The 57,671-nt window shown below is 39.1% G+C and carries 45 protein-coding genes and 3 pseudogenes (1 of these 48 running past the window's edge); 36 read left to right on the top strand and 12 right to left on the bottom strand.

Going from position 1 to position 57,671, the window contains the following annotated elements; genetic code table 11:
- Together ACFIJ0_RS00435 and ACFIJ0_RS00430 are read left to right on the top strand one after the other, a co-directional pair.
- On the top strand, nucleotides 1-141 hold the 3' portion of the coding sequence (locus ACFIJ0_RS00435) for a DUF5993 family protein (protein ID WP_375622466.1). It extends 12 nt beyond the left edge of the window; 141 of the gene's 153 nt are visible here — the last part of the coding sequence; the start codon falls outside the window, past its left edge; it ends in the stop codon at nucleotides 139-141.
- Between the two features lie 10 nt (nucleotides 142-151).
- Nucleotides 152-724 (top strand): disulfide bond formation protein B, encoded by a 573-nt coding sequence (locus tag ACFIJ0_RS00430; protein WP_375622468.1) that lies wholly within the window; start codon nucleotides 152-154, stop codon nucleotides 722-724.
- Nucleotides 725-1,616: 892 nt separating this feature from the next.
- Here the strand turns inward: ACFIJ0_RS00430 and ACFIJ0_RS00425 are convergent.
- Entirely contained in the window at nucleotides 1,617-1,811 is a 195-nt protein-coding gene (locus ACFIJ0_RS00425) for a hypothetical protein (RefSeq protein ID WP_375622472.1), read from the bottom strand.
- Between the two features lie 321 nt (nucleotides 1,812-2,132).
- On the opposite strand from ACFIJ0_RS00425, the gene ACFIJ0_RS00420 reads away from it, so the two are divergent.
- From ACFIJ0_RS00420 to ACFIJ0_RS00410, 3 genes are all read left to right on the top strand, one after another.
- Nucleotides 2,133-2,261 carry a hypothetical protein gene (locus tag ACFIJ0_RS00420; protein ID WP_375643942.1) on the top strand — a complete coding sequence of 43 codons (129 nt, stop codon included), beginning with the start codon at nucleotides 2,133-2,135 and terminating at the stop codon, nucleotides 2,259-2,261.
- A 223-nt stretch (nucleotides 2,262-2,484) separates the two neighbouring features.
- The gene (locus tag ACFIJ0_RS00415; protein ID WP_375661359.1) at nucleotides 2,485-2,685 is read left to right on the top strand and encodes a hypothetical protein; all 201 of its coding nucleotides are present in this window, start codon (nucleotides 2,485-2,487) and stop codon (nucleotides 2,683-2,685) included.
- Between the two features lie 338 nt (nucleotides 2,686-3,023).
- Nucleotides 3,024-3,209 (top strand): hypothetical protein, encoded by a 186-nt coding sequence (locus ACFIJ0_RS00410; protein WP_375661357.1) that lies wholly within the window; start codon nucleotides 3,024-3,026, stop codon nucleotides 3,207-3,209.
- A gap of 88 nt (nucleotides 3,210-3,297) precedes the next feature.
- Here ACFIJ0_RS00410 and ACFIJ0_RS00405 read toward each other — a convergent pair.
- Nucleotides 3,298-3,670, bottom strand: a pseudogene (locus tag ACFIJ0_RS00405) (helix-turn-helix domain-containing protein).
- A 1,511-nt stretch (nucleotides 3,671-5,181) separates the two neighbouring features.
- Here ACFIJ0_RS00405 and ACFIJ0_RS00400 point away from each other — a divergent pair.
- The 5 genes and pseudogenes from ACFIJ0_RS00400 to ACFIJ0_RS00380 all read left to right on the top strand — a co-directional run bounded on the left by ACFIJ0_RS00400 (nucleotide 5,182) and on the right by ACFIJ0_RS00380 (nucleotide 12,619).
- Complete coding sequence (locus ACFIJ0_RS00400) at nucleotides 5,182-5,433, top strand: AbrB/MazE/SpoVT family DNA-binding domain-containing protein (RefSeq protein ID WP_375622477.1); 252 nt, start codon at nucleotides 5,182-5,184, stop codon at nucleotides 5,431-5,433.
- Nucleotides 5,430-5,828 (top strand): type II toxin-antitoxin system VapC family toxin, encoded by a 399-nt coding sequence (locus tag ACFIJ0_RS00395; protein WP_375622478.1) that lies wholly within the window; start codon nucleotides 5,430-5,432, stop codon nucleotides 5,826-5,828. Before ACFIJ0_RS00400 ends, ACFIJ0_RS00395 begins: the two co-directional genes overlap by 4 nt.
- Before the next feature lie 405 nt (nucleotides 5,829-6,233).
- Nucleotides 6,234-7,468: pseudogene (locus tag ACFIJ0_RS00390) on the top strand (MFS transporter).
- A 604-nt stretch (nucleotides 7,469-8,072) separates the two neighbouring features.
- The gene (gene clpB, locus ACFIJ0_RS00385; RefSeq protein ID WP_375622482.1) at nucleotides 8,073-10,652 is read left to right on the top strand and encodes an ATP-dependent chaperone ClpB; all 2,580 of its coding nucleotides are present in this window, start codon (nucleotides 8,073-8,075) and stop codon (nucleotides 10,650-10,652) included.
- Between the two features lie 839 nt (nucleotides 10,653-11,491).
- Nucleotides 11,492-12,619, top strand: coding sequence for a hypothetical protein (locus tag ACFIJ0_RS00380; protein WP_375622484.1), 1,128 nt, complete (start codon nucleotides 11,492-11,494; stop codon nucleotides 12,617-12,619).
- A 458-nt stretch (nucleotides 12,620-13,077) separates the two neighbouring features.
- Here the strand turns inward: ACFIJ0_RS00380 and ACFIJ0_RS00375 are convergent, their stop codons facing one another.
- Nucleotides 13,078-13,449 carry a helix-turn-helix domain-containing protein gene (locus ACFIJ0_RS00375; RefSeq protein ID WP_375622486.1) on the bottom strand — a complete coding sequence of 124 codons (372 nt, stop codon included), beginning with the start codon at nucleotides 13,447-13,449 and terminating at the stop codon, nucleotides 13,078-13,080.
- 566 nt (nucleotides 13,450-14,015) lie between these two features.
- Here ACFIJ0_RS00375 and ACFIJ0_RS00370 point away from each other — a divergent pair.
- Entirely contained in the window at nucleotides 14,016-14,249 is a 234-nt protein-coding gene (locus tag ACFIJ0_RS00370; protein WP_375661355.1) for a hypothetical protein, read from the top strand.
- An 88-nt stretch (nucleotides 14,250-14,337) separates the two neighbouring features.
- On the opposite strand, the gene ACFIJ0_RS00365 is transcribed toward ACFIJ0_RS00370, so the two are convergent.
- Nucleotides 14,338-14,709, bottom strand: coding sequence for a helix-turn-helix domain-containing protein (locus ACFIJ0_RS00365; RefSeq protein ID WP_375661353.1), 372 nt, complete (start codon nucleotides 14,707-14,709; stop codon nucleotides 14,338-14,340).
- A 567-nt stretch (nucleotides 14,710-15,276) separates the two neighbouring features.
- Between ACFIJ0_RS00365 and ACFIJ0_RS00360 the strand changes: the two genes are divergently transcribed.
- Nucleotides 15,277-15,411, top strand: coding sequence for a hypothetical protein (locus ACFIJ0_RS00360; RefSeq protein WP_375661351.1), 135 nt, complete (start codon nucleotides 15,277-15,279; stop codon nucleotides 15,409-15,411).
- Nucleotides 15,412-15,595: 184 nt separating this feature from the next.
- Here the strand turns inward: ACFIJ0_RS00360 and ACFIJ0_RS00355 are convergent, their stop codons facing one another.
- Nucleotides 15,596-15,967 carry a helix-turn-helix domain-containing protein gene (locus ACFIJ0_RS00355; RefSeq protein WP_375622486.1) on the bottom strand — a complete coding sequence of 124 codons (372 nt, stop codon included), beginning with the start codon at nucleotides 15,965-15,967 and terminating at the stop codon, nucleotides 15,596-15,598.
- Nucleotides 15,968-17,541: 1,574 nt separating this feature from the next.
- On the opposite strand from ACFIJ0_RS00355, the gene infA reads away from it, so the two are divergent.
- The 5 genes from infA to ACFIJ0_RS00330 all read left to right on the top strand — a co-directional run bounded on the left by infA (nucleotide 17,542) and on the right by ACFIJ0_RS00330 (nucleotide 20,321).
- Nucleotides 17,542-17,760 (top strand): translation initiation factor IF-1, encoded by a 219-nt coding sequence (gene infA / locus ACFIJ0_RS00350; protein ID WP_004857577.1) that lies wholly within the window; start codon nucleotides 17,542-17,544, stop codon nucleotides 17,758-17,760.
- 219 nt (nucleotides 17,761-17,979) lie between these two features.
- Nucleotides 17,980-18,684, top strand: a complete 705-nt coding sequence (locus ACFIJ0_RS00345; RefSeq protein WP_375622488.1) for a Maf family nucleotide pyrophosphatase — start codon at nucleotides 17,980-17,982, stop codon at nucleotides 18,682-18,684.
- Nucleotides 18,685-18,791: 107 nt separating this feature from the next.
- On the top strand, nucleotides 18,792-18,998 hold the full coding sequence (gene yacG / locus ACFIJ0_RS00340) for a DNA gyrase inhibitor YacG (RefSeq protein ID WP_375622490.1): 207 nt from the start codon (nucleotides 18,792-18,794) through the stop codon (nucleotides 18,996-18,998).
- Between the two features lie 671 nt (nucleotides 18,999-19,669).
- Nucleotides 19,670-19,843: a hypothetical protein gene (locus ACFIJ0_RS00335; protein ID WP_375643940.1), complete on the top strand. Its 174-nt coding sequence runs from the start codon at nucleotides 19,670-19,672 to the stop codon at nucleotides 19,841-19,843.
- 70 nt (nucleotides 19,844-19,913) lie between these two features.
- Nucleotides 19,914-20,321, top strand: coding sequence for a hypothetical protein (locus ACFIJ0_RS00330; RefSeq protein WP_375643939.1), 408 nt, complete (start codon nucleotides 19,914-19,916; stop codon nucleotides 20,319-20,321).
- 1,317 nt (nucleotides 20,322-21,638) lie between these two features.
- Here the strand turns inward: ACFIJ0_RS00330 and ACFIJ0_RS00325 are convergent.
- A pseudogene (locus ACFIJ0_RS00325) lies at nucleotides 21,639-22,010 on the bottom strand (helix-turn-helix domain-containing protein).
- 2,009 nt (nucleotides 22,011-24,019) lie between these two features.
- Between ACFIJ0_RS00325 and ACFIJ0_RS00320 the strand changes: the two are divergent.
- The gene (locus ACFIJ0_RS00320; protein ID WP_375622493.1) at nucleotides 24,020-24,415 is read left to right on the top strand and encodes a hypothetical protein; all 396 of its coding nucleotides are present in this window, start codon (nucleotides 24,020-24,022) and stop codon (nucleotides 24,413-24,415) included.
- A 1,854-nt stretch (nucleotides 24,416-26,269) separates the two neighbouring features.
- Here the strand turns inward: ACFIJ0_RS00320 and ACFIJ0_RS00315 are convergent.
- Nucleotides 26,270-26,638, bottom strand: coding sequence for a helix-turn-helix domain-containing protein (locus ACFIJ0_RS00315; protein ID WP_375622495.1), 369 nt, complete (start codon nucleotides 26,636-26,638; stop codon nucleotides 26,270-26,272).
- A 780-nt stretch (nucleotides 26,639-27,418) separates the two neighbouring features.
- Between ACFIJ0_RS00315 and ACFIJ0_RS00310 the strand changes: the two genes are divergently transcribed.
- From ACFIJ0_RS00310 to ACFIJ0_RS00240, 15 genes are all read left to right on the top strand, one after another.
- Complete coding sequence (locus ACFIJ0_RS00310; RefSeq protein ID WP_375622542.1) at nucleotides 27,419-27,742, top strand: hypothetical protein; 324 nt, start codon at nucleotides 27,419-27,421, stop codon at nucleotides 27,740-27,742.
- Nucleotides 27,743-28,363: 621 nt separating this feature from the next.
- Entirely contained in the window at nucleotides 28,364-29,725 is a 1,362-nt protein-coding gene (locus tag ACFIJ0_RS00305; RefSeq protein ID WP_375622497.1) for a PBSX family phage terminase large subunit, read from the top strand.
- Nucleotides 29,725-31,575: a portal protein gene (locus tag ACFIJ0_RS00300; RefSeq protein ID WP_375622499.1), complete on the top strand. Its 1,851-nt coding sequence runs from the start codon at nucleotides 29,725-29,727 to the stop codon at nucleotides 31,573-31,575. Before ACFIJ0_RS00305 ends, ACFIJ0_RS00300 begins: the two co-directional genes overlap by 1 nt.
- An 86-nt stretch (nucleotides 31,576-31,661) precedes the next feature.
- Nucleotides 31,662-31,820, top strand: a complete 159-nt coding sequence (locus ACFIJ0_RS00295; RefSeq protein WP_375622501.1) for a hypothetical protein — start codon at nucleotides 31,662-31,664, stop codon at nucleotides 31,818-31,820.
- Between the two features lie 97 nt (nucleotides 31,821-31,917).
- Nucleotides 31,918-32,691, top strand: a complete 774-nt coding sequence (locus ACFIJ0_RS00290) for a hypothetical protein (RefSeq protein ID WP_375622503.1) — start codon at nucleotides 31,918-31,920, stop codon at nucleotides 32,689-32,691.
- 237 nt (nucleotides 32,692-32,928) lie between these two features.
- Complete coding sequence (locus tag ACFIJ0_RS00285) at nucleotides 32,929-34,047, top strand: N4-gp56 family major capsid protein (protein ID WP_375622505.1); 1,119 nt, start codon at nucleotides 32,929-32,931, stop codon at nucleotides 34,045-34,047.
- Nucleotides 34,048-34,129: 82 nt separating this feature from the next.
- Nucleotides 34,130-34,825: a hypothetical protein gene (locus ACFIJ0_RS00280; RefSeq protein ID WP_375643938.1), complete on the top strand. Its 696-nt coding sequence runs from the start codon at nucleotides 34,130-34,132 to the stop codon at nucleotides 34,823-34,825.
- 262 nt (nucleotides 34,826-35,087) lie between these two features.
- Complete coding sequence (locus ACFIJ0_RS00275) at nucleotides 35,088-36,551, top strand: hypothetical protein (RefSeq protein ID WP_375622509.1); 1,464 nt, start codon at nucleotides 35,088-35,090, stop codon at nucleotides 36,549-36,551.
- Between the two features lie 302 nt (nucleotides 36,552-36,853).
- Entirely contained in the window at nucleotides 36,854-37,306 is a 453-nt protein-coding gene (locus ACFIJ0_RS00270) for a hypothetical protein (protein ID WP_375622511.1), read from the top strand.
- The gene (locus tag ACFIJ0_RS00265) at nucleotides 37,303-38,427 is read left to right on the top strand and encodes a tail fiber domain-containing protein (RefSeq protein WP_375643936.1); all 1,125 of its coding nucleotides are present in this window, start codon (nucleotides 37,303-37,305) and stop codon (nucleotides 38,425-38,427) included. Before ACFIJ0_RS00270 ends, ACFIJ0_RS00265 begins: the two co-directional genes overlap by 4 nt.
- Nucleotides 38,424-39,428 carry a phage tail protein gene (locus tag ACFIJ0_RS00260; protein ID WP_375622515.1) on the top strand — a complete coding sequence of 335 codons (1,005 nt, stop codon included), beginning with the start codon at nucleotides 38,424-38,426 and terminating at the stop codon, nucleotides 39,426-39,428. The genes ACFIJ0_RS00265 and ACFIJ0_RS00260 overlap by 4 nt, the downstream gene beginning before the upstream one ends.
- Before the next feature lie 1,308 nt (nucleotides 39,429-40,736).
- The gene (locus tag ACFIJ0_RS00255) at nucleotides 40,737-40,964 is read left to right on the top strand and encodes a hypothetical protein (RefSeq protein ID WP_375622517.1); all 228 of its coding nucleotides are present in this window, start codon (nucleotides 40,737-40,739) and stop codon (nucleotides 40,962-40,964) included.
- 803 nt (nucleotides 40,965-41,767) lie between these two features.
- Nucleotides 41,768-41,947, top strand: a complete 180-nt coding sequence (locus ACFIJ0_RS00250) for a hypothetical protein (protein ID WP_375622518.1) — start codon at nucleotides 41,768-41,770, stop codon at nucleotides 41,945-41,947.
- Between the two features lie 2,578 nt (nucleotides 41,948-44,525).
- Nucleotides 44,526-44,969 carry a hypothetical protein gene (locus ACFIJ0_RS00245; RefSeq protein WP_375622520.1) on the top strand — a complete coding sequence of 148 codons (444 nt, stop codon included), beginning with the start codon at nucleotides 44,526-44,528 and terminating at the stop codon, nucleotides 44,967-44,969.
- Between the two features lie 1,667 nt (nucleotides 44,970-46,636).
- Nucleotides 46,637-47,386 carry a DUF4167 domain-containing protein gene (locus ACFIJ0_RS00240; RefSeq protein WP_375622522.1) on the top strand — a complete coding sequence of 250 codons (750 nt, stop codon included), beginning with the start codon at nucleotides 46,637-46,639 and terminating at the stop codon, nucleotides 47,384-47,386.
- A gap of 830 nt (nucleotides 47,387-48,216) precedes the next feature.
- Here the strand turns inward: ACFIJ0_RS00240 and ACFIJ0_RS00235 are convergent.
- From ACFIJ0_RS00235 to ACFIJ0_RS00220, 4 genes are all read right to left on the bottom strand, one after another.
- Entirely contained in the window at nucleotides 48,217-48,654 is a 438-nt protein-coding gene (locus ACFIJ0_RS00235) for a hypothetical protein (protein ID WP_375622524.1), read from the bottom strand.
- 44 nt (nucleotides 48,655-48,698) lie between these two features.
- Nucleotides 48,699-49,064, bottom strand: coding sequence for a hypothetical protein (locus ACFIJ0_RS00230; protein ID WP_375622526.1), 366 nt, complete (start codon nucleotides 49,062-49,064; stop codon nucleotides 48,699-48,701).
- 971 nt (nucleotides 49,065-50,035) lie between these two features.
- A complete protein-coding gene (locus ACFIJ0_RS00225; RefSeq protein ID WP_375622528.1) occupies nucleotides 50,036-51,049 on the bottom strand; it encodes a sensor histidine kinase in 1,014 nt (337 codons plus the stop codon).
- A gap of 22 nt (nucleotides 51,050-51,071) precedes the next feature.
- Nucleotides 51,072-51,866 carry a response regulator gene (locus ACFIJ0_RS00220; protein WP_015856822.1) on the bottom strand — a complete coding sequence of 265 codons (795 nt, stop codon included), beginning with the start codon at nucleotides 51,864-51,866 and terminating at the stop codon, nucleotides 51,072-51,074.
- Nucleotides 51,867-52,035: 169 nt separating this feature from the next.
- Between ACFIJ0_RS00220 and ACFIJ0_RS00215 the strand changes: the two genes are divergently transcribed.
- The 3 genes from ACFIJ0_RS00215 to ACFIJ0_RS00205 all read left to right on the top strand — a co-directional run bounded on the left by ACFIJ0_RS00215 (nucleotide 52,036) and on the right by ACFIJ0_RS00205 (nucleotide 54,449).
- Nucleotides 52,036-52,239, top strand: a complete 204-nt coding sequence (locus tag ACFIJ0_RS00215) for a NepR family anti-sigma factor (protein ID WP_375622530.1) — start codon at nucleotides 52,036-52,038, stop codon at nucleotides 52,237-52,239.
- Between the two features lie 7 nt (nucleotides 52,240-52,246).
- Nucleotides 52,247-52,801: an RNA polymerase sigma factor gene (locus ACFIJ0_RS00210; protein ID WP_375622532.1), complete on the top strand. Its 555-nt coding sequence runs from the start codon at nucleotides 52,247-52,249 to the stop codon at nucleotides 52,799-52,801.
- A 226-nt stretch (nucleotides 52,802-53,027) separates the two neighbouring features.
- The gene (locus ACFIJ0_RS00205; RefSeq protein ID WP_375622534.1) at nucleotides 53,028-54,449 is read left to right on the top strand and encodes a sensor histidine kinase; all 1,422 of its coding nucleotides are present in this window, start codon (nucleotides 53,028-53,030) and stop codon (nucleotides 54,447-54,449) included.
- Between the two features lie 850 nt (nucleotides 54,450-55,299).
- On the opposite strand, the gene ACFIJ0_RS00200 is transcribed toward ACFIJ0_RS00205, so the two are convergent.
- Nucleotides 55,300-57,285: a M23 family metallopeptidase gene (locus tag ACFIJ0_RS00200; protein WP_375622536.1), complete on the bottom strand. Its 1,986-nt coding sequence runs from the start codon at nucleotides 57,283-57,285 to the stop codon at nucleotides 55,300-55,302.
- Nucleotides 57,286-57,671 lie beyond the last annotated feature (386 nt).

Below are 57,671 nucleotides of genomic sequence, written 5' to 3'. Positions count from 1 at the left end.
TTTTTAATCGCTTTAGGTACTGCAATAACGACTATGTATGGCAAAAAAAATATAAGTTATGTTTTGTGGGCAATTTTATTCGTTGTCATTCTTCTCACTTTTAATCATCACGCAACTTCTACTTTAAATTTATCTTTTTAAGAGAATAGCCATGGAACATGTTGAAAAAAATCCTCACTTCATCATATTTATGAATACGCTAGGACTCATTGGGTTATCCATTGTCTTGGTGGTAGCTTTTTATTATCAATTGGTAAAGTTTGAGTTACCTTGTCCCCTTTGTTTGCTGCAGCGCGTTGGATTGATTCTGGCAGGTTGTGGGTTCTTGCTCAATATTCACCATAAGGTGAAAAATACCCATTATGGTATGGTTATTATCGGTTGTATGGTAACGAGTGCCGTTGCAGCACGGCAAGTGTTTTTGCATATCACACCCGATGATTTGGGGTATGGTTCAACGTTCTTTGGATTGCATTTTTATACTTGGGCTTTCATTATTTCTGTTCTTTGTATCTTTGCTGTTTCATTTGTTATGATTTTAGGCGAAATGGCACACAAGTTCAAAGAATTTTCTCCTTTTCCATTCTTGAGTAAAACGGCAAGTTTTTTATTTGTGTTTTTGATTGCGGCAAATTTGGTTTCTACCATACTGGAATGTGGTGGTGGACAATGTGCCGATGATCCTGTAAGGTATGAATTGTTATCAAATTGGTTCCCTTCTTAGTCTTGAAATTTTTTAATAATCCCTCATCATAATTTTTATTGTTAAAGAGGCGGAAATATTTAACCGCTTCTTTTTTATTTATTGGGAAGACGTTTCAGTAAGATTTTTGATAATTTGATCTTTTATGCCAACGCTGGCTTTTATGAGCACTTGCGATTGATATTTTTTTAGCGAAGACTTGCTCTCGTGAACCTTTTATACTGTCTTTTGAGCGAGATGAAGGGATTGGTTGGAGGCGTTTGTAGAGCAGCTCCAGATGGTTGAGCCGCGTGGGCTAAGAAGCCTCCTTTTTAAAGGCGCATTAACGATAAAAAATTTTTATTCTTGATTTTTTTTAAAGTTGTACTAAATAAGTTTTTGTATTCATTTTGAAGCTTCTAAAGCATCTTGGTGCTTCTAAAGTATCTTTACTGTTTCTAGAGGGATTAATTTAAAATTTCGAAAATTATTTGAATAATTTTCTGCAGAGGTTTGTTTATTAAAGGCAAACCTTTTTTTTTATCTAGTTTTTAGATGTTTTTTCTCAGTGTGAAGCCTTTTTTTTAAAAAAGGTAAAGCGTTTTGATGATGACTCTCTTCTTTGTTAAGATATTGATTTATGATGGTAAATTACCATTTTTAACGTGAAGCACAACGCTGAATATAATAAAATTTTCTCATCACCAGTTCTTTCATATTGAATCAATTAAAATTACTTTCTTGTCCATTATAAGCGGGTGGGCCATGTGGATAAAAACTGTACAAGAAAGGCATGCCTTTAATGAATCGTCTTTCGAACCAAAGGCTTTCCGCAACATGGGGAGCTGGCAGGTTTTTTGTGATGGTGCCGTCGTGTTCTTCCATAAGCGTAAAGATAGGGGGCTGAATGGATTTTATACACTTCATGGGGGCTTTACCATTCCTTCACGGATAGCGTTCGCGAAAGGGGTGTGACGAGCGTTGAAAGATCTGTCTTTAAAACACGCGCGTGAATAGGCAACGCAAGTATATTCCTTTTGGCGCGTTTTGTATTACAAAAAAATATTGACTTATAAGGATAAATGATCGTTGCGGATGTTGAATGAGAAAAACGAAAAGGTTTTCTCATTTCAAATTTTCTTATAGTCAATCAAGTTACAAGAAAGCATTGGATGTAAATAAAAATTCTTTTAAAAGTCGTAAATGCTTCTTATGAACCCTTTGGATAACTAGAATTTGTTGAAAAGTTTATGCTGGTCAATACAATAATAGGGCGTATTTATATCTATGATTTAAGTGAAATAGGGGGATTTAAATGAAAAGGGAGGCGAGATTTTAAGGACAGTTGTTGAAAAGGTTATTGTGGAATGCGTTTTTACAGATTTTCTACTTTCTGTAAAGATATAAAAGCGTAAAAACGTATATTTGTGAAAAAGGAAGCTGGGACTTTATGCGTGGTGTATGCTTTTGTCATGGCATGGAATGTGGTGAGATAAATGGGGGAAGAGACTGTGAATGGATGGGGGAAGTTGGGATGAAGAGGCGGGTTGCATTGAAGAAAGAGGAGAGAGTGTGGTGAATATTTAGGCTGGACTTATCTGTCTGGTCTGATGAAACAGTCTCGTTTGAGGAAGGGTGATCTGAAGTGCGTGGGGGGGGAGATTGGCTAGGTAAGAAGCTGGGTTGTAGAGCCTTGTTTTCAGAATAGCGCGGGTGTTGGTGTGGAAATTTTATTTGGCTTTATTCTGTAATGACGTAAAAGCGTAAAAATGTATATTCGTGAAAAAGGAAGCTGGGACTTTATGCATTGTGTATGCTTTTGTCATGGCATGGAATGTGGTGAGATAAATGGGGGAAGAGACTCTATGAATGGGGGGGAAGTTGGGATGAAGAGGCGGGTTGCATTGAAGAAAGAGGAGAGAGTGTGGGGGCGGAATGGGAATGAACAGATTAGAGGGGGGGGTAAGAGGCGGTGGTGTGAAGGGAGGATGCGTGAAGGATAGTGGGGAGGAGATAGGGCTTGGCATGTGGTACTTGATGAAGTGCTGTCGTTTGAGGAGGGGTGATCTGAAGTGTGTGGGGGGGAGATTGGCTAGGCAAGAAGCTGGGTTGTAAAGCCTTGTTTTCAGAATAGCGCGGGTGTTGGTGTGGAAATTTTATTTGGCTTTATTCTGTAATGACGTAAAAGCGTAAAAACGTATATTCGTGAAAAAGGAAGCTGGGACTTTATGCATTGTGTATGCTTTTGTCATGGCATGGAATGTGGTGAGATAAATGGGGGAAGAGTNAGGATTTATGCATTGTGTATGCTTTTGTCATGGCATGGAATGTGGTGAGATAAATGGGGGAAGAGACTGTGAATGGATGGGGAGTTGGGATGAAGAGGCGGGTTGCATTGAAGAAAGAGGAGAGAGTGTGGGGGCGGAATAGGAATGAACAGATTAGAGGGGGGGTAAGAGGCGGTGTTGTGAAGGGAGGATGCGTGAAGGATAGTGGGGAGGAGATAGGGCTTGGTATGTGTACTTGATGAAGTGCTGTCGTTTGAGGGGTGGTGATCTGAAGTGTGTGGGGGTGCTGGATATATTAACGAATAATGTTGATCGTTGCGCTGTTGCTTAATCAGAAATCAGCCACAAGATTGCTTTTTGTTTTTTCGGCTGGAGTTCTCTAAAATTTTTCAAAAGGGTGTGTTCTTTTTCGCTATAGGTGTATTGATTGTGGTGTAAGAGAGTTTCTTTTGTTGAAAGATCTTCTTTTGTAGCAAGGTCTGCATAAAAAAAGCTCATGGGAACTTGTAGCTTTTTGGGCGATTTTGAGTAAACATCCTGCGCTTACACGATTGAAGCCTTTTTCATATTTTTGGATTTGTTGGAAACTGACGCCTAAATAGCTTCCTTATTCTTTTTGAGAAAGCCCCATTGCAATGCGTCTGTGACGGATTCTTTTGCCTATCAAAATATCGATAAAATTTGGATTTTTGGTTTGCACTTCAAGCTCCCCCTCCGGTTGCGAGCGCCCTCGCATTGGTATTCCGGGAGTAACAAGTACTGAACCCTAGTCAGCTTTTTGCTTTTAGTGCTGAGAGCACTTGGACATAGCAAAAACTCCCGGAATCCCGGGAAACCCACAAAAGTGGGCTCAATTGTACGCTAGGGTTTAGGGCTTGTTTTCCCTATTGATCGTTGCGTAGACGATCAAAATTACACTTTAAGTGATAAAGTAGTTTCAGGAAATTGGCAAGAAAAATTAAAATAATCTCAAAGACTATAAGATTGAGTACTTTTTAAAAAAGTACAAAATATGGATTATAAATCGCGTTTTTTGCTTAATCAGAAATATCGATAAAATTTGGATTTTTAGTTGGCACTTCAAGCCCCCCTCCGGTTGCGAGCGCCCTCGCATTGGTATTCCGGGAGGTTGGATTCACTGAACTTAAACAGTCTCTTGTTTTTAGTGCTTATAGCACTTGGACATAACAAAAGCCCCCGGAATTTCCGGGATAGCCATAATTGTTTATGTGTTAAGTTTTAAGGAATCCAACTCCTTATTGACCGTTGCGTAGACGATCAAAAACACAGATCAATTCATAAAGTAGTTTCAGGAAATTGGCAAGAAAAATTAAAATAATCTCAAAGACTATAAGATTGAGTACTTTTTAAAAAAGTGCAAAATATGGATTATAAATCGCGTTTTTTGCTTAATCAGAAATATCGATAAAATTTGGATTTTTAGTTGGCACTTCAAGCCCCCCCCTTCGGTTGCGAGCGCCCTCGCATTGGTATTCCGGGAGGTTGAAAGCACTGAGTTCTAATCAGCTTTTTGCTTTTAGTGCTGAGAGCACTTGGACATAGCAAAAACTCCCGGAATTCTGGGAACCCTGCAAAGCGGGTTTATTTTTACGCTAGGGTTTAGGGCTTGTCTTCCCTATTGGTTGTCGCGTATACGACCAAACTTACAGTATTCCTTCATAAGGCAGTTTCAGAAAATCGGCAATCCAAATAAAAACATTTGGAAAATGAAAATATTTTTGGATCTCAACAATTATCCTGTTCTGCTGTATTATGCTGTAAAAAACTACTCTTTAAGGTTTGATATTGGGTATATAGATTGCCAATTTGAGTGTTTTTTGTGCACGTGTGTGTGTTGAATATTTTAGGGAGGACTTGTTTGTCGCGCTTTTTAAAACACTGTTCTTTGGGGTGTGATGATATCAGATGGGAAACTTTAGGTGGGGATATTTTGACGACAGATTAGAGTTTCTTTGCTGTTTAAGCAAAAGATGAAGGATGTATAAACGCACTGCTTGCCTCATTTTTTCAATGATGCGTGTTTTTCCGGTATAATCAGGTATATATTCCGGTATGAAAACGAATATATTTTACAATTCCTTACGTTTAGGATTAGCCCTATAGCTCTTTGCCAATTTTAAGAAAGTAATTGAATTTTTCATTATTTTTATATATATTCAATAACGATACCTGTACGAAGAGGATTTTTCTATGGCTTCATTAACTGTTACAGCAAAAGGACAAGTGACGCTGAAGCGGGATTTACTTCAGCACCTTGGTGTTAAACCAGGTGAGCGGATCAACTTTGACAAGTTACCAGGTGGTGAACTTCGTATAAAAGCAGCACAGCCTACAAGCACAATTGAGAGCTTTATCGGACGATTTGCTGGAAAACTAAAAAAACCACTGACCATTGAAGAAATGAACGAAATTGCTGCTTCTGGTTGGGCGGGGAAAAAATGAAGATTTCTGTAGATACAAATGTTCTAGCCCGCGCTGTTTTACAAGATGATAAAAAGCAAGGTGAAATAGCAAGTAAGATCTTAAGAAAAGCTTCTCTCATAGCTATTTCTTTGCCTTGTCTTTGCGAACTTGTTTGGATACTTTGCCGCGGGGCAAAATTATCAAAAGAAGATGTCGCTTTGATGGTCCGTGATCTGCTAGCAACTGGTAAGGTTGTCATGAATCGACCTGCTGTTGAAGCAGGACTTGCTATGCTTGAGGCTGGTGGAGATTTTGCTGATGGAATTATATCTTATGAGGGGCATTGGCTAGGCGGTGAAACCTTTGTTTCATTTGATAAATTAGCAATAGACCTGTTAACCCAAAATGGGCAGTCAGCAAGACTCCTGTCCTAACACGTAAGTTAAGATCGTGATGGTGTCATTGGTATGGGAATGAGTGGGGTATAGCAATGATTGATCTCGCTTTTTTGACATTGTGTTGGTATTCAATATTTAAATAGCCTCTGTTTTCAAGCTTTCTGTGTTATCTGAGGGCTTCTTTGTTAAACGGCAGTTATTTGATTGTCCGCGATACTAGACAATATCTCAAGATTTTTTTGTTAAGACACTGTTCTATGATAAATTTATCCAATCATACCCTAAAACACTGCTCTTTGGGGTCGATATCAGGTATGGGATACTTTATTAGGCGGGGGTATTTTGAAAACTGATTGGGCGTTCCTTTGAAGTTCATATCACCAATTGTATTAAAAGACGCGTAACTTTAACTGTAGAAAAGTTTAATATCGGGTGGGTGATATGAATTTATTTTTAGAAAAGAGTCCTTTAGCTCTTTTTTTTCTCTCTTTATTTCTAAAGTTGGTGATTATGCTTATGAAGTTGTTTTTATTTTACTGGTCTTAGAATTAACAGATAACATCTTTTTTACAGGTCTTGTATATTTTTTTCGATTTATCCCTTTTCTCTTTTTTGGACCTATAGGAGGTTGGTTAGCGGATAATTTTTCTCTGAAGAAAAATATGATCTTAAGTGAATTGGTGAGACTATTCGCCTCATTATTCGTTTTTATAACCACTATAACAGGGACTGCAAATATTATTGTGCTTATTTTCGCAGCAATATGTACAACGATAGGAAGAAGTATTTTTCAACCAAGTTTTCAAGCTGCTATTCCTAGGATGTTTTCAGCAAAGGATCTGACAAAGGCAAATAGCATTGCACAAATTATAGAGGAAACTGCATCCGTTATGGGGCTTTTGGTTTGTTCTCTACTGCTTTTTTTAGCAAATAAATCGGCAGTACTCATTTTTGATTTTTTTACCTATTTTATATCTATTATCGTGTTGTTTAATCTCATGAATTTAAATTCAAATGAGAATAAACCATTCAATTTTATAAAAATTTATCGAGAAACAACTTCCTATCTTAAATATATTTCTACAGAAAATAAACATTTATTTATTACGCTCGTTGGCTCGTCGTTTGCTATTCTCTTTACGGGGGCAATTTTAAGATTTTTAATTCCAGCTTTTGTTCTCTCTATAGGGAGAGAGGAACGCTTTGTGAGTTCACTTTTTTCTCTCATGGCTGTTGGAACTATTGTCGGTGGTTTGTTATATAGTAAAATTATATTCAAGGTTACATCGTTGAAGCTTATGGTATTTTGGCTTCTGTATGGGGTTATTCTGTTTGTTATGCCCTTAGCAGCAGAACTTTATTTAAAACTAATTTTAGGGCTAGCCTTTGTTTTAGGATTTATTGGTGCATTTGTGGATATTAGTTTAGTTTCAGCTATTCAATTATATTCTCGTCGTGAAGATTTTGGTAAAAGTTTTGGAACTTTTTCAACTTTAGCGAACTCTGCGGAAGCAGTGTCTGGCTTTATTGCTGGATTTTTTGCACTCGTGGGATTGATGAGCTCTTTTTTAGCGATGTCTGCCTTCATTATTTCCACTGGAATGATTGGCGTTGTAAAAATTAAGAAAAATAAAGAGTTAACACCCCTTAATACGACAGTAGATGACGACCATTGATATATTTGATATCTCCATGCCGTTTCTTTTTTCTAAGACGGTTCGTTAATTATCCTATTCATGATGTAAAACACCGCTCTTTGAAGGGTGAGATCTGAAACGAATGAGTGGTCGGTGGTGGAAACTTGCTAGGCAAGCATTTGAAATATTTACAGACTATTGTTTATGGAGCGGTGCGGGGTGGTAAACCTTTCGTTTGGTTGTTTTCTGTAAAGATGTAAAAGCGTGAAAATGTGAATCTGTAAAATGATGCGGAGATTTGTGGATTTATATATTGTGCGTGTTTTTTGTCATGTTGGGCTTTTGTCTGGCATGGAATGTGGTGCGAGGATTGGGGGGGGTGGAAGAGACTGTGATGGTGAGGGGGGGTGATGGTGAGGTTATAGGGGAGTTGCAGTTTTTATTTAAAAATGACAGCGCGCCTTTCTCTCCCTCTTGCTATAGGGCTTGTGAGGACCCATATTCTTTTTAGCACTACGGTTCTTCTTCATGCGGCATCATTTGCGGTGTTTGGTGGGGATTGGTCGGTCCTTTGAGATGCCTCTTTTGTGAAATGTTGGGGGAGTTTAAAGTGCGGTGGTGGCTTGAGATTTAAGGAAAAAAAATGAATTTGGAAAAATATAGCGAACGATTGCAAGGTTTTTTACAATCAGCACAAAGTGGTGCCCTCTCTTCTGATCATCAGCAGTTTTTGCCGGAGCATCTGTTGAAAGTGTTGTTAGACGATTCTCAAGGGTTGGCAGCATCACTGATCCAAAAAGCGGGTGGTGATCTTACTCTTATTCGAAAGGCGCTTAACGAAGCACTTGATGCTTTGCCTAAAGTACAAGGGGGAAATGGACAGCTCTATTTGTCTCAACCGTTGGCAAAAGTCTTTAACATGGCGGAAGATCTGGCGAAAAAAGCTGGTGATCAATTTGTGACTGTGGAGCGTGTGTTGCAAGCGCTGATCATGGAAAAGACCGCAAAAACTTCTGATATTCTCACAAGTGGAGGGTTGACAGCGCAAGCGCTTAATCAGGCTATCAATGATTTGCGAAAGGGGAAAACAGCAACAAGCCCCCATGCCGAAAGCCAATATGATGCTTTGCAAAAATATGCTCGTGATTTGACAAAAGATGCCCGCGAAGGAAAACTTGATCCTGTTATTGGGCGGGAAGAGGAAATCCGCCGCACTATTCAGGTGCTTTCACGGCGTACCAAAAATAATCCTGTGTTGATCGGTGAACCAGGGGTGGGGAAAACAGCTATTGTGGAAGGATTGGCATTGCGCATTGTTAATGGTGATGTGCCTGAAACTTTGCGTGATAAACAGCTTCATGCGCTCGATATGGGAGCACTTATCGCTGGTGCAAAGTATCGTGGGGAATTCGAAGAGCGCCTTAAAGCGGTGCTGGCAGAGGTACAAGCTGAAAATGGTCAAATTATTCTGTTTATCGATGAATTGCATAATCTCGTTGGTGCTGGAAAATCCGATGGTCCTATGGATGCTTCCAACTTGCTAAAACCTGCTCTCGCACGCGGAGAACTCCACTGTGTGGGGGCTACGACTTTGGATGAATATCGAAAGTATGTCGAAAAAGATGCTGCTCTTGCACGTCGCTTTCAGCCTGTCTTTGTGCCTGAACCTTCTTTAGAGGATACTATCTCTATTTTGCGCGGTATTAAAGAAAAATATGAACAACACCACAAAGTGCGCCTCGCAGATAGTGCTTTGATTGCGGCGGCGCGTTTGTCTAACCGTTATATTACGGATCGCTTCTTGCCTGATAAAGCTATTGATCTTATCGATGAAGCGGCTGCGCGGTTGCGGATGCAGGTCGATTCAAAACCGGAAGAACTCGATGCTCTTGATCGGCGTATTTTACAGTTGAAAATTGAACGTGAAGCTTTGAAAACAGACGTCGAGCCAACAGCAAAAGAACGTTTGAAAAATGTGCAGGAGGAACTGAAAACATTGGAACAACAGTCTGCTGAGATGACAACGGCTTGGCAGGCTGAAAAGCAAAAATTAGGACATGCGGCCGATTTGAAAAAACAACTCGAAGAAGCCCGCAATGCTTTGGCTATTGCACAACGTGATGGACAATTCCAAAAAGCTGGTGAGCTCGCTTATAGCGTTATCCCTGAACTCGAAAAACAATTGAGCATTGCTGAAAATGATGATCAACAAAATCATCTCGTTGAAGAGACGGTCACTGCTGAACATGTGGCACGGATTGTTTCACGCTGGACTGGTATTCCTGTTGATCGGATGCTGGAGGCAGAACGAGAGGCGCTGTTGCGGATGGAAGATGAAATTAGCAAACGTGTGATTGGTCAGGGAGAGGCTGTTCAAGCTGTTTCTCGCGCTGTACGCCGTGCGCGTGCGGGGTTGCAAGATCCCAATCGCCCGCTTGGCTCTTTCATGTTTTTGGGTCCTACTGGTGTGGGAAAAACCGAATTAACCAAAGCTCTTGCGGCTTTTCTTTTCCAAGACTCCAATGCCATGTTGCGCATCGATATGTCTGAATATATGGAAAAACATGCTGGTGCGCGGCTGATTGGGGCACCACCTGGATATGTCGGATATGAAGAAGGAGGCGTGCTGACCGAAGCCGTACGCAGAAGACCTTATCAGGTTATTCTGTTCGACGAAATTGAAAAAGCACATCCTGATATTTTTAATCTCTTGTTGCAAGTGCTCGATGAAGGACGTTTGACCGATAGTCAAGGACGTACCGTTGATTTTCGCAATACCTTGTTGATTATGACTTCTAATCTTGGTGCTGAATTTTTAACTGCTTTGTCTGAGGGACAAACAACCGATCAGGCAAAAAATGATGTCATGAATGTCGTCAAAGCGGCTTTTCGCCCTGAATTTTTAAACCGTATTGATGAGATTATTCTCTTTCAAAGATTGCAACGCCACGATATGGAAGCGATCGTCGATATTCAGATAGAACATTTGCAAAATTTGCTCAATGAACGCAAAATAACTTTGCAAATCGAGCCAGAGGTGAGAAAATTTCTTGCCGATAAGGGCTATGATCCTCTCTATGGTGCACGTCCGCTTAAACGGATTATCCAAAAAGAAATTCAAGACCCACTGGCGGAAAATATCTTATTTGGAAAAATTCACGATGAAACAACGGTGAAAATTACAAAACAAGGCGATCGGTTGGAATTTTTGCCTGAAGATTAAGTTTGGAGAAATTCACGCTATAAAGGGCGGTGATAATCCTATTATGTGATAAACACCGCTCTTTGAGGCGTGCTGATTTAGAAAATTCACGATGAGACAACGGTGTTTTATTGCAAAGCAAAGGGAGTGGTCGGTGTTTTTGCATGTTAAATGAGCGTTCTCGAATATCCTAGGATTCTTTTACTTCTGTTTGTAGTGAAAGCTATTTTCTTGCAATGTTATAAGTGAAGTCACAAGCGGGATTGCTTTATTGCTTTGTGCGTAAAAGCGTTAAAGAGAAATGCTGTTTATCCGCCGTAAAACATCGTTCTTTGAGGGGGTGTGGTGTGGGGGATTTTAGACGAAGATATTTTGACGATAGATTGGGAGTTCTTTTGCTGTTTAAGAAAAAGGTGGGGGATGCGTAAAATGTACTGCTCTCTCATTTTTTCGGTGATGTGCGTTTTTCTGCTTTAAAATTTTGCTAAAAGTTTTTTTAATTGTTTGATTGATTGCACTCTTGTCGGTGGTTAATAGAGGATGGAGCATGATTATCTTCACAATCAAGTTTGCTCCTTTGCCGTTTTTTAATCAAGACAAAGACTTAAAAAACAAGACCCATAACCTGTTTTTGGTTAAAATTTTCGCTATTCGTGTTACAAAGGCAAGTTTAAGTGGAGGTGTATATTAAAATATCATCTATATCTTAATTGAGTCTATTTTTATCAATAAACTATAATATGGTAAATATTAAGGTAAGAAAAACAGATAATGAAACTTTTTCAAGAACTTTAATAAAAACTGTATTGAAGTTTATTGATAAAAAGGATCATTTGAAATTTAAGCGGGGATGTAATCTCATGAAATTAGCTACAAACAAGGAAATAATTAACAGCTGGTTTGCAGAGGGAGTGAAGAGTTTCAATTGGCGTATTCCAGAAGGCTCAAAGGATTTCTATGAGGATAGGAAAGATTCGTTAATAAGTGATGCTGAGCTTCAACAGAAAATTTTGGACTCTTTAATACAGCGTATATCGTTAACACCGGATGATTCCAATCCATTAAAGATGTTTCTTGAACAAGGCTTTTCTTTTATGGAGGAGCAAGGGGGGAGAGTTTTTGATCCTATTAGAGGTGAGCATTCGATACCTGTTAAAAGTGGAGAAAGCGTTGATCAATTTAAAGTGAATGATCCAGAAATTGACGCATCATCTATACCGGACAAACGAGAAAATACCCATACATTTACGATGACGTGTGATCGAAGAGAGCGTGCTTTTAGAGACGAGTATGGGCTGGACAATCTTTTAGAAGAGATCAGATCGTCTGTCCGAGAGCAGGATAATATTAAGAGTTACAATTGGTTAGAAAAGCTTATTGATCGTGCATTAAACAGTGAAGTTGCACCGTTACAAGAAACACAAGAAATCTACATTCCAGACATTCGTGATCATCGTTTAGATGAAAAATCATATGAGCTCGCTATAAAAATCATTCGACGAGCAGTCAGCCGTCTTGGAGTTCACTCGCGTTTGTACAATGTTTGTTATTTTCAAAAAGCTTGTTCTTTGCGTGATCTTATATTCATTTTTGGCAGCAATGTTCAATTAGATATAAATGATCAAGTTTTTAACGAAGTCATGAATATGTCGACAGTTTATGGCGCTAAAAATAACCTTTTAAAAGTACAAGATTTTGGTGAGAAAAATAGCGATGTTATTGGTCTTGCTATGTCAAAAAAAGCGATATCTATAAATGACTTAAAAAGTACAGGGTATAGCGCTTTTGATCCAAGCAATTTGAGCACGAATATCTTTTTTCATATTTGCCAATCGTCATTATTTCGTCCGTTTGAAACAATGATTGTCTTTAAAGCAGGGACTGATGATCAGATTGAAAAAACAAGAGAAAGGTATGAAGGCGCCAATGACATGAAGTTAAAAGAAGAAGCAGAGAAAGAAGCTTTAAAAAGAGTAAAAGTGCTATAAAAAGATTAATAGAGGTATTCAAAAGTCATTGGAAAATTATAAGTGACAACAAAAATGCAACTGATTATTCTATCTGCCGTAAAACATTGCTCTTTGAAGGGGTGTGGGGAGCTGGTTTGAATTTGATTTAAGGGCGGGATATGAATGGAATAACGTTGATTGGTGCGCTGNAGTGGGGAGGAGATAGGGCTTGGCATGTGGTACTTGATGAAGTGCTGTCGTTTGAGGAGGGGTGATCTGAAGTGTGTGGGGGTGTTTNGTGGGGGCGGAATAGGAATGAACAGATTAGAGGGGGGGTAAGAGGCGGTGTTGTGAAGGGAGGATGCGTGAAGGATAGTGGGAGGAGATAGGGCTTGGTATGTGTACTTGATGAAGTGCTGTCGTTTGAGGGGTGGTGATCTGAAGTGTGTGGGGGTGTTTGATATATTAACGAATAATGTTGATCGTTGCGCTGTTGCTTAATCAGAAATCAGCCACAAGATTGCTTTTTGTTTTTTCGATTTGAGTTCTCTAAAGTTTTTTAAAAGGGTGTGTTCTTTTTCGCTGTATGTTTCTTGATTGTGGTGTAAGAGAGTTTCTTTTGTTGAAAGATCCTCTTTTGTGGCAAGGTCTGCGTAAAAAAAGCTTATAGGAACTTGTAGCTTTTGGGCGATTTCGAGTAAACATTTTGCGCTTACACGATTTAAGCCTTTTTCGTATTTTTGGATTTGTTGGAAACTGACACCTAAATAGCTTCCTAATTCTTTTTGGGAAACACCCATTGAAATTCTTCTATAGCGGATTCTTTTGCCTATCAAAATGTCGATAAAATGTGGATTTTTGGTTTGCACTTCAAGCCCCCCTCCGGTTGCGAGCGCCCTCGCATTGGTATTCCGGGAGTTAAAAACACTGACTTGACTCAGCTTTTTGCTTTTAGTGCTTATAGCACCTGGACATAGCAAAATCTCCCGGAATTCCGGGATACCCGCAAAGCGGGATAAATTTATGTGTCAAGTCTTCGGGTTTTTAATCCCTATTGATCATTGCGTGGACGATCAAAATTACACTTTAAGTGATAAAGTAATTTCAGGAGATTAGCAAGAAAAATCAATATGTCATAAAACGCCGTGATTTGGAGGGATGGTGATATCAGGTATATCAATTTATCAAGTGTTTTTTGTGAGAGGCTGTGGGGAATATTTAGGCTGGACTTCCTTGTCTTGTCTGATGAAACAGTCTCGTTTGAGGAAGGGTGATCTGAAGTGCGTGGGGGGGAGATTGGCTAGGTAAGAAGCTGGGTTGTAGAGCCTTGTTTACAGAATAGCGCGGGTGTTGGTGTGGAAATTTTATTTGGCTTTATTCTGTAATGACGTAAAAGCGTAAAAACGTATATTTGTGAAAAAGGAGTGGAGGATTTATGCATTGTGTATGCTTTTGTCATGGCATGGAATGTGGTGAGATAAATGGGGGAAGAGACTGTGAATGGATGGGGGAAGTTGGGATGAAGAGGCGGGTTGCATTGAAGAAAGAGGAGAGAGTGTGGGGGCGGAATAGGAATGAACAGATTAGAGGGGGGGTAAGAGGCGGTGTTGTGAAGGGAGGATGCGTGAAGGATAGTGGGGAGGAGATAGGGCTTGGTATGTGTACTTGATGAAGTGCTGTCGTTTGAGGGGTGGTGATCTGAAGTGTGTGGGGGTGCTGGATATATTAACGAATAATGTTGATCGTTGCGCTGTTGCTTAATCAGAAATCAGCCACAAGATTGCTTTTTGTTTTTTCGGCTGGAGTTCTCTAAAATTTTTCAAAAGGGTGTGTTCTTTTTCGCTATAGGTGTATTGATCGTGGTGTAAGAGAGTTTCTTTTGTAGGAATATTTTCTTTTGTGGCAAGGTCTGCGTAAAAAAAGCTTATAGGAACTTGTAGCTTTTGGGCGATTTCGAGTAAACATTTTGCGCTTACACGATTGAGGCCTTTTTCGTATTTTTGGATTTGTTGGAAACTGACACCTAAATAGCTTCCTAATTCTTTTTGGGAAACACCCATTGAAATTCTTCTATAGCGGATTCTTTTGCCTATCAAAATGTCGATAAAATGTGGATTTTTGGTTTGCACTTCAAGCCCCCCTCCGGTTGCGAGCGCCCTCGCATTGGTATTCCGGGAGTCTGAAAGTACTGAACCCTAGTCAGCTTTTTGCTTTTAGTGCTGAGAAGCACCTGGACATAGCAAAATCTCCCGGAATCCCGGGATACCCACAAGAGTGGGTTCAATTGTACGCTAGGGTTTAGGGCTTTCAGTTCCCTCTTGGTCGTTGCGTATACGACCAAAATTACACTTTAAGTGATAAAGTAATTTCAGAAGCTTGGCAAGAAAAATCAATATGTCATAAAACGCCGTTATTTGGAGGGATGGTGATATCAGGTATATCAATTTATCAAGTGTTTTTTAGAGTGTGTGGGGAATATTTAGGCTGGACTTCCTTGTCTTGTCTGATGAAACAGTCTCGTTTGAGGAGGGGTGATCTGAAGTGCGTGGGGGGGAGATTGGCTAGGTAAGAAGCTGGGTTGTAGAGCCTTGTTTTCAGAATAGCGCGGGTGTTGGTGTGGAAATTTTATTTGGCTTTATTCTGTAATGACGTAAAAGCGTAAAAACGTATATTTGTGAAAAAGGAGTGGAGGATTTATGCATTGTGTATGCTTTTGTCATGGCATGGAATGTGGTGAGATAAATGGGGGAAGAGACTGTGAATGGATGGGGAGTTGGGATGAAGAGGCGGGTTGCATTGAAGAAAGAGGAGAGAGTGTGGGGGCGGAATAGGAATGAACAGATTAGAGGGGGGGTAAGAGGCGGTGTTGTGAAGGGAGGATGCGTGAAGGATAGTGGGAGGAGATAGGGCTTGGTATGTGTACTTGATGAAGTGCTGTCGTTTGAGGGGTGGTGATCTGAAGTGTGTGGGGGTGTTTGATATATTAACGAATAATGTTGATCGTTGCGCTGTTGCTTAATCAGAAATCAGCCACAAGATTGCTTTTTGTTTTTTCGATTTGAGTTCTCTAAAGTTTTTTAAAAGGGTGTGTTCTTTTTCGCTGTATGTTTCTTGATTGTGGTGTAAGAGAGTTTCTTTTGTTGAAAGATCCTCTTTTGTGGCAAGGTCTGCGTAAAAAAAGCTTATAGGAACTTGTAGCTTTTGGGCGATTTCGAGTAAACATTTTGCGCTTACACGATTTAAGCCTTTTTCGTATTTTTGGATTTGTTGGAAACTGACACCTAAATAGCTTCCTAATTCTTTTTGGGAAACACCCATTGAAATTCTTCTATAGCGGATTCTTTTGCCTATCAAAATGTCGATAAAATGTGGATTTTTGGTTTGCACTTCAAGCCCCCCTCCGGTTGCGAGCGCCCTCGCATTGGTATTCCGGGAGTTAAAAACACTGACTTGACTCAGCTTTTTGCTTTTAGTGCTTATNCGATAAAATGTGGATTTTTGGTTTGCACTTCAAGCCCCCCTCCGGTTGCGAGCGCCCTCGCATTGGTATTCCGGGAGTTAAAGGTACTGAATCCGAGTCAGCTTTTTGCTTTTAGTGCTGAGAAGCACCTGGACATAGCAAAATCTCCCGGAATTCCGGGATACCCGCAAAGCGGGATAAATTTATGTGTCAAGTCTTCGGGTTTTTAATCCCTATTGATCATTGCGTGGACGATCAAAATTACACTTTAAGTGATAAAGTAATTTCAGGAGATTAGCAAGAAAAATCAATATGTCATAAAACGCCGTGATTTGGAGGGATGGTGATATCAGGTATATCAATTTATCAAGTGTTTTTTGTGAGAGGCTGTGGGGAATATTTAGGCTGGACTTCCTTGTCTTGTCTGATGAAACAGTCTCGTTTGAGGAAGGGTGATCTGAAGTGCGTGGGGGGGAGATTGGCTAGGTAAGAAGCTGGGTTGTAGAGCCTTGTTTANGTGGACGATCAAAATTACACTTTAAGTGATAAAGTAATTTCAGGAGATTAGCAAGAAAAATCAATATGTCATAAAACGCCGTTATTTGGAGGGATGGTGATATCAGGTATATCAATTTATCAAGTGTTTTTTAGAGTGTGTGGTGAATATTTTAGACTGGATTTCCTTGTTTTGTCTGATGCAACAGTCTCGTTTGAGGAAGGGTGATCTGAAGTGCGGGGGGGGGGGGAGATTGGCTAGGTAAGAAACTGGGTTGTCGAGCATTGTTTTCAGAATAGCGCGGGTGTTGGTGTGGAAATTTTATTTGGCTTTATTCTGTAATGACGTAAAAGCGTGAAAACGGAAATGTGCAAAAAAGGAAGGGCTTTATGTTGTTAGGGGCGTTGTGGTTAATGATACGGAATGTATAGGGATCGTGTTCTCAAAAGTGGGGAGAGCAACATAAAGAGGGTGGCTTAGATGAAGTGTGTGGAGGAAAAATGAGTCAGGCTGGAAGGGAAAATGCATAGAGTGGGGCTGTGGAGCATATCGTGGATGGGTGTGGGAAGAATGAAGGATGTTTTTGAAAAAAGGAGGGGGCTTCTGGATGGGGGAGAGGTGTTTGCATTTATCTAAATGGCGCATGTTTAGGGTGTGGAAGGTGAGGAAAAGTTGGAGGGATGATGATTGTTTGTAAGTCGTGGAGGATAGTCAGAGGCGTTGGGAAAATGCTTGAGGGAGAGAAAATTTAGCGTAATTTCTCGTCACTCTGAAACCAATATAATTATAAAAATTGGAGGAAATGGGCAGGTAAAATTGGTGGAGAGAAAGTTTTGAGTCTCAATGTGTGTGTGGTGATGTTTTTTGAGAACATGAGAGACTAAACTTGAAAAACCTTTCCCTTTTTGTTGAATTTTTATTCACAAACTTAAGAAAATAGGATATGAACGCTGGAAATAACGCACAGCTTAACAAAAATGTGCACTGTAAAGGAAATGTTTGTTTATGTCAAAAGAAGAAGTTTTAGAATTTTCTGGTATCGTTACTGAACTCTTACCTAACGCAATGTTTCGCGTGAAATTGGAAAATGATCATGAAATTATTGCGCATACTGCTGGTAGAATGCGGAAAAATCGTATTCGAGTGTTGGCAGGTGATAAAATCATGGTGGAAATGACACCTTATGATTTGACAAAAGGGCGCATTACATATCGCTATAAGTAGCCTAATGGGTGGCTTGCTCTTCTTTCTAAAAGCCATCATATTATTTCTATTATTTTTCAGCAGTTCTTTAGCTTGCTTTTCATGAGTGAAAAAAGGTGAGTGTTTGAATGCCCTTGAAAAACTGTAAATTAATGCGGAAAAAGGATAAGGAGACCAATAGCGCTTAAAATGGGGCACTTAAAAGGGGGCGCGAGGGAAGTCGATTGTGAAGGGGTGGAAATGAAAAATATAAGAGAGTGGGGGAAAAAACGTTTGGCAGATACTCTTACAGAAGAAATTCATTTGGTGCTTGCTTCCGCTTCGCCAAGGCGTTTGGCACTCTTAGCACAAATAGGGATTGATCCTCAGCAAGTTTGTGCAAGCGATATTGATGAAACGCCAAAATTAAAAGAACATCCTGCAAATCTTGCTAAACGTTTGGCAAAAGAAAAAGCGCTGAAAGCCCAAGAAATTTTGCGCTGGTATAATCAGAATGGTCAAGAAGAGTTGCAGAATGGTCAAGAAGAATTATCTGAACAGAAAATGGTTATCTTGGCCGCTGATACGGTGGTGGCTGTGGGGCGCACCATTCTCCCCAAACCAGAGGGTGAAGATGAGGCTTATGAATGTTTACGATACCTTTCAGGACGGGCGCATAAGGTCTATGGCGCCGTTTGTGCGCTCAATGAACGTGGAAAAATAACCGTAAAATTGGTTGAAAGTCGTGTTCGTTTTAGACGCTTAACCTCTTCCGTGATGAAGGCTTACCTTGCTTCTGGTGAATGGCAAGGGAAAGCTGGTGGATACGCTATCCAAGGAAAAGCAGGGGCTTTTGTTGTCTATATTACGGGTTCTTATTCCAATGTTGTGGGATTGCCTTTGGCTGAAACTGTCGATCTTTTGACCGCTTATCACTATCCAGTTTTTACTCATTGGGCTGAATAAACGCATTAGAAAAACTTTAAGGCAAGATCAATGCAAGGTGAAAAGCAACAAAAAGAGAAAAGCAAAAATAAAAAAAAGGATCAGAAGAAAAATTAATGAAGGAGAAGATGACAAAGGTGCGCCAAGAAAAAAAAGAGCTAAATTTGCAAAAAGAGACTCGTCCTCCGCATCCTTGTCCGATTTGTGGTCAAATGTCACAACAAAATGCTTATCCTTTTTGTTCCACACGATGCCGAGCCATTGATCTTAATCGTTGGCTTTCAGGCGCTTATATTTTACCACCCCCGCCGCAGAAAAGTGATGAAGAAGAATAAAGGGGGTATTCCTCTTGAGAAGAGAATGCTCAGAGCGTTTTTTGTGTTGGAGCTGAGGGGGGTAGGTGCGCGGGATTATCGTAAATAGATTCAAGGGCTGGATTAACGGCTTGTTTATTGTCGTCATTCGCAGAGACGCAGATTAAGTTCAATCAATGGTGGAACTTTTAATACATATCTAAGACGTATCATCAGTGGTTTTGTTATCATTGATAATTATAAATTGCTTTGTTACAGGAAGGTCGATGATGCCTTTAGGGTGCAGGTAAGAATTGATAATTTAATCAGTATGGCTAACGAAAAAGGAGGGGGCGTGTTTTGGTGCAAAGAGACGGGGCAATAAATAGTCGCTTGTTGGTGCCTTTGCTGGTAATGGCATGGTGTCATTTGGGGGCTGGATTGATTATATCGTGATTTTGACCGTATCTGTGTTCACCTAGAAAGCTGATCAATATGATGTCGCTTTTATTGGAGCCGCAACATTATGACCTAGTATCGTTCTGTCTAAGCCAATTGGAATGTTGGTAAGTCATCATTTAGAGATTTTTTTGATATTGTTTCCAAATTTGGATTACCTAGTCAAAATAATGGTTTAAATTTGTCTGTTAAACTAACAAGATCGCGTAACAATAATAGATCATATTACATAATGAAAATTCATGGAGTTGGTAATGAGGTTTGATGTCAACATAAAAATTAAAGCTATTTTTACAGAGAAAAATAGCAATGAAACTTTTATTTTTAAAAACAATAAACTTTTAAATAAATGTTTTGATAAAGCTAAATTTATTGATTTATTAAGAGATAAAATGGGAAATAATATTATGTCTACATTAGAATCATAAATAAATAAGCCCTCTGCGGGAACAGAGGGCTTCAATAGCGGAGGAAAATTTCCCAACATTGGGGAAAACAATGTCAAAAAAATCTAACTTACAAAATTTAAAACGACGTATAAATTATGCAAATTCGCACCTTAGTACTTCATTAGGTACTGAAATAATGAATGAATTCAAACCTTCAGAGCCTCTTAATACTAAGAACATTGCGAAAATTAGCAGAGAACTAAAGAAATGGCAAGCAGAAAAGAAATTTAAAAAGAAAAAAGAAAATTTTTTTATTATACTTTATAACTTTAATGAAAATATGACTAATAATGCGTTTAAATTTAATGTATTACCTAAAAATGAAAATCAATTAAAACATTATATGATACATTGGTTGCGAACATCGTTGTTGTTACGAGCCCGGCTTATGTACTGTCGTTTTATTGATGGCGATGAGTCTGCAAGGATTTATTATAATTGGCAGTTATTTAAGTGATATTCAATAGTCTAGTCATTCCAGCAACTTCCGTTCTCAGTGCAAATTCTGTGCCTGAAAAAGAACGTACTCGTTGCTATTGTGTATTTAACATGATCAATAGCATGGCGAAGATGAGAGGACTTGCTTTGGGGAGTACGCTCTCTGCGTGTTTTTATCAGATACATATACTTTATTGTTTTCTGGATTTCTGACATTGCTAGGCTTTATGGTGTTTTGTTGTCTTTGTGCACAACCTGTTTCGTCACTCATGATAAAAACAGCGAACACCATGAAATTACAGCATAGGCTTTATAGGACAACTTGGTATGCCTATGTGGCGGTGATGTTTGTGTATTTTACCATGATCTTTAGGTGAATAATCAGTTTCCTGTCATCCTGAATGCACTGAAAATGAATAAACAGGCTCTTTTGATGTTGGTATCTGCTTCAGCGATTGGTAATTTTCATATGGATTTTGGCGTGTGCAACAATCAAAGCATAAACCCCTTATGGGCAAAATATCAGAGTTGTTAATGCCTGCAATGTCAACAATGGTTTGTTTTATAATGATTTCAGTGTGCTTTTTTTACTTGGATTTACTCCGTATCCAGACTTTGTTTTTCTGTTTTTTTCTCATCGGAATGGTGAGTGCCTACTTTTCCATATCGTCTAACTGTTTATCTGGTCACCAATTTCAATGAACAGATTGGGTTGGCTTCTGGATGGGTGTGCAGTCTATACAAAATTTAGCTATGTTGCTGGCTCCCTTTGTTGGAGCGTTTGTTTTAGGTCACACTTCGGCTGGGCAGTTGTTCCTTTTTTCTGGATTGTGTGGATTATTCTGTTTATTGGCGATCAGGATATTGGTGAACCGTTCTTTGGCAATTGTTCGTTCTAAATGATTGGCTCATCAACAAAACAAGTATTTTAACTCATTTTTCTGAGATTCAGGGGGCGCGGGAATACCCCAACATAGGGCAGCTTTTTCAACGTTATAAGCTTAATCTTTGATTTTTACTGAACCACTCATATGTTTGTTTTTTCGGGTGTTTGTCTCCTTGATACTGTTCTACCGTCTCGTAAACTCCAATCGGGGGCATGGTTTTGAGTAACGATTGCACTGTATTGAACCCCTTTATGCCACGAATAGTCAAGTTTTAACCCCCAGCCGCTGATCCTCAGTCAGCTTGACTTAAAGCGATAACGGAAACAGAAAACGGAGCTATAGCGTGAATTATCCTATATGCCGTAAAACACCGGTATTTGAGAGGGGGGTGATATCAGGTATGGCAAACTTTAGGCAGGGGGAGGATATATTGATGGGTGCGCTTTTGCTTAATCAGAAATCAGCCACAAGATTGCTTTTTGTTTTTTCGCTTTGAGTTCTCTAAAGTTTTTCAAAAGGGACTGTTCTTTTTCGTTATAGGTTTTTTGATTACAGTGTGAGGTATTTTCTTGTGTAGGAAGTTCTTCTTTTGTAGCAAGGTCTGCATAAAAAAAGGTAATGGGAACTGCTAGTTTTTGGGCAATTTTGAGTAAACATCCTGCGCTTACACGATTGAACCCTTTTTCGTATTTTTGGATTTGTTGGAAACTGACACCTAAATGGCTTCCTCATTCTTTTTGAGAAAGTCCCATTGCGATGCGTCTATGACGGATTCTTTTGCCTATCAAAATGTCGATAAAATTTGGATTTTTGGTTTGCACTTCAAGACCCCCTCCGGTTGCGAGCGCCCTCGCATTGGTATTCCGGGAGTCTAAAAGTACTGAATCCGAGTCAGTTTTTTTGCTTTTAGTGCTTGTGGCACCTGGACATAGCAAAAACTCCCGGAATTCCGGGACACCCACAAAAGTGAGTTCAATTGTACGCTCGGATTTAGGGCTTTTAGTTCCCTGTTGATCGCTGCGTAGACGATCAAAATTACACTTTAAGTGATAAAGTAGTTTCAGGAAATTGGCAAGAAAAATTAAAACATTTAGAAAATGAAAATATTTTTTTGATCTCAAGAATTACCCTGTTATGCTGTGAAAAAATGCTTTTTGAGGTTGATATTAGGCATATCAATTTCTACCTTTAAATATTTTTTTGCGCGTGTGTGTTGAATATTTTAGGCTGAATTTCCTTGTTCGGTCTGATGAAACAGTCTCGTTTGAGGGGTGGATGATAATTATACGAAGTGATCAGTAGCCCTCCTAGATAAGAAGCTGGATTGTTTACAGAACAGTGTTTACAAAGCGGTGTGCGGAGTGGTGGTTTAGAAGTTTCGTTTGGCTGCATTCTGTAAAGATGTAAAAGCGTAAAAATGTGAATCTGTAAAAGTGAAGCGGAGAACTTATGGATTTATGTGGTGTGCGTGTTTTTGGTCACGTTGGGCTTTTGTATGGCATGGAATGTGGTGATAGGATTGGGGGGTGGTGAAGAGACTGTGTATGGAGGGGGAAAGGGGGATGAAGAGGGGTGTTAAGTCGTGCTGTGTGTGATGGGAGAGAAAAAGGGGGAATGGAGGAGGGAGAGAGTGCGCATGGTTAGAGAGTATGGATAAGAGGCGGTGGTGCAAAGGGATGCGTGAAGGATGGCGGTTTAAGGAGATAGGGCTTATCTTGTTGAGCCTGATGAAGTATTCTCGTTTGAGAAGGGTAGTCTGAAGATTGTGGGGAGGGGATTGGTTGGATTGTTTATAGAACAGTGTGGGGTGGTGATGTGGAAAATTTATTTGGCTTACATTCTGTAAAGATGTAAAAGCGTGAAAATGTAAATCTGTAAAATGATGCGGAGGACTTATGGATTTATGTATTGTGCGTGTTTTTTGTCATGTTGGGCTTTTATCATGGCGTGGAATGTGGTGACAGGATTGGGGGGAAGTGTCTTCGTGAATGGAGGAGAAAGCTGGGAGGAAGAGGGGTGTTAAGTTGTTAAGTGTATAATGGGGGAAAAAAGGGGGAATAGAAGATGGAGAGAGTGCGTATGGATAGGTTAGGAGAGTGTGGATAAGAGGGTTGGGTGGTGCGAAGGGAAGAAGGGAGGGCGTGTGAGGAGTAGATATCCCCCTGGGATGGAGAAAGAATGAAAGGGGGTGGGGATAAGCTTGCTGTGGAATTAAGTTGTGAAGTGTTTTGTTTTTATCAAATTATCGCGTGGTATTTGGGAAATTTCATTCGTTGCTTTAGGGTAGAGCTTCACAATTGTTTCAAAAACACATAAAACAGCTAATGATGAGAGTAAATATCGCCCCCCAAAAAAACAATATCGGTATAAATTGGTAGACAGTGGGAAAAGTCGGCATCTAAATGCCCAGTAAAAAAACAAATATTCAAATAATAATTACTCTTCGATCACGTGATAATTTCAATGTTATGGGGATAAAAAATATCATTTTTATTGCTTGGAAAGTCATCCAATGTCTGTGCTTCTTTAATGATAAATCTGTCTTAAATAATATGTATTACAGAAAATCATGAAAATAAGTATAAATATAGTAAATATATACTACATGCTTTACATGTGTTTTGTGTACTTTTAACATATATATTTTGTGTGTTAAGCATAAGCTTTGAGTACTATGAGAGATGGTGGTCGTTTTTTTAACAAGTGAGAAAGTGATTAACTAATGCTTGATAGTAAAGCAATATGTTGTTAGTGCTACTCTTAGAAAGGATGCTCTTATTTCTGGTGTAGGAGCTTCTCAAGAGAGGATGCAATTAATAGGGGAGTTAAGATGTCAAAATATTTATTTCCGTTGCCTCTTGTCTTGGTGGCTGGTTGTGCATCTATGGGTAATTATTCATCAAGTTATGTCAGTCCAAATATTACGAAAGATGATGTAAAATTAATTGCTAACGATTTTGTTCGGAATCTTAAAAAACCTTTACCGCCCGCTACAATAACACTTATTGTGAAAAAAAATAAAACAGAAGACAACTTTACTCCTGTATTTATTGATCTCTTGCGACGGAATGGATATAACGTGATCTATACAGACCAACCAAACAAACAGCAAAATGGTGTAATCTTGACTTATCAAATAACGCCAATAAATACAGGTATCCTGTCTATGGTTTCTTATGATGAGGTTGGAGTAACCCGTTATTATTTCCGTACTTATAATAGATGAAACCCCTTTGCCGGTTTGTCTCAAAGAAGTAGATAATGAAGAAATGTGTTTCAGGGGAAATGTTGGGATTGAATTAATCAATAAAAATTTACATATGTAATATTACATATTCAGTCGACAATTATCCGTCGTCTTGTTTACAATTTCAGTATTGTAATGAAAAAAGGTGTCGTTTTATCGGTTCGCAATTCTTCATGTTCTGCCTCAGTTATGTAGCGCTTTTATCGTTTCTGTCTTATAGAAAATTACTTTCTGTCCTACGGCTCTATATGCCAATTTAGTAGTCAGATCTGATCACTCAAATTCATATAAAATCTTTACAGAAATCTGTTGTTTGAGATTGTTGGAAAGGTGTTTTGTTTTTATCAAATTATCGCGTGGTATTTGGGAAATTTCATTTGGCTGCGTTCTGTAAAGATGTAAAAGCGTGAAAATGTGAATCTATAAAATGATGCGGAGGATTTGTGCTTTGTGTATGCTTTTATCATGGCGTGGAATGTGGTTAGAGAACTAGGGGGACGTATTTGTGAATGGAGCGGGAAAACGCTGGGATGAAGAGTGTTGTTGAAGTGCGTTGGCTGGAGAAGAGTGTGTGGGGAATATTTTAGGGCAGGGCTTATTTGTCTTGTCTGATGAAACAGCATTCTTTAAGGTGTCGTGATAACCATATGAAATAATCAGCAGGGGAATCTAATAGACGAGAAATCAGATTGTTGCAGACCAGTGTTTACAAAGCGGTGCGGAGTGGTGAACCTTTCCTTTGTCCGCGTTGTGTAATGACGTAAAAGCGTGAAAACGTGAATCTGTAAAAATGAATCGAAAAACTTATGGATTTATATATTGTGCGTGTTTTCTGTCATGGTATAACGATAAATCCATTGAGCACTCCCTATCTTTACGCTTATGAAGAAGCAAGCCGCCATTATCATTATATTTGCTAGCTCGTGGGTGTTGCGACAGCTCTTGGCACTTGAGATGGTTCATAAGAGCCATTTTTATTCCTTTCTTAATCGTTTTTTATCCACACGGGCTTCTCTCGCTTTTGATGTGCAAGCGAATGATTTTAATTGATTCAAGATAAAGAGATTTGAAATGAGAGAATCTTATGATGTTTGGAACTCTCAATCAATATCAATAACGCTAAATTATCATTATAAATCAATATACTGTCATAGTGTGGAGTGGTAACAGGATTGTGGGGAAGAGTCTTCGTGAATGAAGGAGGAAAGCTGGGATGAAGTGTGCTGTTCGTGTGTTGGCTGGAGAGGAGAGTGTGGGAATGGCTGTGAACAGATTGCAGGGGTGATGTGTAAAGAGATGTGAAGAGAGAAAATCGTGGTTGGCTTTTATATTCTATGCGGAATTTAACAATTATATTTGCATCTATATTTGTATAGGGGATATCCGTGAAATGGGTGTGAGAAGCACTGAGAGATGTTTTTTTCTAATAAGTGGGTGAATGAGAAATACAATGGTCATCCTATTGAGAGGCAATCTTATTTTAACTTTTGTTGTTTTGGACATTGTGTTTTTTATGAGAGGTGTTTTGAGGGATGTGGCTCCTTTAAAGAAAAACACAAAAATATCAAAAGAAAAATATAAAAACTTGACAAGGTAAATGTAAAAAGGTATCATAATGATACAATCGGAATTGTGCGTTTAAATCAGACGAGATCTCTTGATGAAATTCTGTGAGAGTGGTGGAATGTCTTCCCAAGGTTTTGATGTTTGTTATCCTATGATGTCCCGTAAACCGATGCCGTGAAGCGTTTTTTTAGGGGCGGTGATATCAGGCAGGAAAAGCTTTAGACCGAGGGGGATATGAGCGAGAGATGTTGAGGGGTGTGCTTTTGTCTAATCAGAAATCAGCCACAAAACTGCTTTTTGTTTTTTCGCTTTGAGCTCTCTAAAGTTTTTTAAAAGGGCTTGTTCTTTTTCACTATAGGTGTCTTGATCGTAGGGTAAGGCATTTTCCTTTGTGGAAATATCTGCTGTTAAAAGGTCCGCATAAAAAAAGTTCATAGGAACCTTTAGTTTTTTAGCAATTTCGAGCAAACACCCTGCGCTTACACGATTTAAACCTTTTTCATATTTTTGGATTTGTTGAAAACTGACACCTAAATGGCTTCCTAATTCCTTTTGAGAAAGTCCCATTGAAATTCTTTTATGACGGATTTTTTTACCTATTGAAATGTCGTTGAAATGTGAATTTTTAGTTTGCACTTCAAGCTCCCCTCCGGTTGCGAGCGCCCTCGCATTGGTATTCCGGGAGTTTGAAAGCACTGAGCTCAGCCAGCCTTTTGCTTTTAGTGCTGACAAGCACTTGGACATAGCAAAAGCTCCCGGAATTCCGGGATACCCGCAAAGCGGGATAAATTTATGTACTGAGCGTTCGGGCTTTCAAATCCCTATTTGACCGTTGCGTGGACGATCAAAAACACAAGCTAATTCATAAAGTAGTTTCAGAAGATTGGCAAGAACAATTAAAAGATTTTCTAGTCTGTTATATTGTAAAATAGGGATGTTTGGGGGGTGGTAATCTGATGTTAGTAGGGGAATTTACTGGGTAAGAGGTTGGATTATATTTTAAAATCGGTGCGGGGTGGAAGCTTTATCCAGCAGAGAAAATTTGCTTTTTGAAGTCGAATTGTAGATCAGAGCTTATCTGGCGTGTTTGATGAAACATCATTCTTTGAAGTGTGGGATAGCCATATGAAATCATCAGCAAGGAAATCTGATAGACGAGAAATCAGATTGTTGCAGACCAGTGTTTATAGAGCGGTGCGGAGTGGTGGTTTGGGAGTTTCATTTGGCTGCGTTGTGTAAATGTGGAGAAGCGTAAAAACAGTGATCTGTAAAATGATGCGGAGGATTTGTGCTTTGTGCGTGTTTTTTATCTTTTAGGGTGTGTCCCATTTTTTTAAATTGCTGGTTGCTCTCGAAATTTTCTTGCTGATTTTCATGTCATGGGATTGGGTTTTCTTTATTGGAAGGAACATGATGATGGTAGATGAACATTGTCTTCCCTTACGTCGAAGAGGGCGGAAAAAAGGGGCTTTGAATAAAACAACAAAGCGATTTAATGAAGCTCTTCTGACAGCGGCGGAGCAGGCTGGCTATCACTATGGTGAAGATGGGTTGGTGTCTTATCTTCAGTATCATGCTCTGAATAATCCCGTACCGTTTTTTTCGCTTCTTGCAAAAGTGTTGCCTCTTCAGGGGACTGGAGAAGGGGAGATCAAAACAGTTTCGCGTATTGAGATTGTACCAGTGAATGCAAAAAATAGTGAACCGGAGAAGCATGATCCTTCGGCAACGGAGGCTTGAAGAGGGAGCTGTGATGTCTGGGCGTTTACTGGAGGGTAGAATATTTCGGTGGGAGATGTTTGGGCTTCCTACGTGGGGATGCCGCCTCTTATGGGTGAGGGGCGTGAAACTTGAGAGAAGTGTTATGCTTGCGGGATGCATGTGTTTTGGTGGGGGTATCTTGGGGGATAGACAAGTGTAAGGATTGGTGATGTTTGAGAGGCATGATCTTGGAGGATGTTGGGCTTTGGATATGCCTGAGAGCCATGTGCTGAGGCTATGATTTGGTTGGGGATACCGCGCTTTTGGTTGGGGGATGACAGGCGCGGTGTTTGAGGGGCGGTGTTGGGGTGGTGAATAGAGGGGGACCCCTTTTTTGGGGGATATAAGGTACCTTGGGGCGTATATCGTGTATATGCGGGGTCAAGGGGTCAAGGGGTCAAGGGGTCAAGGGGTCAAGGGGGGTCCTTATGCAAAAAAGTGAAATTCATTGAGTATTAGGATGAAGAGAAGATAAAGCGCTGCTTTTGAGAAGGGCGTTTTTCGTTCAATTGCTCTTTTCATTCAATTGCTTTGGGATCATTAAATTTGGGATAAGCAAAAGGGTGAAGCGCAATTATTGCTAAAGTATGAAAATTTATAATGAAAATTGTTCAGAAAATTTCTCAAAAAATGGAGCAGAAAACGGCTCAAGTGGCTCTTATTCCAAAGCTTATTCCTGTTTTTACTGGAAAAGCAGATGTGCGAGCTGCTTGGGGAGGACGGGGCTCTGGAAAAACACGTTCTTTTGCTTTGATGTCGGCTGTGGTGGGATATCGCCATGGAATGGCTGGAGAACGGGGTATTATTCTTTGTGCAAGGCAATTTCAAAATTCTCTCAATGACAGTTCTTTGGAAGAAATTAAACGCGCTATCGAATCTTATCCTTTTTTACAAGACTATTATGAAGTCGGCGATAAATATATTAAATCAAAAGATGGACGGATTGTCTATGTGTTTGCTGGGCTTGATCGCAATATCGCAAGTATTAAATCAATGGGGCGCGTTTTCCTTTGCTGGGTCGATGAAGCGGAGCCGGTTACCGAAACTGCTTGGCAAACACTTATTCCAACTTTGCGTGAAGAAGGAAAAGATTGGAATGCAGAATTATGGGTTACATGGAACCCGTGCCATGAAAATGCACCCGTGGAAAAACGTTTCCGAAATGTCGATAATCCCTATATCAAAGGCGCAGAAATTAATTGGCGTGATAATCCGCAATTTCCTGAAAAACTCAATCGTGATCGAATGGACGATTTGCAGCAAAGACCAGAGCAGTATAACCATATTTGGGAAGGCGAATATCTTCAAGCTGTCCAAGGGGCTTATTATCAGAAATGTCTTCTCGAAGCCGAAATGGAAGGGCGGATTACCACCGTTCCACGTGATCCTTTGATGCAGGTGAGAATCTTTTGGGATATCGGGGGAACAGGAGCAAAGGCCGATGCTACCGCATTGTGGGTTGCACAATTTATTGGACGGGAAATTCGAGTGCTCGATTATTATGAAGCCCAAGGACAGCCTCTCTCAGAGCATGTGGGCTGGGTCTTTCAAAGGGGATATGAAAAGGCTCTCATGGTTTTACCTCATGATGGCGCAACAAAAGATCGTGTCTATAATGTGAGTTTTGAAAGTGCACTTCAACAAGCCGGTTTTCAAACTAAAGTAATTCCTAATCAAGGAACAGGCGCTGTGAAAATGCGTATCGAAGCCGTAAGGCGATTGTTTCCTGCACTATGGTTTAATCGTGAAACGACATGTGCGGGCAGAAAAGCACTCGCTTGGTATCATGAAAGGCGCGACGAACAGCGCAATATCGGACTAGGGGCTGAACATGATTGGGCTAGCCATGGGGCCGATGCCTTTGGACTGATGTGTGTGGCTTATGAACAGCCGCATGCTAGAGCGCGAAAAAAACCTTATCGCTCGTTTCACCATTCTCAAACTTCATGGATGGCTTTTTAATGAATATTTCTACAGATTCTTCTTTTTCTTCTTTTGATCAAATCGAAACGCTTGAAAATCAAGCACTCTTTAAAAAACTCGTGGGTTGGTATCAGGATGATATTGTCCATGTCGAAAAATGGCGAAAAAATGCCCAAGAAGATTACGATTTTTATAATGGACGGCAATGGAATGAGCAAGACCTTGCTGTTTTGAACGAACAAAACAGACCGGTCATGACTTTTAACCGTATTGCGCCTTTAATTAATGCCGTGATTGGGGCTGAGCGCAATAATAAAAGACAAGTTCAATTTATTCCACGACAAGAAGGAGCAGCCTTTGCAAACCAGATTCTGACAGGGGCGGCTGAGTGGTTTCGTGATGAAGCCGATGGGGAATACGAAGATTCCGATGCCTTTCAAGATGCAATTATTTGCGGAATGGGGTGGACAGATACACGCCTTGATTATGAAGAAGATCCACAAGGAAAACCAATTATTGCACGCTTAGACCCGATGAAAATGGTGTGGGATGCAAGTGCTGTCAAGACCAATCTTATTGATGCACAACGTTTATGGTATATTGATGAAAAACCTCTTGCTGTAGCTCAGGAAATGTTTCCCAATGTTCATTGGAGCGATCTTAATGCTGATTGGGTTAAACATCAGAGTTTTTTACACTCAACCAGCAATGGGATGACACAAACCTATCAGGCTGAGAGGGGGGCTCAGGGAGAGTGGGAAGAGGGAGGGACCTATCAACGTCCTAAAATGGTTACATTGGTAGAATGTCGCTGGTTTGAACGCGAGGTGGTTTATAAAGTTCTCGAGCCTCAAAGTGGAAAGTTTATCGATTATTCAGAGCAGGATTTCCAAAATTTAAGTAAAACCTTTCCTCATGTTCAGGCAACAAGGTTGAACAGAAAAATTGTCAAACGGGCATTTTTGGGCAGAAAGCTGCTCGAAGCGCCTGATAAGCCCTTGGTTCCACCCAATCAATTGGGATGGGAATGTATTACCGGTACTTTTGATAAGTTAAGCCGGCACTTTTACGGACTTGTTAAGCCAACAAAAGATCCCCAACGGTGGGCAAACAAATATTTTAGTCAAGTGATGCATTTGCTCAATAGCCAATCAAAAGGCGGAATTATGGCAGAACGCGATGCTTTTGATGATGATCGACAAGCCCTCGAGAGTTGGGCTAGAGCCGATAGCATTACTTGGTTGAAAAGTGGGGCTGTGTCTGGCGGAAGAATCCAGCCTAAACCGGTGGCACAATTTCCACAAGGGTTTTTCCAATTGTTTAATGAAGCAAAGAGCGCACTCGAACAGGTGACGGGATTGTCTTCTGAATTTATTGGGACTCGAGCTGTCAATCAGCCCGGCATTCTTGAACAACAACGGCGACAATCGTCACTTAATCTTTTGGCTTCCTTTTTTGATGGGTTGCGTCGATATCGGCAACGACAGGGAAAAATTATTCTCTATCTTATTCAAAATTATCTGTCCGATGGGCGGTTGGTCCGTATTGCTGGTGATGAAAATGCCCAGTATGTTCCACTGACACGTGAAATGGTGACAAGTTTGGAATATGATATTGTTGTGGATGATGCGCCAACAAGTCTTAATGAAAAAGAGCGTACTTTTGCACTGATCATGCAATTGCTTCCTTTGATGCAAAATTTTGCAACACCTGAGATTATGCTTGATCTCTTACGCTATTCGCCTTTACCGGCTTCACTCATTCATAAAATTGCGATAAAGGCACAAAATTCTCTCCAAGAAGAGCAAAATGCTTCAGCGCAGATGGGGAATAATGTGGGAGCAGAGCAGATAATGCAGATGCTGCAGACAGGAAAGGCTCAAAGATAGGATGCTTTATGATGTGCTCTCTCAGATGAATTTCATCTATCAGAAGTTGCTTATCTAAACAATTTCCATAGTTACCCATGTTGCTTATGTCGTGCAATGTCGCCTCTCTTTATCTCAGAAGAGCTGCTTTATTGGACAGTGCGTGTTGGGGAAAATGTTCGATAGCATCTTCTCGTCATGGTGGGGATATGGGGGGAAGTTGTTTTGCCGTCATGGTGGGGGGAGCATGTGGGTGCATTGCTTGAGCCCAAGTGATGGGTAAGCATTAAGGGGATAATGCTCTCAGGCTGTTTTATCTGAAAAATTTAATTTTATTGTTTAAAAAAAGAGAAGGCTAACGTCATGGATCAAGAACATTTAACGCCGGCAGAACAAAAACAATTGAAACAGGATTTTCTGGTCTCAACACAAGAGGGAGAAGGTGGTGAAATTGGAAGAGAAGAAAAAACCCTTGAAGATAATTTCCAAGGGCAAATGCATCAAAAACAGGACTCTTCGCAAAAGGTAGGAAAAGAAGTTCAACGGGAAGAAGATGGTCCGCCAGATCCGCAAAAAGACTTTATGGGCTATATGCAATGGTTGGGAAAAACACTCCAAAAACAAGGACTTGTTAATGAAAAAAAACAATCTTCTCTTGGTTTGGAAGCAGAACAGTTGCATGCGTTCTATCAGCAGTCTGTTGCAAGTGTTAAACAAAAGTATCATGATTTTGATCAAGCAGCCGATTTTATTTATGAAACGCGGGCTAAACAGTTGGCAGCTTGCGCTTCGCTCTATCCTGAGATGGCAGATCCTAAAAATATTGATGCGTTGATTGGTGATGAGTTGAAACAGATCTTGCACGATTGTGCGCAAAAAAATCAAAATCCGGCTGAAGTGATTTATTCTATTGCACAAAAAATTGGCTACACAAATGTTCCCAATAACATGGGTGAAAATTTACAGGAAAGACAAAATTCTGCACGTACACTTGCTGCTTATAACGGCTTGACACCAAATGGTCCGATTTCTTTGGATATGCTTGATAAAATGTCAGAAGCGGAGTTTAGCGCTTGGGTTTCTGATCCTAAAAATAAAGCTGCTTTTAATCGTTTAATGGGGGGAAGAGAATTTTAAAAACAAGAATGCGGGGGTGTTTTTGGGGGGACCGTGGAGAGCTGCGGGCGCAGGGGGAAGAGGGGATTTCTCAAAGCACGGATGTGGTAAGGAGAGCTTTTATAAGGGGAGGCTGACGCTAACAGAAATGAGATAAAACACACGAACAACCTATTCACCATCTGAAATTAAATATGGTGTTTTAACAACCGGCGCTTTGCCGGGTTTTTTATGTCAATAAAATTTTTAGAGGATAAAATGACTGTAACTTATATCGGACTTAATGACCCAATGGCAGTGCGCACATGGTCTAAATTACTAAACCAAGAAGTCTCAAAAGCAATTCCGATTGCACCGTTGATTGGAAATGATTCAAACAGTATCGTACAATTAAAGGATGAAACCACGAAAGCAAGTGGGGATGCCATTAGCTTTAATTTGCGTGTGCAGTTGCTCGGCGATGGGGTGAGTGAAGGGCAGACATTGGAAGGCAATGAAGAAGCTTTACAGTTTCTCAATGATCGCTTGGCAATTAATGAACTCGTTCATGCCGTGCGTGTCAAAAATGAGGGAACGATTGATCAACAACGAATTCTCCATGATTTGCGCACCGAGGCAAAAAATGGTTTGGTTGATTGGTATGCAGATCGTCTGAGTATGATGTTCTTCATTCAAGTGTGCGGATATACCGCAAAAGCTATTAACTTTGAGGGACGTACGATTACTCTTAAACCTGTCCATTATGGTTTTAATGCACCAACTGCGCCAACCGATAAACGCATTGTGCGCCCTAATGGAAAAACAAAAGATGAAGACTTAAAATCAAACGATGTTTTTGATCTCAAGCTCATTGATAAAGCTGTTGAACGGGCTAAATTGGCAAATCCAAAAATTAGACCTGTGCGGATTGATGGGGAAAATGTCTATGTGCTTTATCTCCATCCGACCCAAGTGACGCAATTGCGAACCAATACAGATGCGGGGCAATGGCTCGACATTACCAAGGCAATCTATAATGGAAGTCGTATCAAAAATCCGCTCTATGATGGATCTTTAGGTATGTATAATGGTGTGGTTTTGCGCGAAGCTGAACATATTACCGAAGGAGTTGAATCTGGGACGGCAAATAAAGCTGTACCAAATGTGCGTCGTGCTGTTCTCCTTGGTGCGCAGAGTGCTGTGATTGCTTTTGGTAAAGATCGAGGGGCGACACGTTATAAATTGGTGGAAGAACTCTTCGACTATGAAAGAGAATTCGGGGTCGCGGCAAAAACCATTATTGGTATGAAAAAAACTTGCTTTACCTTGCCAGGAAGTACGCAAGGCGCTCAGGATTTTGGCACTATCGTCATCCCAACTTATGGAGCACCTGCTTAAAGCGCATGTTTTCTAACTTCCCCCAACAAGAGGGATCTGTTGGGGGAAAAATTTAAAATGCTTCCAGAAAAAGGACAGGCTTATGACCACTTTATCTACTGATCCCAAAAATCTAAACCTTACACATTCAGACCATTCTAAAACTTTTGCTTATATGGTCGCGCTTATTCAAGATGAAATTGACGATACAACAGCGGAATATTCCCTGCAAATTCAAGATTCAATTTTTACAGCTTTGCGTTTGTGTGAATGCGAACCCTTTTTCTTTAATGAAAAAAGAGAAAGGACGTTTAAAACACAAAGTGGTAAAACATGGTATGGACAAGAAGAGGGGGTTTTTATTGAATCAGAAAAGAGTTTGGAGGGCGTCTTTTTAGCAACAAAGAATGCAACACCAACAAAGTTGTTCTTTAAGCCCTTGGAAGTGTTGCATCAACAATATGGTATGCATCCTGCGCTAGGAACGTCATTCTTTTATACGTGCCTTGATCAAAAAATAGGACTCTTTCCAACACCAGAACATGTGGAAACTGTACAGCTTTCTTATGCTCCTGTCCATTTTGCCGATGAACAGCTGAAAGAGAGCGATAATCCTTGGTTGATTTATGCTTTTGATCTTATTAAAGCACGGGCAAAATATGAACTTTATAAAAATATTCTTAAAGATCCTGAATATGCTGCCGTTTCTTTCAGAGATTTTCAAGAACAGCTTCAAGCTTTGCGCATTGAAACATCGCGCCGAAAAGGTTCTTCAAAGATTCGCCCAATGAGTTTTTAAAAGGCTTTTTTCCAAATCGTTTATGGCTGGTTTGTCCCTTATGGTTGGATGAGCGTTGCGTATTGATGATGAAGGGCTGGTGGATGGCGTTGGGTCCGTCATTATTTATGGTATCGTTTTTTTCGACGCGTTAATCAACTTAAGGTTGTTTGTTTTGTTGAATTTTATGCCTTTAGAGTTTTAAGGGCTTTTGTGGTTTCAATTAATAAGCCTTGGTGTTTTGAATGGCACTAGGCTCTTCAAGGATTTTATGGGGGTCTTGATGGCTTTTTTCCCAATCGCTGATTATCGACCCGATGTGGCGGATATCAATGGAATTTTTACCGATGAACTTGTTAATGTGCTACCAGCTGATGGCTCCTATATCCCTATGCCAAGTTTTGAACCTTTATCAGAGCCTTGTCCTGAGCCCATTTTAGGCGCTCTTGCGGTTAAAACAAAAAATGGGGTTTCTATTATTGTTGGGACAAGAGAAAAAATCTTCTTGCTTGATAATACAACAATGAAGTGGAAAGATATTAGCCAAAAAGGAAAATCTTATCTCGCTAATATCGATGCTCCGTGGTCTTTTGCTTTATTTGGTGATTTTATCATTGCGGTGAATGCCAATGATAAACCACAAGTGATTGATATTAATCATGATAAAACATTTAGAAATTTAGGGGGAAATCCACCACAAGCAGGGATTGTTCGAATTTGGGGAGATTTCGTTTGTTTGATGAAATTAACCGAGCATCCAAGACGGGTTCATTGGTCTGGATTAAATGATGCTGAATTTTGGACCGTGGGGAAAAAAAGCTGTGATTATCAAGATTTTCCTGATGGCGGATTCGTCCAAGGGGCAACCGAGACAACAAATCCAATTATCTTTATGCGTTCTGCAATCTATGCCGGTTCTTTTATCCCTGGCTCTAAGATTATTTTTAGTTTCCAAAAAATCCACGATAAACGAGGCGCAAAAAATGCTGAATCGATTGTTTGTCGGGGTGATTTAGCATTCTTTGCCGATGAGGGCGGTTTTTATCAAATCACAAATGAGGGACAGATTATATCCATTGGGTTCGAAAAAGTCGATCGAACGATGACTGCAAAATCAAGGCAGAATAATCTGTATACTATGTCTGCGGCTATCGATGGGGTGTATAATCGTGTTTATTGGATGATTGATTCTGATGAGAACCTTCATAAACGTATCTTGCTCATTTATGATTGGGGATTGCAAAAATGGACAAAAGCTCTCGTGGATATCAAAATGATATTACCTATTTTCTTAGCAGGAACAACCCTAGAAGGTCTTGATTTTGTGACTAAGAATATCGATGATTTGTCCTTTTCTCTCGATAGTAAAGCTTGGAAAAATGAATCACCCATTCTGGGGGCATTTGATCAACAGGGGAGAATCGGTTCGTTTTCTGGGTGTCCTATGGCTTGTGTAATGACATCACAAGAAATGGGGCAGACAAATGGCATGATAACACGGGTGAAAAATATTATGCCTCAAGTCAATAGTGGAAAGTTTTATTTGTCTGTGGGAATGCGCTTTCGACAATCTCTTGAAGAGGAAACTGTTTGGTTGCCAGAAAAACAGCCCTCTTATAATACTGGACAAATTCATTGTCGCGCAAGGGCACGGTTTTACCGCTTTAAACTGCGCATTCCTGAAGGGGTGAATTGGACTCATGTTACCGGATTTGATGTGGAATTGACGCAGGCCGGAATGCGATAGGCGCAAGGCTCTATTATTAAAGAACAAATGTCCTATAGACCCCCCAAGCTTTTATAAACAAAGGAACAAGGTGGTGCGTTATGTTTCATGCTTGCCTGCGATAAAGGAAAAATAGGCTGCACAATGGTTTATTTTTATAAAGAAGAAAGTTTCCTATTTGTTGTGACAAAGGGATAATGGGCTTCTCTTCTTTTGTTGTATCCTTCTTTTTGAAAATTGTGCGGTAAGAATGGAACGTGTGAAATGCGTAGGGGAGTATTATTTAAGGGGAGATGAGTGATAAAGCTAAAAGAGCCAAAATTATGATGCAAGAGAGTCAAGATTTGTATTCTGCTCATTTGACAGAACAATGGCCCTGGGAAAAAATAGCTCCCTATCAAGAGGCACTCAATGCTGCATTGAAAAAATATGCTCAACGCTTTCCTGATGATGTTTGTCTGGAAAAAATTGCTGAAGAAATCGCTACAGGACAAGCACAATTGTGGCTGGTCTTAAAAAATAAAATCCAATTTAGTGCTTTTGCAATAACTAAAGTTGAAATAGCCCATACGGGGAAAAAATGCGTCGTTCTCTCAGATCTTGCTGGAGAGGGAGGGCTGAAATTGGTCAAATTGATTGATGAAGTCGAAAAATGGGCGCGAACAATTAATGCTGAAGAAATGCACATGTTTGGAAGAACTGGATGGGCGAAAAGGCTCGCTCATCACGGATATTCTCGTAATCTTATTCAATATAGAAAGGTTCTCAACCCATGAGTAGAAAAACCACACCTCAAGTTCAGACAACAACACAAACAAATGCTCCACCTGCTTGGGCGGCTGATATTCTTAAACAGACGAGTGCTGATGCACTTGGACTTTATAATAAAGGAATTGGCGGAAATGTTTATCAGGGAGATAGAGTCGCTGGTCTTAGCGATATGACAAAAAATGCTCTGACCGGTTTACAACAAGCGGCAGGGCTCTATAATAATCCAACGGTAACGCAATGGTTGAATGCACCAACCAACAGCGCTACAAATCTTTCCAGTATGGCTAAGGGAAGCTGGATTGGAAGCAATAGTAAATTTAATACTGCATTGCAAAATGCTCTGAATAAAACTTCCGATGCAATTAATCAATCGATGTCTGGGGCAGGACGTTATGGCTCTGGGGCTCATACCGGTGTGCTGGCCGATGAACTAGGCGCCTTGGCAACAAATGCTGCAGCACAGCAATATAATCAAGATATTAACAATATGATGAATGCAAACCAGATGATTGATCGCTCTCAGAATGATCAGGTTAATGCGGCAAATAGCTATTATCAAGGACAGAGCAACGTGCAAAGCAATGCTTTGAAAGGGGGCATGATTCAAGATGTAAATCGTCAAAATGTCTTAGATGCTGAACGCCAAAAATGGTCAGAAAAAGATAATCAAGATTGGAACCGATTGGAACGCTTGTTACAGATAGGAACACAGGCTGCTGGAAATTACGGAACAACTTCAGGAAAATCCACGACAATGCCTTCTGTGACAAAAGATCCATTGCGTGATGCGCAGCAAGTACTTGGATTGGTCGGAGGAATTTTAGGGCTTTGTGATGTGAGAGCAAAAGAAAATATTATCCCTGTGGGGCAGAAAAAGGGATATCCACTTTATACCTTTAATTATAAAGGAAATCCACAACGTTATCAGGGTGTTATGGCGCAAGACGTGTTGCGTGTGAAGCCTGAAGCTGTTTATGTCAATGCAAAAACAAAATTATTACATGTTGATTATGACAAAATAGGACTGAAAATGGAGAAAATACCGGCATCTAAAAATAAAATTGCGGCTTTCTTTTCTTCATTTTTTGCTCGTTTTCCCTTTTTGCAAAAAGAGTATCTTCTATGAGTTCGATTTATGATTGGTCAATTATCGCATCAGAAAATGCTTATGTCGATGAGAGTATAAACTGGGCAGAAGGGCAACCGCCGAGCTCAGTTAATGATAGTGCCCGCGCTATGATGCAACGTATCAAAGAATATTTGTTGGATAATGGGGGGGGGATTGAAACACAATTTACTGTCGATGTGGAAAACGAGAGGACATCACTTCGTTTGGCAACAAAGTCTTTTTTTGAGACTTATATGGATGGCATTGTTGTGCGCTTTAAAGCACAAGGCGTTAACAGAGGAATAACAAATGTTTCTTTAAATCATTTGCTTCCACGACCAACTTATATGGCAACTCCAGAGGGTATCGTGCCTTTAAAGGGCGGAGAAATTCAAAAGGGGGGGCTTTATGAAATCGTCTATACGCGTGATATTGCCGGAAAAAATGCTGATGGCTGGTTTTTAACCAATCCTACTATAAAACTTCCTGAAATCCCTCCCTTTCCTCCTTTGCCTGAAACTTTTTCTTCTGGATTTATTGGGACTTTTGCTACAGAAAAAATACCCTCTGGATGGCTGCTATGTGATGGTAAAGAATATTCGCGAAAGAATTATGCAAATCTCTTTGCTGTTTTGGGGGAAACATGGGGAAAAGGAGATGGGAGAACAACATTCAATGTTCCCGATTTGCGTGGAATGTTTTTACGGGGGCTCGATAGTGGAAAAGAAATTGATAAAGGACGTCTCTTGGGAAGTCGACAAGAAGAGTCTTTTAAATCTCATACCCATGAAGGAAAAACAGATTCGACAGGCAAACACCAGCATAGTATGCCAATAACTAAAAATGTAGTTTTTCTTACGAATCACGGTGAATATAAAAGAGATATGGCTCAAGTTATCAGTCAAAATGGGTTAACGAAGGCTGCGGGAGAGCATGAACATAAGATCTTGTTGCAAAAAACAGGGGGTGATGAAACACGTCCTGTCAATATGGCGGTGGTTTATGCTGTCAAAGCCTGAGAATGAAAGCTTTGAGAGATAAAAATGATTGCAAAATGTCTGTTATGAGAAAAAAGTCTTATAGAATATATTGTGCAGAAAGTTTTGAGGCATTTTAGAAAAAAACTGAACTCTCTTTATTATTTTATTTTTTGTGCTGCCTTTGTTGGATGTGTAAAGGTAAGTTTGCCTATTGTTTTTTAGAGGATCAAGACAGTGATTATTGAAGGTAGGGTAAACGAGAACAAAAAATCTTCCTTTATTCATAGAGTTTTCTTCTGAGGAATAAAGATTTTATCCAAAATGTCTCTCTCTTGTGGTATCGTGATACATTATTTCAAGCGCTAGATTTAAAGCACAGGTGAGCGATGACAAAAAGCCCATGGATAAAATTTTATCCTATTATGCCGTAAAACAGCGTCATTAAAACACTATTATTGAAGATGGTGATATAAAGAAAATAAGACATACAATACTTGATCCATTTAAGTATTGCAGAGACATATATTCAGGAGAGGGCTTGATTGGTTAAATCTTATGCCTGTGAATCATATAAGTGAGCAGCAGACGGAAACCCTTTAGAGTCGTTGGATTGTTTACAAACCGATGTGGGGTTAAAGTCTTTGTCCTTTGAGGTGGTGGGAAGAGGTCAACGGATATGTCTATTTAAAGCGAGAAAAGGCAAAATGGTGTGCTTTCTCTTTTGGGTAGAGAGTGTATGCAAAAAGCGTTCGTTCTTTCAAAATGGGTGCTCTGTTGGCTAGAGAAGATTGGCGATGCGTTGTAACACAGGGTGAGTCATTGAGCTCTCTTAGATGGCATTTTGTACTTACCAGGCAACTTCTTGAAACAGAATGAGAGTGATACGAGAAAATCTGTAAGACAATAGGTTATCGCGTTGTGTCGTAAAATACCATTGTTTGAGGTGCGGTTAAACCTTTATGCATGGGATGTTTTTCGTCTGTGAGTATTCTTAAAGCAGCGTTTTTTGTAGAATAACTCTAGAAAAGGATGCATTTAAAGGGGGAAGCTAAGTCAAATCCGTTAGATAAGCAGCCAGATTTTTACAGACTGTTGTTTATCGATTGGCATTGTTTGAAGACCGGTGGGGGTGGCTTTTTTCTTTGGTTTCAGGTGGTAAATCATCATTTTAGGTGGAAAACAGAATATAATCTAAAAAAATACCTTGTAAAAATTTTTGATGAGGAAATTTTTTTCAAAAGCTTTTCTCATGGTTGTCTGAGGTTGTCTGAGGAATGCAAGAGCCGTAACAGAACAAAGATATTCAAATGCTTAATACGCGTTTAGCTTATCAAAAAGGGGGATATAATGGCACTTTTTCCATTTTCTATTGCTGATATTGAGGATCCTGAATGTATTCGTGTGGTTCTTTATGCTAGCGGAAGAATGGGACATGCTCCTTTAAACGCATTGTTGAAGAAAACATATGAAGATATTACAAAAATTTCAAAGCGCATGGATGCTTTAGAAAAAAAATTAAATGTTCTAGATCTTACCAATGTCGAACAGAAAAAAAATACGAAAAAAGAGAATTAAGACAGTATTAATAGTGTTGTGAGTGGTGGAATAACGACATAAAATAGTTTTGTGAGCGCATCAGACATTAAACATAGAATCATCGTCCGCTGGAAACTTATTTTTATCTTCAATAAATGAGGCGCCAGAAATAGACTACAGCTCTTTTTTCAGGATTAACAATACATAAACTGCTAGAAATACACAGTAATGTTAGTCAAAACATGAGTGTTGAGCATTCTAGAGGGATTTCTTCTTTGTTAAAAAAGAGAGAATAGAAAAGAGTGATCATAACAATATGCATGGGTTGAAGCTATAGATCAGATAAACCTTATTTATATCTTCGGTGGGGCGTGGATTGCTACCTGTTTGAGATGTTATTAAAAAAAGGTAAAAAATTGATAGAGAGTGTAGTTTTAAAAAGAGAAGCGTTGTTGCAGGAAAGTTGATCATGAGTTGTTGGGGAGATTAGGGTGCATATTGAAATCTAAGGGCCAATTTTTAAAGCCTACAGAAAAAGGAGTTGTGCCCAAACAGAAACGCATGGCAAAAGAAGTTTGTAAAAGATAAAAAATCTTGCAATAATTTTAAAAAGCTTTTGGATAAAGCGCTCAATGATTTTAAATTTATAAACAATTTGCTGTTTTTGCGCTTTTTTAAAAGAGAAAAAGTAATTTATCGCAATTTTAATTTGTCAAAAATCCCATAAACAGAAAGTTTTAATTGCTAAAAGGACCAAAGCAGAAAAATGCCTATAAGAAAAAAATGCGTATCATTGTATCTTTTCTTATAAAGAAGAGCAATGCTGTACTGTTGGAGCAGGCTTGAAGGCTAAAGTTTCACTTATTTTCTTATCAAACGAGATTGTACAAGCGGTTGTTTATTTGTCTTATCCTGCTTATGCTGTAAATACTGTCCTTTCAGGTGTGGTGATAGAAGGCAAACTTCTTTGTAAAAGCTTTCCTGATACAAAAAGTGTTTTTAAGGGCGTGCCAAATATTTAAGGCAGGGCTTATTTGTTGAGCTTTAAGTTTAAGTAAATCACATGCGGAAAAGCCAAATGTATCCCGCTACAATTCGAGTTGTTGATAGATCAGATTGGGTGAAGAATCTTCGTTTTTTGAAGTGGTGGATGCAAGTCAAAAAAAAATCAGCTTTTACAAGCGTAAAAGAACGGGTTTTATTACAAATTATGTACTTAAATGATGGATGTTTTTTCATGGATTATATTGAAATAAAGCTACACAGTATTTTGATACGTTTTGATTTTAGAAAGTCCGTTCTTGTAAACAACTTCCATCAATACGAAGGTATCATTATTTATACGATTTTTGGATAAGTGTTATAAATATAATTAAAAAGCTTGCAATATTATACGATTTGTGTATAAGTATTTATTATTGATTTCTTTTGTGTTTTATTTAATTATATCTCTATTCATAAGCCGCGCCATTTAAAGGTGCGGCTTTTTTTCTGTCTAATAGCAGGGGTATTATATATTTATTATTGAGGTGGCGTTGGATATTTTTTTCATATTCTCATCATTTTATTTTGTGATTTTGTTTTGCAGTGAAATCTCTAAATGCTTGTGTATTTTATCCCAATAGGGAAGATTCAAAATCAAAATGCAGGTATCTGTTTTCGTTTCTTTGCGTTGGTTATAATGGGGGCGTTGAATAGTTAAAGAATGTTTGTTGCTGTCTGACGGAGAGTGATATGGGGTGAAGCGTAAAATGGTGGCGTATTTGAAGGTCCATTATCATACATGCCAGCATGATCAAAAATGCAAATGTGTTTTTAACAGTGTTTGTTGATCTCGATTAGAAAGTCCATTCTTTTCTTTGTTTGGAATTTTACATCAGTAATCTCTTATCTTGTTGTAGTGACTGCCTTTTGAGAGTGCGGTGAGTGCGGTGATAGAAGGCATATAAGATTTTATATATGAAGTGTTTGTGTGTGGTGAATATGATGGGTGTTTTTTTCGTTATGTGATGAACTCTTCGGGCGGTGGGGATTTTGTCCATAAAGCGTCATAAAATATCGCTTTTTGTTCTATGGTGAGAGAGATCCTATGAGGTGGAAAGACGAGTGGATTTTGTGAGCCAATCATGTAAACTGGAACGAACCTCATGCGGATATACATCAGGGTCTATTTGTTGCATAACTTGTGATAGCCAATTCTCTAAATAAAGGGATTTTGTTTGGTAGCAGAAAAAAGAAATCATTACGAGACAACAAGAGTGCTTGTTTCAGAATGTCTAATGCCTTTTGCATGACAAAGGAACGCGAAACTGTGTCACGCTTTCCTTTCATATTTTCGAGTTCAGGGTTGTCTATATATTCCTTTCAACTTTATCTTTACGTATAGGATACAAGGGAATTTGATGCAAGGGAATTGGTATGAATATTTTTGGATAAGAAAAGCCAATATGTTATGCTCGTTGTTTTACGGCGTGTTTGATAAAAAGCTAGGACATCTTTTCAATCCATTATGTGTGTAATCTTAAGGCGTTGTTTTCTTAAGAGAGCACAGAGTTTTTTCTGTTTCTTGTCAATCAACATCAAATCTCAACGCTGCAGCATGTTTGAGAGAAAGAAGAATGAGAATCTTAGGGATTCAGAAGGGTAAAACTCTCTGTGCGACTCCAGCTTTTGTAAGCTAGACTTTATGTATGCCAGATGGGGGCTGTATTTGAGTGATTTCTGAAATAGGGAGACTGCCTTATTGAGAAAAAATATAAAGGCATATAATCACTCGTCTTACCATCATCTTTTTGCTTTATAATGTTCAAAACGATCTATAGCAATATTATTTAAATAATGCAGATAATGCCTTATGCCTTTGTGTATAGCGTGTCTTTTTGGGATCATGCCTCTCACATAAAACAGAATGCCCCAAATATTATTTGTCCCCGAATATACATTTATTGCATATTCACGGACTTGTTTTTAAGGGATATCCCATTCCCCTTTCACAAGGACACTCGTCAATGGTATAGGGGTAGAGTCCCGATGAAATGTATAAAACTTATAAGGTATCCCCCCCATCTTTATGCTTCATAAAAGTGCAAGCTGGTATTCTGATACATTTTTCTAGCTCCCAATGTTACGACAGCCTTGGTTCGTGAGACGATTCATAAGAGGTATCTTTTATGTACAGTTTTGAATCCACATGCCAGCTCCGCTTGTAACTTGCAAGCGACATGGTTTTGATCGTTTCGACAGAAAACAAATTTAGGATGAGAGAATCCTATGGCGTGCGGGTCTCTCATTCAATATGCAAAACAATAAAATTCTTTATAAATCAATGTGATGTGTCTTAAAGAAGACGAATTGTTTATAAATCCACATGGATGAAGAATTTTCGTCTTTTAAGGTGGTAAAAGAAAATCATAATCCCTATTCTTTCATAAAGAGCATGAGAAAAGTGTTTCACAAGAATTTTATACGATAAAAAAAGGAGAGTCTTTTGACATAAGAGTCTTGATCGTTTGCCGCTATAACCTGTATTGTGTACACAGACGCTTCTATCATTTTTTACTGTAAAAAGCTTCTCTTGGGATGCTAAAGGGTGCAATCTTTATGGAAAAAAGAATCCGAGCAAGGCAAAAGGCTTATTTCAAAAGATTATATCGCAAGATAGCTTTTGTTTGCATAATACTTTTTTGTATAGTGATTTTGTGTTTTGTTGTTGCAAAGGTGGTCAGTTATTTTTCTTCTCATAAAAAAATAACACAACAAGCACCCGTCGAATTGGTTATCCCTGTTTTTGATCTGCGCGTATATTGCAAGGAAATTTCTGCTTCTGTTATGCCCGATATGAAAAGAGAAGTTTATCAGCATTGTCTTAATTTGGAAAGTGAGGCCTATTTTGCTATTCGTGAAATGTGGGATAAGCTTTCTGATACTGCAAAAAAACAATGTTTGACGTTGGTCCGACCTGGGGATGGGAATTATTTTCTCTTACGTGATTGTTTTCTCAATGAGAAAGAAAATAAAAAAGGCAAAATACGCAATTACTTTTAAGTTTTTATACGGAAAGTTAAAAGGATGAGAATTTTGATGAAAAGATAAAAACTTCTTAAATTACTATCTGCTTCGAGACCAACAGAAATTTGATTTATTTATCTTGTTATATCGCACTTTTTATTTAAGCTGTAGCGACATAAGGCATGGATGCCTTCTTGCAATATTTAAGGGGGCGTGGTGAAGTCTCAGGAGGATTTGTTGAGCTTTTTTAAGGGAAATAACAGGCGTGGGAAATCTATTTCGTAACGGTTCTGGTGAATGGTATAATGGTAAAGCCCCCATGAAGTGTATAAAATTTATAGAGCATGTTCATCTTTACGTTTTTAAAAAAAGAGTAAGCCGGTACCATCTCACACTTTACGAGCTCTCAATAGTGCTTGCTGACAGCTTTTGAGTCTTAGAGACGGTTCATAAGAGGCACTTTTAGTCTTTTTTTATCGTTTTTACTCCACGCAGGCTTTCCCACGTGTAACATGCAAGAAAAAGAGATGGATTGAACAGCAAACAGATTGAGGATGGAAAATCCTACGGTATTAAGTTTTCTTACTCAACACAAAAAATATAAATTATCATTATAAATCAATTCAGTGTACGTATTTTACAAGAATTTTCATTGTTGACAGATCAGTGTGAGTTGAGAACCTTCGTTCTTTGAGGGCATAAGTCAATAGACATGACAAAAATGAGTAAAAAAGAAACATTCCTTTTATAAACATTCGAGGCTGCTTCATGCGTAAAGCGCTGTGCTGGGTTTAAAAATCTGCTTGTTTTATCATTCCGTTTTCTTTATCAGCAAAGATATGCCCTTCTTATTGATAGGCTTTGAGGAGGGCATTTTTTTGAGAAGAAGCTGATTTTTAAAAAAAACATGAAATGTTGGTCGTTTTTTTATAATTTGTTATTTTTTTGTATTTAAATATTTTGTTTTTAAGCTCGATTTGTTATAAATAAAAACTGTGATTAACTTAATAATTCCATGGGTTAAAATAGAAAGTGATAGTATCGTTGGCTTATTTGGGAAAGAAGATTGATCTCTTGGTGATTATAGGGCTTGAATAATACTTCGTATTAATCTATCTATAAAAATCAAGAGGTTTTGTGAAGCGATCGTGGATTATCGCTCGCAAGGGGTTGTTTTAGCGATGAAGAGAGGCTATATTTATAAAATAAAGAGGTTCGCGCAGTGACTCGTTGGGATGGAAGTGCTTGTGAGTTAAATGCACGAGGGGGTAGAGAATATCGGCGTTTTTGGGAGCGGTGGTTTTAGAGCAAAAAAGGGAAGCTTCTAGTATTCTCGGGCAGGAATTTTTTCTTTGTCAGGTATATTGTATGTGTTTTCCTTTGTTGTTTTCCACAAGATAATTATTTTTTTAGTGAAATATGGTTTATTTTAAAAAAAACACTTGGCATTTTACGTGAACATCATTAGGTTTCTGCTGTTTGACAGAGAAAGAGGGAATTTTTGATTTACGATTTCCCTGCTGTTTTGTGATTTTCAAGAAAATATATGCTTTTACCAATATCAGTAGGGTTCGTTTGAGTGAAATAAACGCGGATAACTTGCTAACCGTATGTTAAAAATGATCAGCATTATCAAAAGGTAATGCAATGAGAAAGAGTCAATTAAGACATACATAAGACAAACACTCCAAAAAGGGATAAAGATGAGGCCACAACAAAATAGACGGGTACGCGGTCGCAATAATAATGGTAATAACAATAATAATCGTCGCGGTCCTAATCCGTTGTCTCGCAATTATGAAAGCAGCGGTCCGGATGTTAAAATTCGTGGGAATGCTCAGCAAATTGCCGATAAATACATAAGCCTTGCGCGTGATGCACAAGGTGCGGGTGATCGTGTTATGTCGGAAAATTATTTACAGCATGCCGAGCACTATTTGCGTATTATTTTAGCAGCAGCTGGGCAAATGTCTCAATCGGTTCGACGTGATGAGAATCGTGGTGATGAAAATCGTGATGAAAACAACGAGCAAGCATGCAGTGAAATAAATCTTGACGGTGAAAAAAAGGATGTTGTCGAGGGTGATACAGATGTATTACAGATGCCGTCGCAAAAAAATGGCAATGGCCGATATGCTAAAACACAAAATGGGGATGCGCGTGAAAATGCTTTAGAGGCTCTATCGGATGAAAACACGGATCAAGAGCACTGTCGCTCTGAGAAAAATGTTGAACCCGTCAAAAAAACACGTCGTTCTCCCCGTCGACGTACTGTACGGACCCAAGATGAATCATCTCTTGAGCTTTCGCTTACAACAGAAGAAAGCTCTAGTAATGGAGATGCTTCAACAGCAACAAAAGAGGTTTCTTCGTTGCCTGGATTAGGTGAGGGGATACAGAAAAAAACGCGCCGTCGCCGAGTGGTCAATCTTGAAGCAGAGGAAAATGTTTAAATCTTCAGGGATGCTGTGTAAGCGCGCTTGTGGTGATGTTGTTGGTATCATGATGGTCAATTATCTATACTCAAGAAGCTTCTTGCGCTTTCTTTGGATTTTCAGGGGCAGTATCAGGAATTTAAAGAGGGGTGTCGACAGAAAAGATTGCCTCTTTGCTGGGATTTAAGTGAGGGGATACAGAGAAAAACACATCCGTGTCTTTTAAGAGGCAGTTCTTTTATGAAGAACGCAATGTCGTTGTTTTATTTATTCACACTTATATTTAATATTGTTCAATGTATTTATGCCCATTTCACGATGGTGCTCATGAATTTTATCATGTGAAATCCAGCGGTTATCTTTTCTTAATAAAAGATGTAAGGTGAGCGTTATTGCTTTAATTTTCAATGTTGTAAAAGTTTTTCTTTTGATACCAGATCATTCATAAAAGGTATTTTTATTCATCCATTTCCTTGCTGGGATATGTGAGGAAATGATTTTGATTCAGTTTCTCATGAACAGATTTGAAAAGAGAGAATCTTACAGTATTTGAGGTTCTCGTTTGACATGTAAAATAAATCATCACTATAAATTAATATGTTGAATTTTTGCTCTTAAGAAGATGCCTTTCTTGCACGTTTATTAGCTTTTCCCAAGCGATGTCAGTTTTCTTAAGCATGGGAATGCGTTGACAGAAAGGTTTTTTCTTTTCCGAGATTTAAGTGAGGAGATACAGAGAAAAATCTGCTGTTGCCCAAGTGGTTGCATCTTGAAGTAGAGGAAAATGTTTAAATCTTCAGGGATGCTATGTACGCGCTTATAGTGATGTTAGTTTGCTTAATGAGGCATTATTTTCGATATTTTTTTGTTGTTTCAATAGAAAGAACGGCGATTAGTGCACCGGTGTGATAATTGTAAATCATAAATTTTGTTTGTCCATCGGGGGTTAAAACTTTCAGTACAATATTGTGTTCTGAGAGGCTTTGCGACAAAATCTGTGTTTTTTCCGGTAGAGAGAGTGTATGATGGATAACGTGTAGGTTTTTGCTGGGAGAGGAAGATAGCTCTGTTTGTTTTGGCGCTGATCCGGTTGTTATTACTTTATAAACAATTAAAAACAGTACGGTTAGAATAAGGAAAAGCGTTATTAAAACGGAAATAATCATTAAACCCATAAGTTTTTTTCTCACTCGTTCTACAGCAGGATCTAAAGGGAGATCTTGAGGCAGAGAGTTTTGCTCTGTGTGATGGTCTTTTGAAGGTTGCATTCGCTTATTATCCATCATGTCTTTCATTGATTATTTTTTTGAGATCTGATGGGTTTATGCTTTTAAAGTTTTTTGTGCAAGAGGTTTGTGGAAGAAGAATGCAAAAGAGGAAGCGATGTTGGTAAAATATCTTCTTTGTGGACAGTAGATATCTTGTTATTCACGTTTTGGCTTTTAAGCAGGAAATTTCCACGGTTTGTTACAGACCAGATCAATTTTACTTCTTGTTGATGTAAATTTGCATGTACGTTTATACATTGGGCAAAAATTTGTTGTCCATAAAATGCAAACTTTTTTGTGGATGGTATCATGGCTTGTTCACATGCTTGAGCCGTTGGATAGATTTTAACCATTGTATTGTTCGAATAGCAACTATTAAAATCATCTGTACATGAAACTAATAAGAGGATAAAAACAAGGGGATTCATCAGTTATTTTCCAAATGAGAGGTTGACAGCGCGGACTCCAATTTGTCAGCCTGGGGGCTTCTTTACTGTTAAACGGTTTCAAAATTTTTTAGTTCCTCCTTTGAGATGTCCGTTCTATAGTGAATTAATCAAAGTCATTGGCTTGCACGTCATAAAGGGTGTGTGAGAGCTTTCTGTTGGTAAGAAACATTTGAAAAAAGACTGAAATGCTTCCTATGAGCGCTCTTAAAGGTCAATGGCTGTTATAACATGTGGGACAGGTATTATGATGCTCAGCTACTACTTTTATGAAGTGAAAAGAGGCATGAAGGTAAAGAAGGATGTAGAGTAGAAAGGGGCGTGCTTGATGGTTTACTTTACGGGGGCTATTATATCTTATTTCCAGACACTGTTTTGAAACGAGTGTGGATGCGCTGGGGAAATATTAAAAAAGTGCGTGAATGAAAGACACAAGTGTATCCTGTTTTAGGATTTTCTATTGTACCAGAAGAGGAAATCTCCATTAAAAAATGCGATAAATAAAAGCATAAAATGTGTAATTTCTATCAATTAATTGTCGTTGTCGTGGATGCTTTAAGCCCGTAAAGCTGAAGAGTGATGATGGATGTTAGCTTTACTCCTTAAAATTCATATTCTGCTAAAATGAAATTTTATGCGCATTGCGAAAATTACACAAAAAGAGATAGGTAATAGGCTCGCTTTTATTTGGCATATAAAAGCTGAAACGGTTTGCTTTTCATCGTTTTGGTTTCTGTCTTAAAATATGCGGTTATATGAGGGATGGAAGTTGATTGACAGCGGGAATGGACTTTATGCGGCTAAGTTATCATCGTTAAGGTTTTGGGGAACTATTGGGAGACTATAGAGGTTGGTTTAAAGAGGTTGGAAAATATCTTTGTGCTTAATAAAATAGATGAGAAACTTTGCTAAAAAAGGGGAAACTTCTCTTGTTTATTGTTTGAAATGCTCTTTTAGGAAAGAATATCAAAATAAGTATCAGGAACAGAGAGGCAATAGACAATTCCTTCTTTTGTCAATTTGAGGGAAGCTGAACCATTCACGGAAATGGGAACGATTTTTTCGAGAACGGCACTACCAAAACAGGCTTTTTTATTGTTTGTGGGAGGGATGCCGGATTCAAAATTTTCATGCCAAGTGATGATAAGTTGCGTTTTGCCATTCAGTTTTGTTTCGATTTCACAACGTACACAGATGCTACCCTTTTCTTGGGAAAGGGCTCCAAAAGAAAGAGAATTGACAATCAGTTCATGAAAAGCCAAACCAATATGCAAAGCGGCATTGGGAAAAAGATAAGGATCTACGCCTTCAAGTGAAAAACGTTCTGTTTCTTTCATAAAATAGCCTAAAGCCTGCGTTTGGACCAATTCGCGAAATTGAGCGCCACGCCAATCGGAATCAGTGATCAGATCTTGAGAATGAGAAAGAGAATGAAGACGACCTTGAAATTTGCGTAAGAAAACCTGAAGAGATTCAGTATAGCGGGCGGTTTGGCTGGCAATACTTTGAATGATTGCTAGAAGATTTTTAGAACGGTGACTGACCTCGCGAAGAAGGATTTTAAGCACTTGTTCACGGCGGCGTAAGCCGGAAATATTAACACCGGTGGTGATAATACCGATAATGTTTCCGTTATCATTGCGGTGGCAATCAATAGAAAATTTGTACCAAATCTCTTGTTTGTTTGTATCTTCAAAACGTGCTTCAACAGTTTGCATTTTGCCACTCGCTAAAACTTGCAGTTTGATGGTTTCCATATTGTCTGCAAGGTCAAGCGAAAAAAAATCACTGTCACGGCAACCAACCCGCCATTTATTGTGCAAATGGTGCGGCAAGTTTTCAGCCCATAAATAAACCAGATTTGTTGCCTGATAGAGAACACAAATATCAGCACCACGAATCGCTTGCATGAGCGCACTCATATGAGATCTATCCATGGGAGGCTTTGAAAGAGGCGTAACGATCATAATTTTAAGATGTTACTCTGTTCTAAGCCGCTTTAGAAGCATTCTCTTGAAAAAATAAAGCTTGGGAAATAAGCGCTTTCACCATATCAGGGTTAAAAGGTTTGGTCACTAAAAAAGTTGGTTCTGGACGCTCGCCGGTCAGCAGCCTTTCGGGAAAAGCCGTGATGAAAATCACCGGTATACGATCATTTTTCAAAATCTCGTTGACCGCGTCAATACCTGAACTGTTATCGGCTAATTGAATATCAGCCAAAATCAACCGTGGTTTTTTCTTATGATACATGATGACAGCTTCATCACGCGTGCGCGCTATTCCTACAACATGATGACCTAGGCTTTCTACCATTTGCTCAATATCAAGTGCAATAAGAGGTTCATCTTCAATAATCATTACTTCAGTGGCAATTTGTTGAGAAATATCAATGGATGCTTGGTTGAGAAGCTTGCGGAATTCTTTTGTATCCAGGTTCATGATTTCGCTGGCTTCTTGTTCATGAAATCCTTCAACGGCAATGAGCAAAAATGCTTGGCGTGCACGGGGCGTGAGATAGGATAATTTGGCACTGGTTTTTTGTTCAAGACCAAATTGGGGCAGGGGTTCAGGGATGTTCGGTGTGGTTTGGTCAAAAAGATGGCAAAAAAGCCAATAGGTACCAATTCTGTCACTGGATGCTTTGGGAAAAATGGAGATATCGGCAATGAGTGCTTCCAACATCGCTGACACATAAGCATCGCCAGAGGATTGGCTACCGGTGACAGAGCGGGCAAAACGCCGAAGATAGGGAAGATGCGGGGCAATGCGCGTTGATAATGACATAATTTATAACTCCTTTGACCTTTCAAGCATTTTGTTGGTTGAAATTCTCAACAGATAAAAAAGTTCCTTGATTTGTATGGAACTTTTTACCGACAGCTATATTTACAACCATAAGGCGAAAAAATTCTTCGCGGTGCTACTGATATTATATGGATTAGGGGGATGAAAAATGAACGACCGTGATGAAAAAAATCTCACCACACAATTTACAGTTGGAGATGATCTTCTCGGGGTCAATAGCGAAATAGCACGGAAGTTACGTCAATTTTATATGGAAATTCAAGAAGAAGCACTGCCACGGTGTTTGCTCGAGCTTTTAGAGAGGTTGGAGCGCGCAGAGCAATTTGGCTTAAACAATGTGGAAAAGGTTTGAATCCTTTATGTCAAAGTGCGCGAAAAACTTTAAACAAGAACTCCTTTTGGTGTTGCCGGCTTTACGAGCTTTTGCTGTTTCTTTAAGTGGCAAGCACGATAAAGCTGAAGATTTGGTCCAAGATACTGTTATGAAGGCATGGGCTAAGCAAGATAGTTTTGAGATGGGAACTAATCTTAAAGCTTGGCTTTTTACCATTTTGCGCAATGAATTTTATAGTCAAATGCGTAAAAAGGGAAGAGAAGTTCAAGATACCGACGGCGTGTTTACTCAAAATGTCGCTGTTCATCCTGCTCAATATGGATCGCTTGATTTGCAAGATTTCAAAAAAGCCTTAAATTTGCTTTCTGCCGATCAAAGAGAAGCCATTATTCTCATTGGCGCATCGGGGTTTTCTTATGAAGATGCTGCAGCTATTTGTGGTTGTGCTGTTGGAACCATAAAAAGCCGTGTGAGCAGGGCGCGTAATCGATTACAAGAGCTTCTCAAGGTGGATGGTGAGTCTGATTATGGTCCTGATTCTTATTCAGCTGGAAGTACATTGTGTTCATTTAACGGCTAAAAAAGCATAATAATTATGATGGATAGCCTTGTTTTTTTTATTCCCGTTATAGCTATTACAGTAAAGTCAGTATCTGAGGAAATTCTAGAGTGTTTGGCGTGTATTCTTAGGAACACAAGAAAAGCCTGGATAAAACTTTCTCACGGGCTTTGGGCTTTATGTTCCATAAGGTTGCCTTCCTTTGTGCTGAAAAATGACGACTTTCAAGTTCGCCAATGGACATTCTATGACAACAAAAACAAATTTGATGCCTCAAATGCCTTCTTCTGATGCAACGATATCACGCTGGCGGTGGGTAGCGATTGTTGTTTCTCTTGTTATGGCTCTTTTGGCATCGGTTTTTATTATGTTGCTTTCAAATGCCGTTGATAGAGAAGTCGCACAGTTGAATACAAGTTCAGAATTACGCGAACAGGCTGATTTGGTTCTTATTAGCTTGATTGATATGGCTGTTGCTGATCGCAGCTATGCAAAAACGCGCAAGGCGGAAGATAAAATACGTTTTGAAAATGCAGAGCGCGAGTTGGGGGATATTCTCGATTATATCGCACTTATTGTTTATGCGCATCCGCAATGGTATGAATGGTTTACGGCTTTTAAAAAAGAGGTTGAGGCACGAAAAGCACTTATGAATGCCCATATGCATGCTCTTGATGCGATTCCTGAACAACCTTCTCATGCTGCCTCTTTTGAAGTATCAAAGATTCCTGTGGCACGTTTAGCTCAATTGATGACAAGCTTTATTAATGGGGATGATGTGGTACGACAAAAACAGCGTGAGGGTATCGCATTGATGCGGGCTGCTTTGACATTGGCGGCTATTGTTTCCGTTGTAAGTACTTTTATTTCTGCCTATTTTGTTATTAATCGTTTTCATCGTGATGTACGCTCTTTAAAATTGTATCAATTGCTGCTTCATAGCGAAAATATTGCTCTGGAAGCCCGCGTGAAAGAACGAACACAAGAATTAGAAAGAGCGCGCAATCACGCTGAAAAAGAACGCCAACGGGTTGAAATATTGTTGCAGGATGCAAGCCATCGCATTGGCAATTCTCTTGGGACGGTGTCTTCTTTGCTGGGTCTCCAGTTAAACCGGAGTAAAAATGAAGAGGTACGTTCTGTTCTAGGGGCTGCACGTGATCGTATTCAGACAATTTCTACAGCACATCGTCGTTTGCGCTTAAGTGATGATATGGAAACGACTTTTTTGGCAGAGTTTCTCAGTTCTGTTGTGCATGATGTCGAATTGGCAGTCCCTTTTGAATTGCGTGAAAACATCACCATTCACACCAACTTTAAAGATTGTCGCCTGTCTTCAAGAGATGCGACAACACTTGGAATTATCCTTGGTGAACTTCTGACAAATTCTTTAAAACATGCCTTTCCTGATCAACGTACGGGACATATTTATATCTCCTTTGGTCCCCAGAAAGATGGACAATTGATGCTCATTGTAGAAGATGATGGCGTGGGAATGAAAAGCCAAACTTTAGAACAAAAAACAGGACTTGGTCGTGTGGTCGTCGAACAGCTATGTATGCAATTTGGTGAAAAACCTCTGTTTGAAACTTCTGCTTTAGGAGGCACAAAGATTGTCATTCCTTTGCCAAAACTCAGCATGAATAGTTCAAAAAAAAGCTCTGACTGATTTTTAAAAGGGATAAACTCTTTGCTCTCTGCTTGTTCGTTTTAATAAAAATGAGAATAAAATATGACTTAGATAACGCGAACACAGCACCATTTATATCAGATTGCCAATTGTCTTCAAGAGAAGCAACTTTGCTTCTTCATCTTTTGGTCTCTTTGTTTTTCGCTTTGTTGACTCCGATTATCGGCTTTTAAAATTCTCCTTTTTTTGTATGTTTTATAGCTTTAAAGTGCTTAAGTTAAAATTTAAATTTATTTTGAATAAGAGCTCCTTTAAGCCAATCATATTTATATTAGTAAGCTCTATTTCTTTGCGAAGAGATTGTTTTTTCAAGTTTTGTTATTTTTTGTCAGGCATGTAAAATTTTAAATATGTGGTGTTTTTGTAAAAGTGTGTAACGAATATTCTTAAGGATAATTTGCTTATAAAGTTCATGAAGCACTGTCCTTTAGGGCTATGAACAGCGTAAGCATTCAACAGGTGCAATTTATTCAACAAGAAGTCGGGTTATTTATAGAATGATATGGGTTTTAGAATCTTCGTTCTTTAGGAAAACTCACTTTTGATTAAGATTTTATTGCATGGAAAATAATGGGATTTTATCGTTTTGATCAAATAAACAAGAAGAGTTAGCCTTTTTAGGTTTCATATTTTGCACTTTTCTATTGTACGTAAACCTGAAAAGGGAGGGCGTTTTATTTTTAATCATTGTTATGCGACCTTGGGTGGTGGCATATTTAGGCGTATATCTTTACAGATATTTAAAGTGCAGAAATCTCTTTGAAAAAAATAAGCGCTAAAGCATATTTTTTAGATGTTTTGAGTCGTAAAATGCAGATGCTTTCATGCTTTAAGTCTCTTCGGAGGGTGCTATTGGGCTATTTATCAAGGAATCAATATTGTTTTTTTCTTGTAGGAATGTTTGTAGGTCTTGATTGGTTAAGGCTTTGCTATCCGGTATACGGATGCGCATGGGATCAACTTTGACGCCATTGACAATAATTTCAAAATGACAATGGGGGCCGGTTGCCATTCCTGTTGTTCCAACATACCCAATGATTTGTCCTTGTCGTACTTTCACGCCTGGTTTGATGTCTGGTGCATAACGGCTTTGGTGTGAATAACTGCTGACATATCCATTGGCATGTTGAATTTCCGTGTGATTTCCATAGCCGCCTGTTACGCCTACTCTTGTAACAATACCATCTCCTACAGCAATAATGGGTGATCCTTTAGGAGCAACCCAATCAACCCCCGTATGCATGCGAACATAGCCTAAAATAGGATGTTTGCGTGGACCAAAGGGGGAACCAAAAATCCCATTTGGTGTGGGCTTGCGCAGCAAGAAAGGCTTTGAACTCTTCCCTTCAGAATCATAATAATCAACGCTTCCATCTTTTAACTGATAACGGTAATATTTATAAGTTGTATTTCCAAAAGTTGCGCTAATATAACGAATTTCTGGATCAGTGTTTTGGGATGCTTCCTTTGCTTTCAAGTTCTTTTTTCCGTTTTGGTGTTCTTTATCGCTTTGTGGTACGGCATAAAATATTTCGATTTGATCATTGGAGGTTATCGGACTTTTCATGTCAATATTGGTGGCAAGCAGACGAATAAGACGATGAGAGAGAGATTGTGATATATTATGGCTTAGCAACGCACTATAGAGTGCATCATAAGCTGTTGGTAATTGTGCGCTATTGATATAAGAATGCGGAATACCATTTTGAAAAGCCGTTTTAAGAGCTTTAGACATTTTAGGCTCTGTGCTTTCAATGAATTGGCCTTTATCATTTAGCGCAATGGTGAGAACATGATACATCCCTTGATAGATACTTGCGCGTACGAGATGGTCTTCTTCCCCAGCTTGTGTCACGATACCGATGCGTAAAAGACTTCCCTCTTTAAGGGTATCGGAAAGGCTAATTTTTTCTAGCGTTTTTACAACCTGTTCAATTTGCTCTTTTGTATAACTGGTTTTTTTGAAAGCATCGGCTATCTTTTGTTTTTTACGAATAGGAATAATATCTTCAACATAATTTTTTGTTAGATCAATACGGTGACTTTGAGGAGAAACGGTTACATTTTCTTGAACAATGCGAACTTCAGGAGATTCTGTATCTTGGGAATCAGAGGATACATCTTCTAATTTTAAAGGATCAATCAATGTGAGAACTGAAAGAAGTTCGGTACTTTTTTCTAAAGTAAATCCAGCTTTTTGCACTTCTTGTTGTGCCTCTTCATCTGTCAGCGTATCGTTGTCGTCAAAATCGAATTGATTTACCTTAAAATCATAGCTGCGTAAGGTGATTTTTGTTTCAACCTTTGCTCCATAAATATGTCCAGAATCTTGTGGTTTAGCGCTTTGATTTTTCGAATCACTGGCAAGAATGCTTAAAGAATCAAATTTTGGATAGCTATATTTCTGCGGACGCTTTTCGGCTAAAGCCATACGAATCCATTCAAAATGTTGTGTTTGAATGACTTTTTCATCGCCTTTTTTTTGCAGAATCGATAGTTCAAATTGACGTTTGCTGTCAAAACTTTGCCGTGCATGGGTGGGAGAAATACGATCACCTTTATACCCATTGGCTTCAGGATATTGTGCGTGTGAGAGATTTTCTTTTGTAAACCATTGTGGAGGGGTTACCAATCGCTGTTGTTCATCAAGAGCCGTAAAAAGTGCAATACCCATAAGAATGCAGGAAGTGATTCCTGTCAGAACGGTTCCCGTAAGCCAACGGGCCGAGACTTGTCTGCGCGCAGGACGCAAGCGTTTGACGACAAGAGCAGGGTCCTGTCCGGGATCGTTTTTTTGTTGTTCGTTATCCCACATAGATTTTAAGAGTACTTTTCAATATTAAATCAAAGAAAGTTAGCATAGCTTAGCATGTTTCTACAAGAATTTGATTCTTTTTACAAATTACAGATCACGCGAATTTTCTTTATACAGCTATGGCTTTATAAAATGTCTTTATAAATCGTACCTGAAAAATTTTCTTAATTAAAGTAACATAAAACAAGCGTTATTGTGATTAACCCATACCTAGGCACTTCCTAGTTTTTATGCATTGTAATGGGGGGATGTATTTTACTTTAAGGCGCCATGCTCCCTTTAATTCTTTCTGTTTTCATGTTTTATTTTTAATTTAGTTTAATGTATTGAAATACGCCCAGTTGTTTACGCTATTTTATTTTGCAAAAAAGTAAAAAATGATATTG

Source organism: Bartonella sp. OC68QHHN (assembly GCF_042193875.1).
GTDB classification, from domain to species: Bacteria; Pseudomonadota; Alphaproteobacteria; order Rhizobiales; family Rhizobiaceae; genus Bartonella; species Bartonella grahamii_A.
This window is presented reverse-complemented; position numbering and strand designations above follow the sequence as displayed.

What these genes read in the sequence shown, in the direction of transcription:
- ACFIJ0_RS00420 (WP_375643942.1), top strand. Translation starts at nt 2,133, where the DNA reads ATGCGTGGTGTATGCTTTTGTCATGGCATGGAATGTGGTGAGATAAAT.
- ACFIJ0_RS00310 (WP_375622542.1), top strand. Translation starts at nt 27,419, where the DNA reads ATGGTAGATGAACATTGTCTTCCCTTACGTCGAAGAGGGCGGAAAAAA.
- ACFIJ0_RS00280 (WP_375643938.1), top strand. Translation starts at nt 34,130, where the DNA reads ATGACCACTTTATCTACTGATCCCAAAAATCTAAACCTTACACATTCA.
- yacG (WP_375622490.1), top strand. Translation starts at nt 18,792, where the DNA reads ATGACAAAGGTGCGCCAAGAAAAAAAAGAGCTAAATTTGCAAAAAGAG.
- ACFIJ0_RS00205 (WP_375622534.1), top strand. Translation starts at nt 53,028, where the DNA reads ATGACAACAAAAACAAATTTGATGCCTCAAATGCCTTCTTCTGATGCA.
- ACFIJ0_RS00240 (WP_375622522.1), top strand. Translation starts at nt 46,637, where the DNA reads ATGAGGCCACAACAAAATAGACGGGTACGCGGTCGCAATAATAATGGT.
- ACFIJ0_RS00410 (WP_375661357.1), top strand. Translation starts at nt 3,024, where the DNA reads ATGGGGGAAGAGACTGTGAATGGATGGGGAGTTGGGATGAAGAGGCGG.
- ACFIJ0_RS00255 (WP_375622517.1), top strand. Translation starts at nt 40,737, where the DNA reads ATGGCACTTTTTCCATTTTCTATTGCTGATATTGAGGATCCTGAATGT.
- ACFIJ0_RS00220 (WP_015856822.1), bottom strand. Translation starts at nt 51,866, where the DNA reads ATGTCATTATCAACGCGCATTGCCCCGCATCTTCCCTATCTTCGGCGT.
- ACFIJ0_RS00200 (WP_375622536.1), bottom strand. Translation starts at nt 57,285, where the DNA reads ATGTGGGATAACGAACAACAAAAAAACGATCCCGGACAGGACCCTGCT.
- ACFIJ0_RS00345 (WP_375622488.1), top strand. Translation starts at nt 17,980, where the DNA reads ATGAAAAATATAAGAGAGTGGGGGAAAAAACGTTTGGCAGATACTCTT.
- ACFIJ0_RS00265 (WP_375643936.1), top strand. Translation starts at nt 37,303, where the DNA reads ATGAGTAGAAAAACCACACCTCAAGTTCAGACAACAACACAAACAAAT.
- ACFIJ0_RS00230 (WP_375622526.1), bottom strand. Translation starts at nt 49,064, where the DNA reads ATGAATCCCCTTGTTTTTATCCTCTTATTAGTTTCATGTACAGATGAT.
- ACFIJ0_RS00425 (WP_375622472.1), bottom strand. Translation starts at nt 1,811, where the DNA reads ATGAGAAAACCTTTTCGTTTTTCTCATTCAACATCCGCAACGATCATT.
- ACFIJ0_RS00320 (WP_375622493.1), top strand. Translation starts at nt 24,020, where the DNA reads ATGTCAAAATATTTATTTCCGTTGCCTCTTGTCTTGGTGGCTGGTTGT.
- ACFIJ0_RS00380 (WP_375622484.1), top strand. Translation starts at nt 11,492, where the DNA reads ATGAAATTAGCTACAAACAAGGAAATAATTAACAGCTGGTTTGCAGAG.
- ACFIJ0_RS00225 (WP_375622528.1), bottom strand. Translation starts at nt 51,049, where the DNA reads ATGATCGTTACGCCTCTTTCAAAGCCTCCCATGGATAGATCTCATATG.
- ACFIJ0_RS00305 (WP_375622497.1), top strand. Translation starts at nt 28,364, where the DNA reads ATGAAAATTGTTCAGAAAATTTCTCAAAAAATGGAGCAGAAAACGGCT.
- ACFIJ0_RS00400 (WP_375622477.1), top strand. Translation starts at nt 5,182, where the DNA reads ATGGCTTCATTAACTGTTACAGCAAAAGGACAAGTGACGCTGAAGCGG.
- ACFIJ0_RS00260 (WP_375622515.1), top strand. Translation starts at nt 38,424, where the DNA reads ATGAGTTCGATTTATGATTGGTCAATTATCGCATCAGAAAATGCTTAT.
- ACFIJ0_RS00215 (WP_375622530.1), top strand. Translation starts at nt 52,036, where the DNA reads ATGAACGACCGTGATGAAAAAAATCTCACCACACAATTTACAGTTGGA.
- ACFIJ0_RS00395 (WP_375622478.1), top strand. Translation starts at nt 5,430, where the DNA reads ATGAAGATTTCTGTAGATACAAATGTTCTAGCCCGCGCTGTTTTACAA.
- ACFIJ0_RS00300 (WP_375622499.1), top strand. Translation starts at nt 29,725, where the DNA reads ATGAATATTTCTACAGATTCTTCTTTTTCTTCTTTTGATCAAATCGAA.
- infA (WP_004857577.1), top strand. Translation starts at nt 17,542, where the DNA reads ATGTCAAAAGAAGAAGTTTTAGAATTTTCTGGTATCGTTACTGAACTC.
- ACFIJ0_RS00295 (WP_375622501.1), top strand. Translation starts at nt 31,662, where the DNA reads ATGTCGTGCAATGTCGCCTCTCTTTATCTCAGAAGAGCTGCTTTATTG.
- ACFIJ0_RS00370 (WP_375661355.1), top strand. Translation starts at nt 14,016, where the DNA reads ATGCATTGTGTATGCTTTTGTCATGGCATGGAATGTGGTGAGATAAAT.
- ACFIJ0_RS00415 (WP_375661359.1), top strand. Translation starts at nt 2,485, where the DNA reads ATGCATTGTGTATGCTTTTGTCATGGCATGGAATGTGGTGAGATAAAT.
- clpB (WP_375622482.1), top strand. Translation starts at nt 8,073, where the DNA reads ATGAATTTGGAAAAATATAGCGAACGATTGCAAGGTTTTTTACAATCA.
- ACFIJ0_RS00335 (WP_375643940.1), top strand. Translation starts at nt 19,670, where the DNA reads ATGAGGTTTGATGTCAACATAAAAATTAAAGCTATTTTTACAGAGAAA.
- ACFIJ0_RS00430 (WP_375622468.1), top strand. Translation starts at nt 152, where the DNA reads ATGGAACATGTTGAAAAAAATCCTCACTTCATCATATTTATGAATACG.
- ACFIJ0_RS00270 (WP_375622511.1), top strand. Translation starts at nt 36,854, where the DNA reads ATGATGCAAGAGAGTCAAGATTTGTATTCTGCTCATTTGACAGAACAA.
- ACFIJ0_RS00210 (WP_375622532.1), top strand. Translation starts at nt 52,247, where the DNA reads ATGTCAAAGTGCGCGAAAAACTTTAAACAAGAACTCCTTTTGGTGTTG.
- ACFIJ0_RS00235 (WP_375622524.1), bottom strand. Translation starts at nt 48,654, where the DNA reads ATGATGGATAATAAGCGAATGCAACCTTCAAAAGACCATCACACAGAG.
- ACFIJ0_RS00330 (WP_375643939.1), top strand. Translation starts at nt 19,914, where the DNA reads ATGTCAAAAAAATCTAACTTACAAAATTTAAAACGACGTATAAATTAT.
- ACFIJ0_RS00290 (WP_375622503.1), top strand. Translation starts at nt 31,918, where the DNA reads ATGGATCAAGAACATTTAACGCCGGCAGAACAAAAACAATTGAAACAG.
- ACFIJ0_RS00360 (WP_375661351.1), top strand. Translation starts at nt 15,277, where the DNA reads ATGCATTGTGTATGCTTTTGTCATGGCATGGAATGTGGTGAGATAAAT.
- ACFIJ0_RS00245 (WP_375622520.1), top strand. Translation starts at nt 44,526, where the DNA reads ATGGAAAAAAGAATCCGAGCAAGGCAAAAGGCTTATTTCAAAAGATTA.
- ACFIJ0_RS00285 (WP_375622505.1), top strand. Translation starts at nt 32,929, where the DNA reads ATGACTGTAACTTATATCGGACTTAATGACCCAATGGCAGTGCGCACA.
- ACFIJ0_RS00275 (WP_375622509.1), top strand. Translation starts at nt 35,088, where the DNA reads ATGGCTTTTTTCCCAATCGCTGATTATCGACCCGATGTGGCGGATATC.